This is a genomic window from Rubripirellula obstinata (assembly GCF_001642955.1).
Lineage (GTDB): Bacteria > Planctomycetota > Planctomycetia > Pirellulales > Pirellulaceae > Rubripirellula > Rubripirellula obstinata.
The window spans coordinates 1-42398 of the sequence record NZ_LWSK01000048.1; the positions used below are offsets into that span (position 1 = coordinate 1).

Here is a 42398-nt window from a genome sequence, read left to right on the forward strand (position 1 = left end):
CCGGGGATTTACATCCCCGGCAGAGAGCTTCCGTCCCGCCGGGACTAGCGGAGCCTGACCGTCGGCATGATCCGGATCTAAGCCGGACGTTCTCTTACGCGGCCGAGGCTCACAAGACCAAGACTCACAAGATCAACCCGCTTACGAACCCGATTCGCGGGACTTGGTCCATCGGGCGTATTCGTCAGCCGTGATTTTGCCGTCTCGGTTGGCGTCCGCCGCTGCGGGACTCATCAACATTGTTTTCCATTCGGATCCCGTTAGAACTCCATCACCGTTTGCGTCTCGTCGGCCAATGATCCGTTTGGCTAGATCGACGTACTTTTGATCGATGGGGCCGGTTTCTGCTGGCGGAGCCGACGATGCGGTGGATGTTCCGGGCGTGGTTTGTCCAGCCGCCTGTGCCCGCAACGATGACGCCGGGCCTTCTTCCACACTGCGTAGCGATTCAGAGGCTGTGATCACGCCGTCTTCGTTGAAATCGACATCGAAGAACTTTGCCAACTCCTCGTCGTTCCAATCTTCTGGATTCTCCGGCATGAACTCGGCCATCGAAAGCTGGCCGTCACCGTTTCGATCTTGTTCAGTGAAATAGCCGGGCAATCCTTCGGTGGAAGTTGAACGGGCAGTCGTTCGGTAAGATCGCCGACCGTTGTAAATGTCAGGAACTTCGCTGCTGCCCCGTTCTGTTTTCTCTCGACCTTTCCCATCGCTCTTTTTGTTTGACTGATCGCTTTTGCCTTCTCGTCGCCGGGCATAGCGAACGGCTAATTCTTCCAAAGACAATCGGCCGTCGCGGTTGCGATCAAAGTCCAACGGGTTCCCGGCAAAGCGGCTGGTGATTTCGTCACGATCGATGTACTGATTTTTGTTTCTGTCAAAGCGACCCATATTCTGCCTCGCTTCGTTACGATCCGCCTCGGTGACGATTGCGGTCATCATTTCGGCATTGGGTCCGAACCCAAGGATCAAATCATCGAAGGCTTGCTCATCGCCAAACCCTGGCACCAATAATTCGGCCATCAGCGATTCGTCACTGTCGCGTCGATCGCGACTTGAATCACGACCGCGATCACGGTCACGATCTCGACCGCGATCTCTGTCCCGGTCATTGTCTGATCCACGGCCGCCTCGCATTTTTTCAAACCCATCCTTGATCTTTTGGATCGAAATAGGACGCCCGGCCACGATGCTGGAATCGGTTGACGCGAGCCGCTTGATCATAAACTGAGCTGGGCCTTCTTGTTCGTCAGGATCGATAACACCATTGCCGTTCTTGTCCAATCGATCCAGAAAGGAACTGGGGTCAAATCCACCGCGGCCTCTGCGATCGCCTCTGTCGCCACGATCACCCCTGTCACCGCGGCCACCTCGGTCGCCCCTGTCACCACCGGGGCGTTGTGCGGAAGCAAATCCGGTGATGACCAGAGAGAGAAAAAGAGCGATGAATGTTTTTTGGTGCATGTCAGTTTAAACCCCGGCACAGCGCCGATGTTTTGCAAGAAAGCGGTCGAACAGCGAAAGAGATGACTCTACGCCGGCAACATGACTGGCGTTCGGTGGACCATCAGTCGCTTGTGCTCGCGTACGACCCTCATGAAGTCTGCTTCACTGACCGGCTTCTTCATAAAGTCACTGACCTGCAAATCATTGCATCGCTGGCGAAGCCCCTCGTCGGTCGACGCCGTCAAGACAACCGTCGTCGGCGGTTCCGATCCCACGGGGCAATCCAATTCTGCCAGCTTTTCAATCACGTCGATTCCGCTTCCATCGGGCAGCATCATGTCCAATAGCAAAAGATCCGGCCAAGGTGCTCGCGAGAAAATTCCCTGACGCATCAGAAACTCAGTCGCCTCGGCAACCGTTCGGACCAGCGTGATTCGGTGATGCACCTGGCTGCGTCGAACCGCGTAGATCGTGACGCGAGCGTCCACCCAACCATCTTCGACCAATAGAATCTCCATTGGCTTGGTGAACGAATCGCCCAACGAACGTTGTTCAGAATTCAGGGTACGTTGTTCAGAATTCATGTCATTGGATGTCATAAGAAGATGAAAGGAATCGACTGATCAGGCAATCGGTTTAGCGAGATTGGGGTGGCTGCAATTTCAACGCCGCAAGGGTTTGCTCGATCAGTTCGGCCTCGTCACGTTCGTGCGTCAGCAATCGATCCACAAAGTCACAGACTCTTGCGGACAAATCAATCAGCATCGAATGTTCCACTCCCCGATATTGTAATTCCTCTGCAAGCTCAGCGAGCTCACTTAATTGGATATACAGCGACCGATGTTCTGCTTGAGTGCGGGCGGTTTTGCGGGTCACCGGCGTCTCGGTGGTCCCAAAGTCGCGGAGGTCGCCGATCGCGATGTATCCGTAAGACTCTTCCAGCGAGAATTGAAGTGCAACAATGTCACGCAGGTCATCCAAGCCCTTCACCAGATTCCTGCAAAGGCTTGTCGGATCATCGGGACTGTGACAAATATGCTGGATACGCCTAACCGATTCCATGTAGTCAGGATTGCTGTCCTTGATCTCTCGCAAGAACGCTGGATTGACACTCATCAGTGTCGTTTGCGAGGTCGCTTCGACGGTGGAAACACTGTTCATACGAAAGCTCTCAGTCTGGGCAAGCAAAAAGAATCACATCCACGCTCACTTCATCTGCCTAAATCCTACCCGCTGAGGAACGATCGCGTCAATAAAATGCCATGGCAGACAACACAAACTGGGACGCTGTGAAGCATTGTGGCAACGGCACATTTCCCTGATCGCCAGTATGTAGGCCGTAGCGAGCCATAGCGAGTTACGGCAATGTGCGCAACGCCGTAACTCGCTTTGGCTCGCTACGGCCTACTTTCTGGGCAAGCAAAAAGAATCACATCCACGCTCGCTTCATCTGCCTAAATCCTACCCGCTGAGGAACGATCGCGTCAATAAAATGCCATGGCAGACAACACAAACTGCAGCGCTGTGAAGCATTGTGGGAACGGCACATTTCCCTGATCGCCAGTATGTAGGCCGTAGCGAGCCTTAGCGAGTTACGGCAATGTGCGCAACGCCGTAACTCGCTATGGCTCGCTACGGCCTACTTTCTGGTTCCCCGACGGGGCCTGGCGGTTAAACAGTTTAATGGGCCCAGCTACGGGAAGACTGGGAAATTGGTTTGGGACAGCTTCTTGGGGCGTGCAAACCCTACAACCCCACGGGTAACTGACAATCGTCTTCCATTTACTGATCGGACACCAAAGCCCAGTCGTCAAAGTCGCCGATAGCACCCATGTTCCGATGAATTTTCTCCGGTGCAGTGGATGATCTGAAGACCGAGGTTGCTTTCCCACCTGACCTTGCCCATACCGCTACCAGAGAAGCTGAAAATGAAACTGATACCGAAGCCCCGCGGCTAAGCACCCAACAAAACAGGTGCATGGAATGGTCGCCAGGAACCGCCTATGCGCCACTCACCCAGAATGCTGGATTCGCGACCGTCGAATTCGCAGCGGTGAAATCACGGAGTGATGAACGAATGTCCCGCCGATTAATCGACTGCTTCCATTCAATCCTGCTCGCGATCTCGATCGCGGCGATGGTGCCAATCCCGTCTCTGGCCAGTGATCACCGTTTTGATCATGGGATGGTTCCCGTCACGGACTTTCCATCAAGCCGACCTGATGAGTGTTGTCCGGTCAACTGGTCCGCGATCCATTCAGGCGCTGCCGCCTGCGGTTTCAATGTAACTGGTGGCACCCATGATTCCGCTCCGCTTCATCGCATCGCTTTGCGTTCACAGATCGATACCTTGCCAGCAACAGTGTCACCTGCGCAGGTTTCCATCACCACCGCAATCATGGCCCTCGCTAGCGTTCGTGTTCAGCAAGTGACCGAGCCGTTTGCCGTCGTTGGACCTCGGCTGACACCGTCCAGCGAATCGATGACAGAATTCTTGGACTGGTGCAACCAACTTGCCCAAGCCGAAACTGCCGGCGGACCAGCGACAATCGCCAGCGCTGCCATCATCGAATCGCCCGACGATCAAATGCTGTCGATCGATCGAATGCTCGACCAACTCGCCGACGAAGAGCCTGTTGATGCCGACATCAATCACGTGGAAGTTCGCAACTACGTTGAAAGCCGCAAAAGCATCGACGGTGACTCGTTCATCTCCGTTGCAAGGCGAAACCCGTTGGTCGGTAGTTCAGCAATGATCACGACACTTCGCAGCGGCCCCTACGCTGGCGACCTTGCCGACAATGGCATGCTCGAATCGGGTCAACTGAAAGTTTGGAGTATTCTGCCAACGGTGACACGCCCGTTCTGCATCCGCCATTCATCGCGAAGCTTTGACGCCGACGATCTCGCCTTCGCGGCTGCGTCTTCCGCCAAGAGTATTCTGATCAACGATCAAGCGAACGACTATCTTGCGGCGATCGGCAACATCGATTCCATGCTTGCCGAAGCTCGCGCCGCCGCCCCTTCAGGAATTCAAATCGCTTCCCGTCAGGTGCAAGCCGACAAGATCGTTGCCTCGGCATCGGCAAGTTTCGCTGTGGCAAAAAACATCGGTGCTTGGATCGTTCAACAAGACCGTGCTGCAAAGGAAATGGCGTGGCAGCGAGCGACAACGCTTCTCAACCGAACGTCGCTGGCCGAATCCGTGCCGACGGTATCGTTCCACGAACTTGGATCACGATTCGCCAACTTGGCCGTCGCTGGCCAAGAACTCGCCTCGATTGCCGCAGCCGAATTGGCAAAAGCTTTACCTTCAGACGGCAAGCCAGCGGCGCAAGAAAAAGCAGCGGCTCAGGTGGCCGCTGCGGATGCTGATTTGGATCGCTAGAAACTGTTGCGAGTCTCTAGTTGGCTTCCACTGGTGCCGAAGCGACCACGTTGATGCGACGACCTTTGCGATCGAATTCAACGTTTCCGTCGATCAAAGCGAACAAAGTGTAGTCGTTACCTTGGCCAACGCCGCGGCCTGCGTGGAACTTGTTGCCAACCTGGCGAACCAGGATATTGCCAGCACGGACGACTTCGCCGCCAAATTTCTTCACGCCACGTCGTTGTGCATTGGAATCGCGACCGTTACGGCTCGATCCTTGGCCTTTCTTATGTGCCATCTCTACATTCTTCCTATACGAATATCAACCATCAGGTTTGGATTTCGCGGAAGTGTATCGAACCCAGCCCGCTTGCTCAAGGGGTATCGAATCGCCGGAATGCACCGATAAAAGAATCGCGGGCGTGAAACTTTCCAGCATCCGCCCCGGAAACGCTTCACCCGGACCCATCGGAGGAACGAAACCACCCAATGGCTCGGTTCGTCGTGCGCCTCCCCTCCGCAAGCATCGAATCGGTCCTTCCCGGGCTCCCACCCGCTGCCTCCCAAAATCCACCGGTCCGCTGTGCTTCCCCCTGCACCCGCTCTGAATCCGATCAATGAGAATGCGCACACACATGCGCCCCATCATCTCGGGTCGCCGACGCCATCATCGCCGACGCCATCATCACTGGTACCGGCACCGCACCTGATCCCCGACCGCGTTCCCGCACAGCAACCCACGCAGCTCGATCACAATCCCGAGCAACTGCAATCGCTCGATTCGATTGTCAAACTTCACACCGCCGCCCAACCCAACCTGCGGCTGAATCTTGACCTGACGCTGCAAAGCCTAAGAACGGGCTTACCGCTTTTGATCGTTGACCTTGTCCTGGCCACAATCGCAATGTTGGTTTCAGCATGCGTGATCAACCTTTGGCAGGGTCACACTTTGAATCCAGGCGTCTGGAAACAGTTGCCCGCTTGGCTGGTGATTCAAACCGGGCTGGTTTGGTTGCATGGATTGTACCCAGGCGCTGGCGTTGCCGCGGTCAGCGAACTGCGTGGCGTTGCCAGGTCCGCCGTCTATTCGTGCCTGGCGTTATCCTCGCTGAACATGATCTTTGGGCATCTGCCACGGATCGAGTTTGCGATTTTTGTCTTGGCAACATTCCTGGTCATGGGGCTGTTGCCGCTGGCCCGGCATCTGTCACGCGCCAGCCTAGCCAAGACGTCTTGGTGGGGCATTCGCACGCTGATGATCGGCAGCCGAACGACCTGCGAACCGCTGTGCCGACAAGTCCAATCGCGCCGCGAATCCGGATTGATCGTGATTGGTTATGTCTGCAACCAAAACGATTTCAACAAGCATGCCGGCAAAGACGCAAACTTGCTGGGGTCCGGTTTGAATGCGTTTTCGATCGCAGTCAAACATCGAGCACCGATTGCCGCGTTGGCCTCGGTCGAAGCAAACGCGTTGGCCCAGCGATTGATGTTCCAATTTCCATCGTTGGTTTGGATGGATGAATCCGCGATGTTTTCTGAAACGTCAAATCCGATCGGCGAATTTCAACGGCGGCTCAATGTTCCCTTCCTTCGCTTTACACCGCGATTGCTAAAACGGACGCTCGACCTGGCGTTGGTCATCCCCGGCTTGTTGGCCTTGGCGATTCCCATGTCCCTGATCGCGATTGCCATCAAGATCCAATCGCCCGGACCGATCATTTACGGCAGCCCGCGAATCGGTCAGCACGGCCGCCGATTCAAAATGTGGAAGTTCCGTTCCATGGTCCCCGGTGCCGACGCTGTCTTAAAAGAAAAACTCGCATCAGATCCAATCGCACGCGCTCAGTGGGCTGCGGACAACAAACTAAAAGACGATCCGCGAATCATTCCAGGGATCGGTCGAATGCTTCGTTCGTCAAGCCTGGATGAGCTGCCGCAACTTTGGAACGTGCTGGTCGGTCAAATGAGTTTGGTGGGGCCGCGACCGGTGCCGCCTGGCGAAATTGTGAAGTACCAAGACCAGTATTACCAATACAGCCACATGTGGCCCGGCATCACGGGGTTGTGGCAGGTCTCTGGGCGGAACGACACCTCATTTGAAGCTCGCGTTTTCCTGGTCGGCCATTACGCAGCGAACTGGTCGTTATGGTTGGACGCTTGGATCTTGGTCAAAACCCCGATGACCGTCATTACCCGCAAAGGCGCTTACTAAACAGACAAAACTTAGCCCGCACAAAACAATTCTATGGCACAAATTAGCAGCGCTTCAAGAGTTGCCAGTATCAACTACCTATCCCAAGAGAACTTACCATGAAGATCCTTCGACCCGCCGCAGCAGTTGCTGCCATGACCGCGTCGTTCGCATTTTCTGCTCACAGCCAAGCTGCTGACGCCGATGCGACCAACGTCAGCCCGCAAGCTGCCTCTGTAAACGAAACCGTTGACAGCGTGTTCAGCGTTGCAACGACCTACGAACAAATTCGCACCGACGTATCGACCGCCGAATTCACCGGCGACGAAATGCTCGGCCGCATCGACAGCTTGGTCAGCCGCATCGACGAACTGATGAAGGCTCCAACACAAAACGCCACTAACGAATTGACACAACTGCGAAACGCTTCGCTTCAAATGCGTGGCGAAGTGGTTGAATTCCTGAAGGGCAACGGAACGCAATTGGTTCAGTTTCAATCAGCCCTGCCTACCGCTGAAAGCATCATGTCGGGAACCGCAATCCAGAACGGCGGCCAGTTCGCTGCCGACCCTGGCTTCGCACCAGCTCCTAGCGTGGCACCCGCCGGCGGTGGATTTAATTCAGTCGGATCCCTCCGCGGTGGCGGAGGCGGTGGAGTTTCCAGCGGCGGTGGTGGCGGAATGCTTGGTGGCGGCGGAAGCTTTGGCATGCTCGGTGCCGCAGCAGCCGCAGCATCAATCGGCCTTTCCGACGACGACGACACAAACTTCAGCGTCGGAACTGTCGCATCACAAGCAGGCATGTAGATCGCCCCCGGCGGTCACAGAAGCTAAACGCAAAACAAAGCGGGTTGTCGATTCCTTCGGCAATCCGCTTTTTTTGGTTAGACTTCAGGCATGAACGAATCAAAACACACCCAAGTCGTCGTTGTCGGCGGTGGACCAATCGGCATCGAGCTTGCCGTTTCGCTGAAACAACACTCGATCGACGCTCAAATTATCGAAGCAGGCCCGATCGGTCACACGATCAGTTGGTGGGCACCGCAAACGAAATGGTTCAGCAGCAACGAACGCATTTCAATCGCCGGCGTTCCCCTGATGACCGTGGATGGTTCCAAAGCCACCCGCGAAGAGTATCTCACCTACCTGCGCAGCGTCGTTGCCCAATTCGATCTAGCGATTCGCACATTTGAGCGAGTCACCAAAATCGATCGCCTGCCATCGGGCGGTTTCGTCGTCACCACCGAGTCCAATGCGGGCGGCAAGAGCGAAACGATCACGTGCGAGCAAGTCGTCTTGGCGATCGGCGGCACCGACTACCCACGCTCGCTAGAAATCCCCGGACATGATTTACCCCACGTCGATGGCTATCTGCGCGAACCGCATCGCTACAGCGGTCGCCGAGTGATGATTGTTGGCGGTCGCAACAGTGCCGTCGAAGCCGCATTGCGGTTGCATCACGCCGGTGCGAAGGTCGAAATCAGCTACCGCCAATCGGAACTGCCAACCGCCAGTATCAAGTATTGGTTGACGCCCGAAATCCTTGGCCTGATCGAAGCCGGACGAATAAAAGCTCATTTCAATACACTGCCAATCAAGATCACGCCAAACCAGATCACTTTGCAACGCCATGATGACGAAACGACTTACGACGTGCAGGTTGACGACGTGCTTTCGCTGATCGGTTACCAACAAGAAAAGTCATTGTTCCAATCTTGTGGCATCGAGCTGATCGAATCGATGCAGCGTCCCGTCTACGATCCCGAAACGATGCAGACCAATGTCGATGGCATCTATGTCGCCGGAACCGCCGTCGCTGGAACGCAAAACAGCAAGTACAAAACCTTCCTAGAAAACTGCCACCAACACGTCGATAAAATCGTCGCCAACATCGCCGGCGAAAAAGCGATCAGACAGAAACAGGTCTACGAAACACAAATCGAATTGCAGCCCGAAAGCTAAAAGCATCCTGAAGATAGTCGCCTTTCGCTCCGCGAAAGTTGCGTTCGCTCTCGCTGCTTTTGCGGACCAAAAGGCGACTATCGAACTTTTCACTTCTGGTAAATCGGCAGATAGTGATACCGAACGCTCAAACTTAAGATCGCAAGCGTCGTTGCGTAGACCGTTCCGACATTCTTTTCCTCGCCACCACGACCGATCCAACTGCCGTCATTGCGTTGTGATTCGATCAACAATTCTGGGACCAACTTGTCCGCGACCGCGGCCGCTTCGCCCCCGACCTGGTGCATCGCTTGAGCGTAGTAATAGATTCCGTAGTAGAAAAATCGCTCGCTAATTCTTGGCGGGTGAGCCAACAACCACTGCGTCGCACCGCTGACCATCGGCGAATCGTATTGGCCGCAAACCTGCAGCGCCAACAAACCGGCCGACGTCATCGTGAACGTCGCGTGCCGAGTACCAGGCGTGTAACAAAAACCGCTGATTGCATCGCGAAATTCTCCGCTGCGATCAATTGGCGATGCGTAGGAATTTTTCAGGAACTCAATCGCCCGATCAATCGCCTCGCCCGGCACCTGCACGCCGTCATTTTTTGCCGACCGCAGTGCCATTAACTGCCACACCGAAACCGATAAATCTGAATCGCGGCTCGACGGCGAATAACGCCATCCTCCTTGCATCTTCTCCGGCTTTGATACTTCTTGCGCCGCCAAGATCAGCTTGATCGCGTTGACCAATGATTCGTGCATCCGACGGTTTTGATCCAGCGTCGATCCCATCCCTAACATCTCGGTCAGCATCAAAGTCACGATGCCGTGGCCGTACATTCGCGAACCATCTCGATCGCCAAAATAGCCGCGAGCGTCTTGGAAATCGTGATCCAGCACATACTCAATCGCCCGCTCCATCGCCCGACCACGTTTACCAGTCGTCGATGGCGTCATCCCGATGGACGCCATCGCCATCACTGACAAAGCGGTCATCGCGATGCTGTTACTCTTGTCAGCAATCGCTCCATCGGCCCGCTGAGTCTCCAACAGAAACTCAACACCACGCTGAAGTGCTTGGTCGAATTCATCAGGAACATACAAATTGCGAACGTTCAAATCCGCAGGCAATCGTTCCTGGCTTTTGGAATCCCGACCACCCAGCAAAATTCCCGATGCAGCAAATGCGATCCATTGGCGACGATCCAAACTCATCGTGACTCTCCTTGGCCGGAAGCAATCGCACGGAAGTACGCTTCGATTTCGCGGCGATACTGGTTTGGCACCAACGCACGATTCGCTTGCCCCGCATTTTCATCACGACGACTGCGAAGTTGCCCCCACTCGCTACCTCCCAACTCAATCCCATCAATCGGAACCGAAGGCCCACCGGGTGGATTTACCGGTGGATCGCCAGGCATCCCTTCACCACCATCCTTGCCTTCGACTTCACCTTCCGCTGGTTCGCCGGCGGGTTCATCCGTTGAATTCTCAGGCAACGGGCGTTCATCGGTTGACGATTCAGTCGATTGCTGACGACGACGCGCAACCTGCTGCGCGACCGATTCCAACGCCGACGACAACGTGGGTGACGCTTCGCCCGCAGATTCCGGCGTCGCATCCGGCTTCGCAATCGACCGGTCCAATTCGTCCAGCGTTTGTGCTAGCTGGCGATCACTACGACTGGCCGACGCACCAGAATCCCCGTCGCCTTCACCAGCATCCGAATTCTCCGGCGCAGCAAGCTTCGCGTTCACATCATTAATCTCCTTCGCAGTCTCCACGATTTGCCGATTCGCTTGCGGCGACTGTTCCGGCGACTTCGACGCGTCACGAAGATCCGATTCAGCGTTCTCCGAAGCCACCTTTGCTCCCAGTTCAATCTCCTCCGCAACATCCGATAGTTTTTCCGCACGCTGGGTCTCACCCAGACGTTTTTGATGCCTTGCGATCCGCCGCAAATGGTCTGCAGCACTTTGAATGTCCTCTGAAATATCGGCCTGGCGTTGAACCAGCTCTTTTGCCTGATCCGGATCCGCCATCAGATCATCGGACGCATCCATTTCATCGGCAACATCGCCGAGCAAGCTTTCAAGTTTGCGCAATTCATCTTTGGCAGCGTTCGCCATCCGCTGGGCAAGTTGTGCCGCCGGATTCGGCTTGTCCAACGGTTCCAACCGTTCGCGTTCCAGCTTCCTGCGTTGGTCCGCTGCTTGTTCGATTCGCGTGCGTGCAAAATCCTTCGTCTCTTCCGCAGCCTTTGTTTTTCGCTCGACTTCATTCGCTTTTGCCTGAAGCGTATCGAGTTGTTGTTGCCGTTGTTCTCGCTGGCTTAGCGTTTCAGAATCGGCGTCTAGCTTTTCTGCATCTTTTCGCAATTGCTTCGCCTGCTGTTGCAAGACGCTTTGCAAACGATGATTCATTCTCTCCCGCTGCTTTGCCGCATTCTGCACGCCCTTCCAGAGACTTTCCACAATCCGCTCGCCGCTGATTTGCTTTCGTCTGGCGTCTCGTTCAAACCGCTGAAGCGACTGCTGCTGTTGAGCACGCGCGGCTTCGTTTTGATGCAGATTTTCATCAATCTGTTTCCCGGCTTCTCCCGCAACATCGTTCATCCTCTCAGCAATCCCGGCGATTGCCTCGGCTGCCCGCGTCGCCGTTTGGCGAATCGAATCCAACGTATCCTTTTCGCCTTCTGCACTTCCTAGAATCTCCATCGCATCAGCCAATTCGGATTGCGCTTGCTGCAAATCATCACCAGTTTCGCCAAGGTTTCCCCAATTGCTACTTCGCTCCGCCCCGGCAACCAGTGCTTCTTTAATCGTCGTCAGCTTTCGATTGGCCGCAACCATTTCTCGACTCATGCGACGCTTGCGTTCCAAGATTTCCGGATCCGATGCCTCAAGCGATCGGTTAATTTCATTTTCATCGCTTGCGAGTCTTTCCAGGTCATCTTCAATCGCCTGCTGCGCACGGTCGGCAATCTCGTTGAGCTCGTTCTGCATGTCTTCGTTTTGCCGCAGTTGTTGTTCAAGCTGTTTCAGAAATTCTTCCGGTGTTTTCGCTGCGGCGTCAGCAATCGCTTCAGTCCGCTTGGAAAGCTGATTCAAATCATCTTGCAAGTTCATCTCTTGCTCACGACGACGAAGTTCCTCGCGAGATTCCGCCAGATCCTTCCCCTTGTCAGCGTTATCAAAATGCTCCGCCGTCGCGCGAAGAATATCCGCAAGCTGCTGCATCGCGTCATCGGAATCCGACGGTTCACTGAGTTCGGCATTACGCTTTGCCACTTGAATCTGAGCGGCCGCCGAATCGGCGTCGCGCGATAATTCACGCTGACCAGGATCGATCAAATCGGCGGTGTTCGCGAAGTCATGCAACGCTTCGACCACGTCGTCTGTTTTTTCAGTCGTATCGTCTTGCTTGACTTCCGCCTCCGCTGCATTTGCCAGCTCGGCGATCGTAGGTGCATACTTCAACAACACACGTCGGGCTTCATCAATGACCGGCGACAATGCGACCAGCGACCGCTTCAACTGTTCGCGGATTTCACCAAGCGATCCAGCAGCACTCTGCATCGCGTCGTCGCTCCAACGCCGTCGCGTGATGCGATCACGTGCCTGAGCGTAATCCGCAGCGAACCGAGTTTCATCGATCGGTTTCAACAGTGACCAGTCAATGCCTGCACTCTTCAACAAGCCAATCGAATGTTCCATGCGAGTCGAAAACCGTTCCAATTGAGCCGGATGATCGACGCGTGCCAAAGCGGTGTCCGATAAACGCTGTTCGGCCGAGGCAAGACGGGCAACAAGACGCCGCCCAGCTTCAACTCGATGAGCCGCCGACAACACCTCAATTGCCGACGCAATTTCACGATGGACTTGTTGATCAAACCCGTCAACGCTGACCGCTTCGGTCGCTCGTTTGAACAGGTTCAAATCCGCTGCATAGCGAAGGTCCACGTCGGGAAGTTGGCGATGCAGCGAAACCTCACTCGACACCTTTTCCAACAACGCTGCGACCACTTCTTCTGAAAGCCGTTCAGCCACTTTCGCAGTCGCCTCGCCCACCGACTGTGTCGTGCGATCGAGTTCACGAGTGGTTTGCGACATTGTCGATGCCAAGCGGCCATCCAAAATCGAATGACGCGTTTGTTGACGCAATTCCAGATCAAACAGGTTCAATCGATCTAGCATCATTCTGGCTTCGTCGCCGGTAGCGATTTCCTTACCAGCCAAATCATCCAACTCCGTCGTCCAGCGATCGCTCCACTTCCGCCACTTCTCAATATGTTCCAACGTCGATTCCTGCAGCCCACTCGAATAGGTTTGAATCATCGACTCCATGGCAACCAACCGACCTGAAACGACGTTCAAATACCGACCGTACCGAGCCGCCGGAATGCCGGATTCCGGATTCAGCAGCGGTGTCATCGTGCGCCGCATCGCAATCGCGTCGCTGATCAAGCCAACGGTCATCGCATGCGAAAACAACGCTCTGACATCTTCATCGATCAAATCCAATTGGCGACTCAGCCGTTCAATCTCAGCTTGTTGGCCGTTTCCGTTGTTGCCAGCGATCCGCAACATCGTCATCCGAGCATTCCAATCAACGATTGCGTTGCCAACTTGTTCCAACGGTTCGGAAAGGTCAAGTTTGTTGCCGATGTCCTGGTCGCTCGCAAGAGCCAGCTCAGTCTGAATCGTCGCAATCAAAGAATCGGTAAGCAACTGCAACTCGTCCCAATTCTGGTCATCGCCATCAAAGGATTCAGTCGCCGGCTTGGCTTGTTTGAACCAGCGGTGAATCAAATTCGCCAATCGGTGCAAACGATCCAGCGAATCATGCCGCTGCGAATCAAAACCTTTTTCTGCGACAAGAAACTCGATCATTTCAGAGTCGGACATTTGGCCGCGGCGGTCGATCGCCACCAACCGAGTTTGCACGATGTCGCCAACGGACAAAGTTCGGCCCAACGCAAACAGATCCCACTGCCATGACATCGCATGTTTTCGGCTCGCCTGCCCCAGATCGACAGGAACCGCGTCGAGCGCTTCGCCATTGACAATCGTTTTCTGCAACACGCGTTCGATCGGAATGTCGTCCACCACCTCCGCCGCAAGCGAGACGACTTCGATCGGCGAAACAACGCGACTAGCGGGCATCGATTCGTCCCAGCGAACGATCGGCGGCGAATCGACCAGCGGCACGATCGAATAACGACGCCCGAACGGATTCGACAAACCTGATCGGCGGCTCACCGCATCAACCTGATACTCGCCCGGCGATTCGATCGGAAGCAATGCCTTGTACCGAGTCGTCGAACCATCGATCGACGTCAGGTTTATTTCACGCCGGCGATTTCCCATGCGAAACAAAGCGTCGGAAACCGGTTCGTCAAACTCCACCGTAACCGTCGCTCGTGTTCCTACGACTGCTCGTAGATCGCCATGGTCTTGCAACACCGTTTCGACAGGCAACTTGGAATAAACGGGATAGTCATATTCGACCGAAAAGGCCGCGACGCGTGGACGTGATTGCGGCGTCAACGTATTCCACAACGTCACCGCATCGCCAGCGATGATCCGATAACGAACCGGCGATTGTCCCATCATCAAGTTGGCGGCGAATTCATTGCCATCCCCGATCGCTTGATCAACACTCGCATCGACAGCTCTGGGCGTCATCTCAATTTTGCTTGATTTGGCATCGCCGCTTTGATACTGCAACCAAACACCATCTTCGGAAATCCACTGTCCCCACCCAAGCCGCGTCAGATTCGACACTTCTGCAATGATTCCGACCGCATCACCATGCGCGACAAACCCGCTGGCTGGATCAGGTTCAATGATTTTCACCTCAGTAAACGACGCCCGCTCGATCGCCAGCCCCGGCAACATCGCTCGAGCGATCCGGCGACCGATTTGCAGTGGTGGAATCAGCAATAAAACGGCGGTCAGCCCGCCGACGATTGCCGCCGCCGTTAACCAGGACTTCAACAAATCCATCGGCAGCAATTTGGCAACGTCCATGCCAGCGGCTCGTAGTGCAACCACTCGCTGCAACCGTTCGCGAAATTCAAACGACCCGTTGGCTCCATCGCCCCCCGACAATTCCACCGCTGACAACAAATCTTCGCGAAGCCGCGGGTCCACCGATTCAAGCTGTCTGGCAAGTTCGTATTGGTCGTTCAGTTTCAAAAAACGAAGCGACGTCCACCACATCGCCGCCACTGTCACCAAGTAGCCGATCAAGCTGATCAACAACCGCGTTCCGGTCGGCAACACCCATCGATAGTCCACCAACATCACGACTGCCATGGTCAACGCCAGTGCCAACAGTCCCACCGCCAACGCCCGAACCCAAATCAAACGCGTCCTACGAGCAGCAAATCGGCGCAGCACCGAAGCCGTCGCGGGACTCAGTTCGTTTGATTCAGTATCCATCATCACCTTTATACTAGACAACTCCCTCTGCAAACCACGGTGCTAAACAGTTTAACCGCGTGGGCATCGCGGTTAAACGTAGGCCGGAACAAGCGCAGCGCAGTTCCGGCCTACAGCAGCTACCGCTTGGAGGTAAATTCTTATACTAACCCGCTTCGTTTTCTTAGCACCCATTCAGCGGTCAGTAATCCCATCACTGCCCAGAACCAATAGAACGATTCCCACAGCGACACATCGGATTCAACGACGCGACCGGTGGAAAGCATTTCGAGTCGCGTGAAAATCTCGTCAGCCGAAGATTCGTGACGGTATTCACCGCCGCCCGCTTTTGCGACCGCTGACAAGCCCTGGTCATTCACGCTGATCCGATTCCATTCCGCCGCGTCGTTTCCACCGACCCAAATCGGAGTCGTCGCACGCAGTGCCGCCTGATCAAAACCACTCGCCCGAATCCGCACTTCGTAAGATCCATCGGGCAACCCGGACGCCTGACCGCGGTAGGTTCCACGCTGCGGATCATCGATCACCAGCGGAACGGTCGCGACGACTTCGTTGTCTGAAACCAACAACGCATCGACCGTCGAATCACCAACGGGGCCGCCATCGATGTTCTGCAACCTAGCACGAATGATCGGCGACCCACCGGATTCGTATTCCAATCGATCCGTGCCGACCGCCAAGTATTCGTCACTGGCGGAATACGGCGGTTGCATCGCGGCCTCCATGATCTGGTTCCAAAACCTTGCGTGAAACCGATCGCCGACTTTGTAACGCCAACGCCAAGTTTGATCCGACGCAAAATAGAACACTCGCCCGCCGCCAAACAAATGCGTCACCAACCAAGGCGAACGACCGCCACCAACATCGACTGTTTCGGCCCAGACCTCAGCCGTCGCCGCCGGACTGACCGAATTCGTCATCGTCGGTGAAGGCAGTTTCCGCCAGAACGATTCCAACTGGCCCGCGTCGCCAAACAAATCAATCGCCGGTTGCTGACTTCCGAGTGTCGTTAGCTGGATCGACTCGGGCGGTGCAGAAACAACTTCGTCGTGACGAACCGGTATCAGTTCAGGCAAACGCGTCTTGATCAGTTCGCCGACTTGACCGTATTGCCCATCGATGACAATCAAACCGCCACCGCGGTTCACAAAATCACTTAACAACTGCGAATCACGTTCGTCAAAAAATTCAGCCGGAATCTCGCCCAACACCACAGCGTCATACTTGCCCATCGATTCCTGATCGTCAGGAAATTTGCCATCGTCATCTCCATCACCATCGCCGTGCAACATCCTAGGATTATCGGTGCCGATTCCGAACAGGACCGTGTTGACCATCCAACCCGGATCACGTTGGAACAGGTTTTTCAAATACCGCATTTCCCAGCGGCTTCCACCGTCCAGGATTAGCAACCGTCGTTTACGCGTTGCTGCGGAAACTCGAAAATCAAAACGATTGTTCTCGCGAATCCAGTCTTCGCCATCGCTGCGCACCACCGCTCGCAGATTCATCACCTTGGTGCCACGATCGATTCCAGAAACCGCGTCACCAGCGATCTTCTGCAACGCAGTTTCAACGTCGATCTCAAAAGCGACCGATTGCCGGTTCCCCGACGCGAGCGTGATCTCTTTTTCCCAGAGCGTTTGCTGATCATCGGTTTCGATTAGAACTGTCGCCTGACGGTTGCCTTCCATCGAGTGCAACAGTTGGACTTTCCCTTTCAACGTCCCGTCGGGTGCAACGCTATCGGGATGTTCGACCGCCGAAATGCCAACGCCCGGCGGTTCATCAAGATTCCCGATTCCGATCGTGTGAACAGTCACGCCCGCCATCCGCAACGCCGCTGATTCGTCCAGCGGCGATGGACCAGCGTTGTTACGACCATCTGAAAAAACAACGACCGCGGTATGACTAGCGTCTTCACCGGAGTCCGCTGCCGTAAGGGAATTCGACACCGCCGCCAGTGCTGAACCAATGTCGGTGCGACTGCCAGCGGAAAACGGAGACACCTCGACCTGATGCGTGTTCGCAAGTCGCTCGACCCAGCCTTCGTTGTCACGATTCCCTTCCAACAAACGGTTCGCCCGATCGACACGCGACACCGCGGAATCTGTTTGAGACGTTTCGCCGCTGCCTGTCGGTGACGTGTCCGGCGCGGACATGCTGGCGGATTGATCGACGGCAAATACCACGCGGCCAAGCCTGCCAACGGTGACCTGCGAATGCCAAATCGGGCCTGCCAGAATGAAGATCACCAAAGCCACCGCAGCGGCTCGTAGGCTGGGGATTAAGAAGCTAGCCGATGAATCCAACGATCTGGTTTCTCGCAAATAGTAAAGCAGCACGGCAAACGCGGAAACGATCGCCGCCACGATCACCAACCAAGCTGGCATGTCACCCGAAAATCGAAGCGAAGCGATCATGCGGTTTCCACCTGCTGACCAGTGGAACGCTGACCACTGGAATGCTGACCCAACCGCTGGCTAATCCAAAGCTCGGCGATCATCGCGAACAACAACGCAGACAGAATCCAACGCCAAATTTCGCGACCGTACCGCCCAGTTTGATCGTCCTCAATCAGCGATTTCGGTTCACCATAAACCGTGGCTCCGATCGCATCGGCGGCGTTTTGTACCCGAGCCGGATCGACGCCACGCGATATCGATTCGGACGGCAGCACTTCCATCACGCGAATCGACTGCTTGGCGATTGACGATTCTTTTACAACGGAACGAAAACGATAGACGCCCGGCTTGGATGTGTTGGAAACCGCAAGCACTGATCGGCCGTCAAGTTCTTGTGGCGAAATCAATCGGTCGTCTTGGCCTGGTCGCGTGAAGTAGAACGCGGCCTGCTTTGCGTTTTCTTGATCGGGCGGCATTAGATCTGACGTTGCCAAGACCAGTGTTTCACCGACGTTAAAATTCATCGACTGGTTGGAACCGGCCAGATCCAAAACCATTTGCTGGATCATCGGAACAAACACGGGCCGAAGCGGCAACGTCGATCCGCTTGCGTCCGCGGCGATCGCAAACTGAACGATGCGTCCGAGACCGCGATCAGACATCACGATCAACGGGTCGCCCGATTCAAGCGAAACTAATGTGGTCGTTAATTCGCCGGAACGCAGACGCAGTTGTCGATAACTTGACACCTGCACATCGGAAAACAGGTCTCGCGACGTGTCACCGAACAACGCCCAAGGTGAATAGTCAGCGTTCCGCCCAGCGATCGCAAACAGATCGCCATCCGGCGAATCACTGCCGATCGATTCACCCAATTCGGCTGGCATCTGAAAAGAATCTGCGGCAGTTCCCCAGCTCGAATTCAATCGCTTTTGATCTAAACCGGCTTGGTCAAACAGGATCACCGAACCGCCGTTATGGACGTAGTCGCCGATGATTTGACGTAGGTTCGACGTTGGTTCGGTTAATCCGGCTAACACGATGACATCAGGATCGGAAACAGGCAGCTTGGTTTGCAGATCCGCGGTTGAAATGCGGGTGGTTTTGACGGGATCCGTCAACGGAGAGCCGCTAAATGCAAACGGAGACAATGCGACCTGCAGAAAACGACTTTTGTTCGCATCGTCCACCAACCACACATTGACTTGCTCGATCACATCGACGGCCAGCGTTCGCTGGTTGTCCGCCGCCAGCGAATCGGCGAATTCGATCGAGGCCGTGATCGCGACCGGGCTAGGCGTGTCGAAGGTCCGAACGAATTTCACGGATGCAAACGACCGCGGTTGAACGGTGATTGGTTTTGAAGATTCACGCTTTCCGTTGACCGACCAGACCACGTTGGCTGCTTCGATTGGGTCATCGCCGTGATTGCGAATTCGAGCTAAAAACACCGCTTGACGTTCCACGACGGCGGCGGCTGATTCCATGGTGATTGATTCGACGGAGACGTTTGCTTGCTGGTCCGCTGATTGATCCGCTGCGATATTTAGAAATTCAAACTTAGTGCCTTGATCTGACACAGATTCAGCGAAGCTTTGCAAACGCGTAAGCGAAGCGTCATCGATCATGTTGGTCTGAAAATCGGAAACAACCATGACGCGTGGATTGGGCTGGGATGCCTGCTTTGCGGCTGCGCTGGCTGATTGAATCAACCCGGCCAGATCGACGGGGCCGCTATGCGGTTTGGTGGCGTCAATGGAGGACCGGGCGGTTGCTGGACCGATTCGCGTGATCGGCGATGACGGATCGCTGCTGCGAATCAGGATGATTTCGTCGCGGCGAGTGAGCGAATCCAAGACAAGATCAATTGCGTCGTGGGCGTCGTCCATGCGAACGCGACCAGCCGACGTTGCGAATCCCATGCTGCGTGAATCGTCAATCGCGATCACCACCGATTGGGCCGCGTCACCGGGCAACGCTTGGAAACCAGTCAACAATGGCCGTGCCAAACAGAACGCCAACAAAATCGGCACGCAACATCGGACCAACAGCAACAATAGATTCAGCCATTGGATGCGTCGCCGATTGGTGCGCATCATTCCTTCGATCAGGTGCATGGCTCCCCAATCGACGGTGCGAAAACGACTGCGATAAAAAAGGTGGATCGCCAGCGGGATCGTGAACGCCAATCCACCCAGCGCCAGCAAGCCGTTGATTAACGTCACGGCCGCTGTCTCCGTTGCGAAAGATACTCGTGCAACATCTCCACCACCGGCCGATCCGTCTTCACTTCGACAAGATCAACCCGGTGGCGACGGCATGTCTCGCGAAGCTGCGTTTGATGCTGTTCGTACTTGGCAAGATACCGCTGGCGAACCGAATTCGCATCGACCATTTCACGACGCCCCAGGTTTTCCAAGTCACGAAACTCGATCCGTCCCTGGAACGGAAAGTCGGCCTCATCTGGGTCCAGGATTTGAAACAACAGGACTTCATGTTTCTGACCGCGAAGCTGTGCCAGCGACTTGCCAAGCGATTCCAGATCACTCATCGCGTCGGTGATCAGAACCAGTAACCCGCGGCGTTTCAACTTCGGTGAAATTTTGCGAATCGCTTCGCCAAGATCCGTGCTGCGGCGGCTGGCCGATTGTGCGATCGCCGTCATCACTGCGGTCAGGTGCGACGGACGACTGCGAGGCGGAACGATCGTGCGTGGTTGATTGTCAAAGGTGACGACGCCAATCGCATCCTGTTGCGACAACAGCAAATAGCCAATCGACGCGGCCAACACTTGCGCGTAATCGTATTTGGATTGCCCGCCGCTTCGATCGCCCGAATACTGCATCGAACCACTTTGGTCGACCAACAACGTGCATTTCAAATTGGTCTCTTCTTCAAATTCGCGAATGTAAAGACGATCACTTTTCGCAAACGCCTTCCAATCGATATTCCGCAGTTCATCACCGGCGACATAGGGTCGATGTTCTTTGAATTCAGAACTGAATCCTTTCTGCGGCGACCGGTGACGACCGCTGCTCAACCCTTCCACCACTTCGCGAGCGAGCAGTTGCAGATTGGCAACTCGCGAGAGATCTTTTGGTGTGACGAGGTCAAGCAGTCGCATGGATGGGGATGCAGTCAGGTGCGAGTTGAAAAATAGGTTGATAGTGGGCTGTTCAAACCCGAAGCCGTCAAGCCGATTGGATCGAGCAATTCAATGACGGAATTCTATTATAGCCGTATGATCCCGGTTGCCGTCCTTGCTCGAGATGAGCATCGCGAAAAAAAACTAAGGTAGCGAATCTCGCAGAGAGATTCGGCCGTGCGGAAATCAAAAGTCTCTGCGACTTTCGCTACCTCAAAGCTCGTCAGTTGTTATTCACGCGACGCTAACTGTGGCCTGTCAAAGAACTCGTAGCCTTTCGAAGAGTGATGAAGTCGTTTATGTTAATTTTGTGGTTGCAATGAGTAACGGGCACCGAGTCCTAGAATCATCTCAGTAGACAATATAACCGAGCGAGAATCGATCATGAACGCAGTACGGAAATTGAGTTTGGTATTGGTCTGCTTTGTGGCGGGGTGCAGTCGGTCGTCAGATGACAACTCTAGCGACCTGGCAGAATCTTCGACGGTTCCGGAGTCCGTGGCAGCCACGCAATTGCAACCAGCCAAGTCGCCGGAAGTCGAACCCGACGATCCATCATCTCAATCGCAGCCCCCGCCTGAACCACTCGCCATTGGATTAGTCGCTCCGCCATTGGACGTTGAGCACTGGTTTACGAGCACCAGGCCGCCGGTCACTGAATTCGAACCGGGTCAGGTTTACGTTGTGGAATTTTGGGCCACGTGGTGTGGGCCTTGCATATCCAGCATGCCCCACTTGGCCGAACTGCAAAAGGAGTATGCCGACCAGTCCGTTCAAATTATCAGCATCACGCGGGAAAAAGTTGAGACGGTCGAAAAGTTTTTGGATAAGCCAGCCAACATCGGACTGCCAATGAAAAAACCAGCAGACAAGTCTGATTCCGCCGAAGACAAAAATGCCGAAGACAAAACTGACGAGGAAACTGACGAAGAAGCAGAGCCCGTGACGTACCGCGAGTTGACCGCGGCGTATAGCTTGACCGCGGATCCGGATGGCTCCGCCTACAGATCCTACATGGAAGCGGCTGATCGAAAAGGCATCCCGTGTGCCTTCATCGTCGGTAGTGATGGACACGTCGAGTGGATCGGCCACCCGATGGCGATGGACGAACCTTTGGCTAACATCGTCGCTGGTGACTGGGATCGCGAAGAGGCAAAAGCAGAGTTCATTCGCGAAGAAAAACGGTTCACCTTGTTCATGGAGATTATGAAGGCGCACCGAAGCAAAAATTTCGATCAGGCTCTCGAGACCCTGGAGCAAAACCAAGAATTGTTTACCGGATCGCAATACGAAGGTTACCTGTCCAACATTAAGCTTGAATCAGCACTACGTGACCAAGACAGCGAAGCCGTTTTAAGCGAAATCGAAACGCTGCGAGAACTTGAGGACGGCGACGGTTCTGTCACCAATGCCTGGGCATGGAAGGTATTCCAAGCGGTGGATGCTGGCTATCCCGACGACGCGAAAATCGTCGCCGCCACGATCGACGCTCTGGAAAGTGCGACGGAGAATTCGACGGTCGATTTGACTTGGTCCGCGATGGATACGTTGGCTCACTTGAAGGCTCACGTCGGCGACACCGACGCCGCCATCGCGTTGCAAACAAAGGCAATCGAATTGGCACCACAACGCATGACCGACTCAATGCAAGCTTTCTTGGACGAACTCACCAAGGACGACGCGGAGGAGCCTACGCCGGAAGATGAAGAGGAAGAGGAAGACGAGTAGCGGGTTCCGATGAGAACACGACGCATGGCGCGATGCACAACACAGTTGAACGGTTTAGAAAGGCTTCAACAGCGTTGCTCTATAGGGCTGACAGATTCGTCTCTTCTTCATGCGTTTGGAAGCGTTTCCGCGAACTCCTTGACCACCGGTCGCTCGGGCAATCTTGGGTTGACGTGCGGACGGCATTTTAGCAGCAATGCTTGTGCCTCCATCGCGGTCATCGATCGGTACTTCATCAACCAGCACAGTGCGACCGTCGCGCTTCTCGCGCGGCCGGCTTTGCAGTGGATGTAGACCGTTTCGCCGGCGCTTGCGTGTTGCTGCACAAACTCGACCGCATCGATCACGTCTTGCAATTTGGGGTGCGTGAAATCAGTGGTCGGAATGTGCAATTGGGCGATGCCGTGTTCACTGTACTGTTTCGTCGGCCCGGCGTATTCTTCGCACGTATTGACGACCGCGCGGACGCCGGCGGCATGCATCACTGCCACATCGCGGGCGGATGGGCGAGCACCAACGATCACGTTATCGTCGATCGAATCCCACCAATTTCGCACTTTCAAAATGCGTCCCAGCGTGACATTCCAAGCCAGGGTCGGATAAAACACCGTTCTGGCGTACATTCGTTTGAGTGCGTGGTTCATCCAAACAGAATAGGAATCCAGGACGACTTGTCCAACCGGCTGAATCGACAACGCTTTGCTTCATTTCATCTTCTTTTGATCTCCCGTAATCTCTCTGCCCAAAATGCCTGACCTTTTTCGCCATCGTTTTGAATCTGTCGCTGATTATCTGCACCATCGCCCGCCATACTTGTTGATTGATGCCGTCACTGAAATCGCGGACGATTCGATCGAGACAACCACGACCGTTGCTGAAGATGCATTCTTTATCCAGGGGCACTTTCCAGGCGCACACGTTTTGCCCGGTGCAATCATGCAGGAGATGACGACTCAGAGTGCCGGGATTTTGATCGCCGGTAACTTCAACCCAATGGAAACGTATAACACTCACGATCCGGATTTCAACGAGTTCGCGTTGGGCGTTCTGGTGAAGGTCAAATTTGGTCGCTACCGGGGATTCGCAAGACCCGGTGACCAGCTCTCGATCTCGATCAAGCTGGATGAAAACGTTGATCAGGTTTTTGACTTTTCAGGGAAGATTGTTTGCAAAGGAAAAACGATCTATCGCAATCAGTTTCAGTTGACGAATATGCGCAGCGATATGCTTCGTGGGTAGGAAGAGATAGACAAAAAAATTGTTGTCAAAAAAATGGTGTGCGAGGTGCATGCCAACATTTACCTCCACCGCGCAGCGGGAGAGGTAAATGCCCTGAAAAAAACATTGTTTTTCAAAACGGAGGTTGCACTGGTTGTAAAGATTTTTACAGCAGTGGAACGTTCAGCGTTTTGGACCAGGTTGGGTCGGTGGTGGCGATGCGGGCGTCGGGTGGTAGGCCGGTCAGGGATTCTGCGTAGCCGCGGAATTCGTCTAGGTACGGTGACAGCATGTGTTGGACGATCGCTGGGATTCTGGATTCGGCGACCGATCGCATTTGCGGCGACTTTGGCGGATGATACATGCCCAATTCCAAGGTTTCGCTGACGTACTGAAACAAGTCGTTGCACCAGGGATCAATACTGACGCCGGTTGCGCCGAAATGTGTCAGCTTAACGGCGTCGGTCGGTGTCATGCCGCTGGTTTCAATCCATAGCGGCGTTGTTTGGTCAGTTGACTTGCCAGTCGATTGAACAGCCGAATCGTCGATCAATTTGCGAGCTTGCTGGATGTATTTGGCGATCCGCAGCGGTGTTAGTTCTTCGTCGCTTAAACGCAGCAAAATACCGTCGGGTTTTTGAGTTAAAATTTGCGGCAATTCAGTTTCCAAGCGATGTGGAAACAACGATACCAGCACCATTGCCGATGGCGACAGTACTTTTAGTTGTTGAATTTTGATTGACAGTGTTTGCAACGACGACACGTCGGGCGGAAACGATGCGGCCGGAATCCAACTGCCGCCACCGAGCGGTTTGTCGGGCGGTGTTGATTCCCAGCGGGCAATTTGGCTCGGCGAATACGCGTACCGACCATCGCTGTCACGCGGAACGGTCAACCGAAAATCGATCACGCTGGCTCCATCAAAATCCTGCGGCGAAATTCCGTAACGCTCCGCTCGATAGGGAACGATTCGGCGCCGGGTTTCAGCGTTAGTTTCAGCGCCAATTTCAGCGTTGGATTCAGCGTTTGGCTCGCCGTGGAAATGCGACGGTTCATCTTTGCTTGACAGATCACTTAACAACGCCGAAACGATGACGCCTTCATCAGCGATCGCGGCAGCCAAGGCATCTGCGGCGGTGGGCACCAGCGTATGCCACGGCGGATTGCTGTAGAACATTGCTGGCGATTGCGTTTGAACGTGTCCCTGCCATTTGCGACCGGTTGCCGGCGGCAGGAAGACGAGCGAGCCAAGACGGTTTTCCATTACGACCGCCAACTTGGATTGACTTCGCCACGTCCGGCTTCTTCGGCTTCCAACAACGCCTTCGGAACGACGCGCCGAAAATCCTTTGCCTCGCCGCGGATCGACGCATTGAGAAGCAGTAACCCCAACCGCAGCAGTTCTCGTTTTCGCAGCGGAGCCTCGGTCACTCCGTCGGCCAAACTCTTCGCCTTGCCACGAATAAACACCGTCATGTTGCTCATCGCATCGCCTAGAAATTCGCCTGCGTCACCGCCGATCACCATCAAACCACCCAGCGCACCGATTCCACAGTGATCACCGACATTGCCGCGAACAAAAATCCCACCGCCTCGCATCGCACCGCCGCATCGATCGCCTGCGGAACCGTACACCGCCAACGTGCCGCCCGTCATCGCGGCACCCGCACCGTCGCCCGCGTTGCCGCGAACTCGAACCGTGCCGCTGGACATGCCTTCGGCGACGCCGTGACCGACGTGGCCTTCGCAACGCAATTCGGCATCGCTGCAAAGCGCGAACGCATAATGGCCCAGCGATCCATCGACGCGAATGTCCACGGCACGGTTGATCCGCATCAACGCATGGTCACGCTTGTTGCTCTTGATCAGGATTGACGTTAACTCTTCGTCGGAATCGGAAAGCGGAACCGAATAAATGGCATCACGAAGCTCTGTCGTGCCCAGTTGATCCATCGAGAATTCGTACTGACAAGTCGCCAGCAGATTCACCCCGGACGACCGCGACATCGCGGCGTCGGGCTTGGAGGAAATCGGCTTGGATGGATCTTTGGGCATCAGAGATTTTTCAAGCGATCAGTTGGGTTCGGTTGGGTTGGGTTCCTGGTGGACTGAACCCTGGCGGGCCCAGCTACGGGGAGGTTCGAGAAGTTGATTCGGGACAGTTTCTTAGCACGCCTCTTCTTAGCACGCCTCGGACGATGGTTTCCATCTTAGCACCTGCGGCCTGGCCCGCGAGCAAAACTTCTTCGTGATTTGCGACGTTGGGGCGATCGGGGTCGGCGACGTTGCTGACCATCGACAAACCCAAGACCCTCATTCCGAGGGCATTCGCGACCAAGACCTCCGGCACGGTACTCATCCCGACCACGTCAGCCCCCAATTTTCGCATCATTCGGTATTCGGCTCGCGTTTCGTAGGTCGGGCCAAGCGTCGCCAGGTAGGTGCCGAAGTTTGCTGAGAACCCGGCTTTCATCGCAGATTCCTGAGCAATTTTTGCCATCGGTTGATCGTAGATTTGGCCTCGATTGATTCCGCCAATGACTTCGCTGGACTCTTTTCCCTGCTTTTGAATCAACCGGGCTTGATTGAACTGGAACGTGCCGCCCATCCAATTGAGGTGATCCTTCAAAATCACGATGTCGCCAACCGCCAACTTGGGACTCACGCCGCCCGCCGCGTTGCTGACGATCAGTGAATCGGCACCGATTGCGTGCATGACTTCGACCGGAAACGCGGCCTGGTCGTTCGTCCAACCTTCGTAGCGATGGAAACGACCCGCCATCGCGACCACGGGAACAGATTGCAGTTCGCCGAAAATCAATTGGCCGCGGTGGCCGCCTGCGGTGGATCGTACGAACCCAGGGATTGATTCGTAATCGATTTTCAAGGCGTCAGAAATCTGATCAGCCAAGCCGCCCAGACCGCTGCCCAGGATGATGCCAACTTTGGGGCGAGGCCGGTTTCCGAGTTGCTGCAGTAGCGAATCGGCGGCGGTGGAAACGTTGGCGTTCATGGCAGCGTGGTTTCAAATTTGGCTAGCGGGTTGATCTCGTGAACAGCAATGTAATGCACCGAGCCCCCAAACGAGTTCTCGGCAATCAATCAGTTCGATCGTGGCGTCGGTAATCGCGCCGGTGATCGAACCGGTGATCGAACCGACGGTTTCGATTGCCGCAGCGTCAGTTTTCGGATCAAAGGACGGCAACAAAATTCGGTCAGGACCGAGCCTTAGAAAGTTACAATAGCTTTCGGGGACACGAGTATCGTCGATGAACCGCGCGGGCGGAATCATCAACGGGTGAATGGTGACTTGTGGCCGAGTCGATTCGCCCCACAATTCCAACTGCAGAAAATTCTCTTTCAAACCTTGATGATTGGGATCGTCTTTTGGGGCGACGGCGGCGACGACGTTTTGTTTGTCGATGAATCGTGCCAGTTGGTCAATGTGCCCGTCAGTATCGTCGCCCTGCAAACCGCCACCATCGATCCAAACGATTTCAGTGACGCCGGTTTGTCGGTAAATTTCTTGCGAGATTTGTTCGACAGTCCAATCGGGATTTCGCGTTGGCCCAAGCAAGCACATTGGCGTGGTCAGCATCCGTCGGTCGCCATCAAACTCCATCGCGCCGCCTTCGACACAAAGCTTGCTCTTTGCGCGACCGATGCCTGCGGACTGACAGATCGTTTTTGCCGCGGCGGCATCGTCGTCCCAAGGCGGATACTTGCCGCCCCACGCGTTGTATTGCCAATCGACCGCGTGCATTTTGCCGGTGGACCGTGATTGAACGAACGTCGGGCCATAATCACGCACCCAAACATCGTTGGTTTTTGCGGTCACGATGGTCACGCCATCGATGTCGCCGATCAGTTGCCTGGCTTGATTCGCGGCATCGCCATCGGCCAAAATTTTTACAGACGTCGTGGTCGCAATCGATCGAACGATTTCGACAAAGACCGCCGGGATTCGGCTCAGTCGCGTCGCGCCGTCTTTATCGCCGGGCCAAGTGTTTGGGTTGTGAGGCCACGCCAACCAAACGCAGTCGAGCGATTCCCACTCGGCCGGTACGCGTGCATCGGACAGGCGGTTGGCTTGATTCATCGGCAGCGTCGGTATCCAACTGTCGTGCTGGGTCCAACTGTCGTGCTGGACACCGGAAAAAATGTCAGCGACGGAATGAATCGGAACATCGAGCTGGCGTCATCCTCCGAGACCATTTTAAAGCAAAGCTGATCCCGCCAGGGTTCAGTCCACGATCGGATCAAGCTTGACTGAAACCTATTCGGGCTTGATTTCTTCTTTGACCTTTTGAACAAAGTGGGGTGATTTGCCACCCTTGCTGAGTTCGACAGCTCGCTTTTCGGCGTCTGCTTTTTGGTCAAACTCAAACACGGCGACGCGTTTGAGGTTCTGGCTGAACACGCCCCAGTAGAGACGCAACCTTAGATCGGCTGCACTCTTCTTCGTTCGTTTGCCAGCTTTTTTCTTGGCTTTGGCATCGGAAATGAGCTTTTCGGCGGCTTCCGCCTCGGCAGCTTTTGCCTTTCGACTGACGACCTTGCGGGCCATGTGCGGATCGGGGTTCAGAGTAATGGTGTACGGGTGAATTGACGGCAACCAGCGGCAGAAAAAAATCTGTCGCAAGTCGAGCGGAAAGCTTACCACGGCCAAGTTTATTCTGCCACGGGGACTATTTCGGCGATTGGGGGGAACGACCAACACCGTGAAGGGTTTCTAAACTGTTTAACCGCGTGGTCATCGCCCCGCCCGTCCATGCGGGGCGAAACGCGCGGGGCGATGCCCACGCGGCTAAACAAAACAATGGGTTTTTACTGGATAAAAACTCTTCACGGCGTTAGGGAACGACCTTCATCGGCTAACGTTGTAAAGCTGGCCATGATGAAAGGAGGCCTTATTGAGCTGTCGGCCGAATTTCGCTCAGCTCGATACGGCCGACATTTGATACCACTTCTTCTGGCAAGGTTCGCTATTCTTGGGGGCCAGGATCACTTATGATAAAGTGAGTCCAACGCCGGACGGTTTTCGACAAGCGATGTCGCAACCGCTATCACGACTTTCTGGCCCTCTATTCAACGCACGGATTCACCGCACGGAGAGACACCTTATGCAGGTCAATGTTTCAGCAAGACACGGCAACCTTCAACCTGGCGACCAGCCACTCGTCGTCGAAAAGGTAGAGAAGCTTCGACGTCTTTATGATCGCATCAATTCGATCGACGTCACGATTGATCTGAAACAATTGGACAAGCCAATGGTGGAAATCAAGGTTTCGGTGGAAGGGTCTGACAATCCGGTCGCATCCGCCGAATCCAACACCGTGATCTCGGCAATCGACTTGACCATCCCCAAGGTGGAACAGCAACTGCGCAAAATCAAACAGAAAAAGACCGGCCACCGAGCCACTGGAATCAAACACATCGAACCGATCGTTGCAGACGAGGAATAGTTCCCGTCTTTTGATCATCATCACACAGCCCTCCATTCGTGGAAATAATTTCTTATCATGAAGTTCGCAGATTTTATCACTCCAACCGCGATCCAAGCGGAACTGTCTTCGCACACCAAAGACGCGGTCATCACCGAATTGGTCCAAGCTCTTGCCGATTCTGGCGAGATCGCAGCCGACCAAAAAGATGACATCATTGCTTCGATTATGAAGCGAGAAGAATTGGGCAGCACCGGCATCGGCCGCGGCGTTGCCGTTCCTCACACCAAACACCCTAGCGTCCAAAAGTTGGTCGGCACCGTTGGCGTTTCCACCGACGGCGTTGACTTTGATTCGCTTGACGGCGAACGAGTTCAATTGTTCTTCCTGTTGATCAGTCCTCCGGAACGTCCCGGCGATCACTTGCGAGCCCTTGAAAACATTTCTCGCCAACTTCGCGACGACACGTTTTGCCGGTTCCTGAAACAGAGCAAAGCTCCGGCCGACATTCAGCAACTGTTGCAAGAAGCCGACGATAATCAATTCGTCTCGGGCTAATGAGCACAGCACCTCTGAAACAAATCGTCACCGTGCTAAACCCGGAAGGGTTGCACCTTCGCCCAGCGGATCTATTGGTCCGTACCGCCAACCAATTCAGTTCATCGATTTTGATCGGCAAGAACGCCGAAATGGTGGACTGTAAAAGCATCTTGTCGCTGATCACGTTAGGAGCCGACCAAGGCACCGAGCTAAAGATCGAAGCCGAGGGTGCCGACGCGGCGGAAGCTCTGCAATGCATCACTGCATTGTTCGAGAGTGGTTTTGCCGCTGGCAACGAACCTTGCAACGAAACCGGCGGCGATCAACCGGCCGGCGAAGGTGCAGGCGAAGGCACCCACAACCAGGGCAACGGAACAGCGCAAGGTCAGACTTTTTGAGTCTCAGGTGCGGCTTGTGATTCCTTATTCACAAATCACCTAACCTCACAACGACGGATCAGTCTTTCGGCAAAACCGGCCCAGCGGCAAACGCTGGCGGCCGGTCGAGTACGCCTGGACCATGATCGAATTACAAGGCATTCCCGTATCGCCAGGAGTCGCGATCGGTCCAGCATTGGTGTTGGATACCGAAGGCTATCGCGTCCCCAACATTCTTGTACCCGCTGGTGAAGCGGAAGGCGAATTCACGCGCCTGTATCACGCCTGCAAAGCCGTCGGATCGCGGCTTCGTGAAAACCAAGCTTCGACGTCTGCCGCCGCGGGCGAAGACACCGGCAACATCTTTGCCGCCCAATTACAAATGCTGAACGATCCGCGGCTGCACACTGAACTGCGTCGGCGAATCCAAAACGATCACGAATCAGCGGCCTACGCGGTCAACCGAGTCCTGCAAAACTATGCCGGGGCGCTGCGGCGGTTGGCCAATCCGTTGCTGGCCGATCGTGCCGAAGATGTATTGGATATCGAAAAGCAATTGCTGTTCGAGCTGGGTGCGGTCAGCCGTCCGCCGCTGGCCGATTTGACCGAGCCCACAATCGTGCTGGCGCGAACGCTGACGCCAAGCGAAACAGCCAACCTGGATCGCGATCACGTGCAGGGTTTCTGCACCGAAACCGGCGGCAGCGGCGGGCACACCGCGATCGTCGCCAAAGGTTTAGAGCTGCCAGCGGTTGTCGGAATCGGTCGTTTTATCGACGCAGTCAGCAACGGTACTCTGATCATCGTCGATGGCGATCGCGGCCGAGTGGTCGTGGACCCGGACGAAGAAACAATCGCCAGCTATCGGAAGCGACGCAAGGCAAGGGTTTCGCTGAGTGAGCGGTTGGCGGAACTGCATGAGTTGCCCGCCGAAACTGCCGACGGTGTTCGCGTTCGCCTGTCAGCCAACATCGAATTCCCGCACGAAACCAAAGCCGCCGTCGCGCGAGGTGCCGACGGCATCGGTTTGTATCGAACCGAATTTTTGTATCTGTCCAGCGAAGAAGAACCAAGCGAAGAGGATCACTACAACGCGTACAGCGAAGTCGTCCGAGCGATGCACGGTCGCCCGGTCGTGATTCGGACGTTGGATTTGGGTGCGGACAAAATGGGGCATCGCCCGCTGGCCGAAAACGAACACAACCCGTGTTTGGGGCTGCGTAGCATCCGGTTGAGTCTGAGGAATCTGGATTTGTTTCGGCCTCAGTTGCGTGCGATCCTGCGTGCGGCGGTTCATGGTGACATCCGCGTCATGTTCCCGCTGATCACAACGATTGCAGAACTGCGGCAAGCACGCATGCTGTTGAATTTAGTCGCCGAAGATTTGAAGGACGCCGACGTTCCGTTCCGCAGCGACATTCCGGTTGGCATGATGGTCGAAGTGCCCGCGGCGGTGATCATGCTGGACATGTTCGCCAAGGAAGTGGATTTCCTAAGCATCGGCACCAACGACTTGGCTCAGTACACCTTGGCGGTCGATCGCGGCAACGAGTACGTCGCCGATTTGTATCAATCGTCTGACCCGGCAGTGCTGCGGTTGATTCAGTCCTGCGTCAAGATTTCCAAATCATCCGACGTGCCGCTGTCGGTGTGCGGCGAAATGAGCAGCATGCCTGGTCGCGCGTTGTTGTTGTTGGGTCTTGGCGTGCGAAGTTTAAGTGTGCCGCCGTCGGCGATCCCAACGATCAAAAAAACAATTCGGTCCGTTTCAATCACTCGGTGCGAAGAAATTGCCAAGCGGGCGATGACGCTGGAAGCGGCCAGAGAAGTGGACATGTATCTGTTAAACCAGATCGCCGAACTCGTGCCTGAATTGGTGGTCGAATGAGCGATCGAGTCCAAAACGATGCGGCGGAAACGCAAACGGAATCAGCGCCAGATACTGAACCCGCGCTGAATACTGAACCCGCACCGGATACTGAACCCGCACTGCGGATCCGCTACCGGATTCGATTTGGCAAAACAGGTTTGCTGCGTTGGATCAGCCACCGTGACTTGGCCACACTTTGGGAACGTTTGGTGCGGCGAGCATCACTGAAATTGTCGATGACCGAAGGATTCCACCCCAAACCACGGATCGCGTTTCCGTCTGCCTTGGCACTTGGCGTCGAATCACTCGACGAAGTGGTTGAAATAGAACTTGCCGAAGACCTGTCACCCGCTGACTTATTGAAGCGATTAGTGGATGATAACCAACCTGGATTGACGATTTGCAGCGTCCGAAAGCTGCCAGAAGGTTTCGGGAAAGCTCAACTCGATCGCAGCGATTATGTCGTCAGCGTTCCAACCGGCGACTCTTTTCAGGTCGATTGGGTTGCTGTTCAAACGCAGATCGACAAATTGATGGCGACGCCAAGCGTTTCGATACAACGAAAAAAGAAGACTCAAAAGTTCGACATTCCCGCCAACATGAAAACGATCGAGATCGCGGCGGATTCCGACGGAACAAAAACACTGAACCTAACCATCAACAATCCACAAGGCGCGGTTTTGAAACCGACCGACGTGCTGGATTTGTTGGGCTTGGATGACTGGATCGAAGCGGGTGCCACCATCACTCGGATCCGGGTTCATCTGCAAAAAGAATACGACAACACAGAAACCGAACATTACGCCTGCTCGGGCGATGTCCCGATAACGCATGCCTAAACCCATCGTCGCTTTTCGCTACGCGAAATCAACGCTACGACGTTCTTTCGCAGAGCGAAAGGCGACTATGAAAACCGTACACAAAACCGTCAGCGTCCATGCAAACCGTTCGGCCTTTCCGGACAAACGCATCAAGCTGGCCCAACACCCCCAGAGGTGAATATCGATGAAGAAAGAAATGTTAATTAACGTGCTGCAGCCAGAGGAGTGCCGCATTGCCGTCCTGGAAAACGACCGACTCGACGAACTTTACGTTGAACGGAAAAGTGTCGAGGCGTTCGCGGGCAACATCTACCGAGGCAAAATCGTCAACTTAGAACCCAGCATTCAAGCTGCGTTCGTTGACTTTGGCGTCGGCCGAAACGGGTTCCTGCACATCAGCGACGTGGAACCGCAGTACTTCCGCCAAGGCGGTTACGACCCCGAAGAAATCATGCGGGAATCGGACGAAATGGCCGAAGCCGCCGCCAAACGGGCTCGCGAAACCGGACGCGGCAACAAACACGCCTACAAAGGCGGACGTCCTCGCAACAAACCACCCATCCAAGAAATTTTCCGACGCGGCGACGAAGTCCTTGTCCAAGTCATCAAAGAAGGCATCGGCACCAAGGGACCGACGCTTAGCACCTACATCTCAATCCCCGGTCGTTACCTAGTTTTAATGCCTTCGCTCGCCCGCGTTGGTGTGAGTCGCAAAATCGAAGACGAAGACGATCGCAAACGGTTGAAGCGATGCCTGAAAAACTTGAACCCGCCAAAGGGTCTGGGGTTCATTGTTCGTACCGCCGGTGCTGGTCGTAAAGAAGAGGAATTGGGACGCGACCTCGATTACTTGCTTCGATTGTGGAAGTCGATTGTCAAACGCTTGGACGAAACGTCTCAGCCGGGCGTTCTGTACGAGGAAAGCGACCTGATCATCCGAACGATTCGCGACATTTACAGCGATGACATCGACAGCATCACGATCGACGAAGAAGAGTCCTACGAAAAGGCTCGTGTGTTCCTGAAAATGGTGATGCCACGTGTCGTTGATCGCTTGAAATTGTACGAGGGCGAAGTGCCACTGTTCCACGCTCATAAGTTGGAACAAGAAATTGTCAAAATCAATCAACGCCAAGTTCACTTGAAGGAAGGCGGTTCGATCGTCATCGATCCGACTGAAGCTCTGGTTGCGATCGACGTCAACAGCGGCAATTTCCGCGGCAACGATTCCGCGGAAGAGAACGCGTTCCGGATGAACATCAACGCAGCCAAAGAAATCGCTCGCCAATTGCGTCTGCGTGACCTTGGTGGCGTGATCGTCAATGACTTCATCGATATGCGAAAAGAAAGTCATCGTCGTAAAGTCGAACATACGCTTCGCGACGCGATGGCCAGCGATCGGGCGCGAACCAAAATTCTGAGAACGAGTCCGTTTGGTTTGATCGAGATGACTCGTCAACGAATTCGCCCAAGTCTGAAACGCAGCATCTACCGCGATTGCCCATGCTGTGACGGCCGAGCCTTGGTCAAGACTGCCGAAAGCATGTCGATCGAAGTGATCCGAACGCTGGCGCTGGCGGTTAAGAACAAGCACATCGAACGCGTGACGGTGCGAGTCAACGATGAAGTCGCCGCGCACTTGAATAACCGCAAGCGTCGGGATGTGATGGAGATGGAAGATCTGGGAAAGATGACGGTGCAAATTCTAGGCAGCGAAGCTCTTTACCCAGAACACCTCGAACTCGATTGCCGCGATTCCCGAGGCGAAAAAGTCGAAGTCGATTCTTGAGAGAGCGATTAGCTTTTAGCGTTTAGCTATTAGCTAGTTGTTTTTGAAAGGCTAATTGCTAATTGCTAATCGCTAATCGCTAATCGCTAAAAGCTAACACCATGATTGAATTGGGCATCAACATTGATCACGTCGCGACGGTCCGTCAGGCTCGTCGGACTTTTGAACCCGATCCGGTGGTCGCTGCGGCGCTCGCCGAACAGGGTGGCGCGGACGGAATCACGTTTCATTTGCGTGAAGACCGTCGGCACATCCAGGATCGGGACGTGGAAGTGTTGATGAAAACGGTGACCGTGAAAACGAACATGGAATTGGCTTGCGCCGATGAAGTGGTCGCGATCGCGCTGGCCGCCCGACCGGATTGGGCGTTGTTGGTCCCCGAAAGTCGCGAAGAAGTCACGACCGAAGGCGGATTGAACGTGACTGGCGATACTGGCCGAATCAAAAAAGCGATTGAGCAATTCAAACAAGCCGGAATTCTGGTCAGCCTGTTCATCGATCCTGAACCCGATCAAGTCAAAGCATCCGCGGACCTGGGCGTCGATGCAGTCGAACTCCACACCGGGCCTTATGCCTTGGCCAAAGGCGAAGCTCACCAGCACGAACTTGGTCGTTTGATCGATGCCGGCAAAATCGCCTGCGACGCGGGCATTCGATTGCATGCTGGCCATGGACTGAACTACGTCAACGTCCGCCCCGTTGCCGCGATCGACAACATGATCGAACTGAACATCGGTCATTCCATCGTCAGCCGCGCCGTGATGGTCGGCATGAAAGAAGCCGTCGCCGAAATGCGTCGAATTCTGGACTTGGTCAGTCCGTAGGTTTGAACAATGTTAGATCGCGTGGGCAACATTCCACGCGTTCGACAGTGCTAAGAAACGTGCGACTTTTTATAGTCGCCTTTCGCTCCGCGAAAGCAGCGGATTCGCTACTTTCGCAGTGGACGTCGTATTGATTACCGCCGGATTGATGTCGTCACTCATCCCAAGGCAAGTCGAACAAATCAATGCAAATTGTCGTTGATCGAACCGCGATCATAACGCTGGTGAATAGTCCCGGTAGGGACGGAAGCTCTCTGCCGGGGATGTAAATCCCCGGATGGCAGCGTTATATCTCAGTTCTTCTCTGGTTCGGTTTCGCGGCTACGCCGCGAAACCGAGCCAGAGAATTGATGTGGGGCAGCGATCCGGGTGCTCGCGCACCCGGCAGGGAGCTACCGGCCCTCCGGGCCTAACGCGCAGTAACTGATGCGACGTCCCGAGCGAAAGGCGACTATAAAAAGTCGCATGTTCCTAACCGTGTTTTCCCGGACGAAAACTCTTCATGGCGTTGGGCGCAGCACAACGCCGTGAAGGGTTCTAAATCGTTTAACCGCGTGGGCATCGCCCCGCGCGTCGTGCGCCACCGAAACGCGCGGGGCGATGCCCAACGCGGCTAAACGAACTAAGCAACGAGCGGGGAATAAGTGTCGCCTTTCGCAGGGGACGTCGTATTAATTACCGCCGGATTGGTTTCGTCACTCATCCCAAGGCAAGTCGAACAAATCAATGCAAATTGTCGTTGATCGATCTGCGATCATAACGCTGGTGAATAGTCCCGGTAGGGACGGAAGCTCTCTGCCGGGGATGTAAATCCCCGGATAGCATCGTTATATCTCACTTTGATGTGGGGCAGCGATCCGGGTGCTCGCGCACCCGGCAGGGAGCTGCCGGCCCTCTGGGCCTAACTCGCAGTTGCTGATGCTACTTTCGCGGAGCGAAAGGCGACTATGAAAAGTCGTACGTTCCTAAACACGCGGGCGTTGCCCACGCGGTTAACACGTAGCATTGCCTACGGCTTCAACGCGATTCTTGGTGCGTTGTCTTCGCTGACTGCGATTCCGATCCAACCGTCGCGTAGCTCGAACTGGCTGATCGCCAAGCCTTGCATTGCGGGGTGGTCTACCAAGCTTGGCATCGTCATCGGCAGCTTGCGATTGGGCGACAGCACTTTGTTGAACACCGCTCGAGCTGGCAATCGTTCTCGCATCGACATGCCAGGACCGCTGATTCGCAGGTGGCCTTCACGAACCAACGACGCTTGCAAGCCACTGGCTTCGGGGCGATAAGCTGCACGGACGATGAAGTTGGTCAGGGCGGCCGAATCGTCGCGGCTCAGCTTGACCACTCGCAACGTGATCCACAAACGGTTCTCTTCGATCTCAACCGTGATCGGACGAGTCCGGGCGAATTGAATCGTCACGTTGCCAGGCACATCCTCGGGGATTTCGATCGATTGACCGAACATGCTTGCGGCTCGGGTGATCACTTCGTCGATCGCCATCGGTTCGTCACGCGGAACCAACTGTTCCAGCGTATTGTTGACGGCCGATTGGTGTGCCTGAACACTCATCAAGCTGGTGCGCGGGGCACGCGGTCGCGGTGTGAAAGCAGCGAGTTGCCAATCGCCGGCCAAGCGGTAACGAGCCAGCAGTCGTGAATCCGTGGTCGCCATGTCGACGACTTGCGGATCCAGTTTCATCTTGCCCAGCGGCCCCAGGACCATCTTGCTCAACTGATCGGTCGCCGATTCGATCTGTTCGTCAAGCTTTTGATCCATTTCGGATGCGACTTGACCGCGGATCTTGTCAGACGCGATTCGGTCGGACACTGGCTTCATCGAATCAAATTTGCTGGATGCAAAACTGCGAACCAACGCACCGACCAACGGCCATCCGTCATACTTGCTGCGAACGCCCATCAACTTGGTGCGGCCGCGAACATCGACTTGCACGTCCCCCAAATCAACACCGTCTCGCGTGACTTCGATCGGCGCGGTTGCACTGAATTGGTTCTGGCCAGTGGTCTGCACGGCAACCGGACCGTTGAGCCCCGTTGATCGCGTTTGGACATTGCCCAACGTTTGAAACTGCAACGCCCAGCGATCGGCTGCTGGTTTCAGCATCACGTTCAGGTCGGTGTTGATGTGGCTGATGCCACGCACTCGCGTTCCCATCACCGTCGTTTTTACAGGAACCGTTTTTGGCGAAACCGATGGCAACATGCGATTCAACATTGCGTTGGTCAGTGCAAAGCGAACGTTGGCGTTGCGATAGTACACGTCCAACGACTTTGCGACCGCGGATGCCTCGGCGTTTTCGGAGTATCGCAGAGCTTGCACGGCACTGGCGATATCGATCGCGGCCAGGTCAATCGCATCGGATTCCTGACGTTCGATTTGGCGAAGCAGTTCCGAATAATCGACAACTGCGTGCGTCCACGGACGAATCGCGGCGGCCAAGTTCATCACCGAATCACGTCGCAACCATCGCAGGTGTTCGCCTTCCAAAGCGTGCCAATCCAAACGCGACAGCAAACGCTGGGCGATGATTGATCGCGATTCGGGGCTGCCGGTGGTCGGCGAAGCGGCAGCGACCACTTCATCGATCAGCAGGAAGTCGCTCCAACCTTGCAAGTCACCCGTTTCGGACAGTTCAGCCATCACGATTGCCAGGGCATCATTGACCTTATCCAAACGAGCCGCCGCATCCGTCGATCCAATGTCGCCGACCATCCACGTCGGTTTTGCATCGCGAGTGTTCTGCCAAACGGGATTCCAAACAGCGACGCGTCGGTTGATCGCGTGAGCGACCTGCAACATGCTGACTTGGACGTCACGATCCTGGACCGATTCCGCCGTTGCAATGCCCTGACTTGCCAGTTCAGCAAGCGTCTCGATTGCAACACCTGACTCGTCGGCTCCCAGACGATTGAGTGATCGCAGCGAACTTAGCTGGGCGGCGATACCTTCAATCCAAGACGCGATTTCCGCGTTGCCACTTTCAGCGATCAGATCGTTCAGCGATTGAATCTGTTCATCCAATCGCGGCGTCGCTGGCCAACCGGCGGGCCAATCGCGGTTGGGTTTGGAAACCGACTTCTTCGTGGCCTCAGAATCATCCGCGACCAAAGATGACGACGGCTTGCCGAGCACTCGCGTGGATTCGGGCAGTGACGACTTCGCGGGCAACAGTTCCAGGACTCCGCTGTCAACGATGGTTTCGTTGTCGGTTCGACGAAGCGAAGCCACGTGGTTTGGAACGCCGTCCGCTGAATCGTTCGGCGAAGCCAATGACCCCAGCGTTGCAATCGCTCCCGCACCAATCGGACTCGACCCGGCAAAGTGACGTCCTCGCGGTGTCTTGCCGCTAAGATCGATCGTGTCGGCGGTCCACAAATTGGCCAGCAGTTGGTCCAGCGAGATGATCGAATCAGCATCCGTCATTCCGACTGACGCATTGGGCTTGGCCGCAATCGCAACCGAAACGCTGCGACGATCGCGAGGCATTCCCGCCAATTCATGCGACTCGTTGCGTACCGGTGCCAGCAGCCGAGCGTGGCTGTTTGCCGACGTCCCGTTCTTCACCGATGCTGCGCTGGAATGACTGTATCCAGCGACCGATGACGCGTGGAACTCGATCGGGCCGGTATCGGCGTCTGCCACTTTTCTGCGGTCCTGTCGATCCCAGATCGATGCCATGACCGATCCGCCGTCGCTTTGCCATTGGCTAAACGCGTTAGACAGATCTTGGCCCAAGGTCTGGCTGTTGATTACCGACCCGGTCTTGGCCATTACCTGACTGACTTGACATTTCAGGCTTGGCAATGCGACTTGCATCAAGCTGGCGGCAGTGATCGAAGCAGACGCAACAAGCGGCCAAAGCAAAAGCGATCGTTTAATTTCCTTACGCATCCGTACGTCATCCGTGAAAAAAAGGAGGTTCACCTGCAAACGCACCATTTCACGCCATTCATTGGCACATTCCATTCGTTGGAATGCTATCGAAGGTGGTCACAAGATTAGTGATCGGCGAACAAGCGTCCAGGATCAACCTGCAAAGGTTAAGTCTTCCCAACCGCACCAGTCACCGATATCGGATTCAAGGCAATGACCGGATTAGCCGGTAGAATCGTTAGATTTTCGGTCAGGGCGACCAATTTCGGTTCCCATGGTCTCCCGCTGAAGTAGTTAGCCAACTATCATCCCGACTATGAAATTAACGACCGCAAAACGTATTTTTGTCGCTGGGCACCGCGGAATGGTGGGATCCGCCGTTTGCCGTTTGCTTGACCAGCGCAAACTTGAACAGCGTAAATCTGACGGGGTTGAGGTCCTGACGGCATCGCGGTCAGAATTGGACCTGACCGATTCAGCATCCACACTTTCATATTTCCAGAAACATCGCCCGGATGTCGTAATTTTTGCCGCCGCAAAGGTCGGTGGCATCGTTGCCAATAAGACTTATCCGGTCGAATTTCTGTCTGACAATATCCTGATGGCGATTTCGGCCATCCGTGCGGCCCATCAAACCGATGTCGGACGATTCCTGTTTCTTGGCAGCACCTGCATCTACCCACGCGATTGCCAACAACCGATCCAAGAAGAATCGTTGCTGACCGGTCCGTTGGAACCGACCAATGAAGCGTATGCGTTGGCAAAAATCTCTGGCTTAAAGCTTTGTCAGTATTACCGAAGTCAGTACGGTTCGATGTTCCACAGCGCGATGCCAACGAATCTTTACGGCCCAGGCGACAATTATCATCCCGAACATTCGCATGTGCTGCCGGCATTGATTCGGCGATTTCACGAAGCCAAACTATCGGGTGCTCCTAGCGTCACGATTTGGGGAACCGGCTCACCTCGCCGCGAATTTTTGTACGTCGAAGACTTGGCCGACGCATTGTTGCATCTATGCGAACTGGACGATCCGCCGGATTGGGTTAATGTCGGTACAGGAATTGATTCAACAATTCTGGAAGTATCGCAAATGGTCGCCAAGACGGTGGGCTACGAAGGCAAAGTGGAAACCGATCCTTCGCGACCCGACGGCACTCCTGTCAAATGCACCGACGCAACTCGATTGCATGCGACTGGATGGAAACATCAAGTCAGCCTGGCCGAAGGGCTGCAACGAACCTACCAAAGCTTCCTTAACGAAACCCAATCCGAACAATTACGTTCGGTCTAATCACTACCGACTTTTCACTTTACGCCTCAATCTTCATCATGACAAAATCAGCACTCATCACTGGAATCACCGGCCAAGACGGTAGTTATTTGGCAGAACTGTTGCTCGAAAAGGGCTATCAAGTTCATGGATTGGTTCGACGAAGCAGCACGTTTGCGACCGAGCGAATCGAGCACCTGTATGAAGACGTTCACGACAAATCAAATTTGCGTTTGCATTACGGTGACCTAACCGATGGCCAAGCATTTTCCAATCTGGTTTTGGAAATCGAGCCGGATGAAATCTATAACCTGGGCGCGCAAAGTCACGTACGCGTTTCCTATGACCAACCGGTTTACACACTGCAAACGGTCGGCGTCGGAGCGTTGAATGTGCTGGAAGCCGCTCGATTGCTGAACAAGAAAAAGACAACCAAGGTTTATCAAGCCAGCAGCAGTGAAATGTACGGCGACGTCTTGGAAACGCCGCAAAAAGAAACGACACCGTTCAACCCGCAATCGCCCTACGCGTGTGCCAAGGTTTATGCGTTTCACCAAACGGTCAACTACCGTCGCGGCTACGACCTTTTCGCCAGCAACGGAATCCTGTTTAACCACGAATCCGAGCGTCGTGGTGAAACATTTGTAACCCGTAAGATCACGCGGGCGGCTGGCCGAATCAAGGTTGGCATGCAGGACAAACTGTATCTCGGAAACTTGGACGCCAAACGTGACTGGGGTTACGCCAAAGATTACGTCGAAGGCATGTGGCGGATTTTGCAACATGACGAAGCTGATGATTTTGTGCTGGCAACCGGCCGGACTGAATCGGTTCGCGATTTTTGCCGACTAGTGTTCGAGCAACTTGATTTGAATTACGAAGACTATGTCGAAATCGATCCGCGATACTTCCGTCCCGCCGAAGTCGATTTGTTGTTGGGCGACGCCAGCAAGGCGAAGGAAAAACTGGGCTGGGAAGCGGAAACCAACCTGGAAGAACTAGCCCGAATCATGACCGAGCACGACTTGGATCTGGCGAAACGTGAATCGCATGCGAAGAGTTTTGTGGCGGGATCCTAGTTCATGGCTAAGAAGAAAAAGTCTGCTGACTTTGAGCAAGTTGAACCGATCGGCCACCGGGTTCTGGTCCGCAAGGACGAACCCAAACGCGAAACCCGTGGCGGAATTGCACTGCCCGATGCGGCGGAGATCCCAACGATCACCGGCCGCATCGTGACGATTAGTGCAGCGGTTGAAAACGACGAAGAATTACCGCTTCGGCAATACGACAAAATCCTGTTCCACCCCAAGAACGCGATTCCAGTGGACTTGGAACACGACAATCAATTGTTTGTGGTCCCCGTTGATGATGTCGTCGCCGTATTCCGGCGATCGAAATCAAGCAGCGACGATTGACAGGGATTCTGGTTAAAGTTGACTCTCGCCACCAAGTAGTTTTCGGTTTTGTTAAGAACACGGCCCAACGTCGTGAAGAGTTTTGGTGCCGGAAAACACGTGTTAGTTCGTTTAACCGCGTGGGCAACGCCTGGGCCGCTAAATCTTTGGTATTGACATAGTATTTTGCAATTAAGAATTTGTTCCGCTTTCAGTCCAATGCGGCCATTCGAATCGTAGGAGGCAACTCGATCGATTTCCGTTGCGGGCTTGTCCC

Annotated in this window: 32 protein-coding genes; 16 read left to right on the forward strand and 16 right to left on the reverse strand. The window is 54.8% G+C overall.

The window, feature by feature from the left end:
• Positions 1–141: 141 nt before the first annotated feature.
• From RC85_RS13245 to RC85_RS13255, 3 genes are all read right to left on the reverse strand, one after another.
• Complete coding sequence (locus tag RC85_RS13245) at positions 142–1464, reverse strand: EF-hand domain-containing protein (RefSeq protein ID WP_084422633.1); 1323 nt, start codon at positions 1462–1464, stop codon at positions 142–144.
• Between the two features lie 68 nt (positions 1465–1532).
• A complete protein-coding gene (locus RC85_RS13250; protein ID WP_235033121.1) occupies positions 1533–2030 on the reverse strand; it encodes a response regulator in 498 nt (165 codons plus the stop codon).
• Between the two features lie 52 nt (positions 2031–2082).
• Positions 2083–2607 carry a hypothetical protein gene (locus RC85_RS13255; protein WP_068263496.1) on the reverse strand — a complete coding sequence of 175 codons (525 nt, stop codon included), beginning with the start codon at positions 2605–2607 and terminating at the stop codon, positions 2083–2085.
• Between the two features lie 916 nt (positions 2608–3523).
• On the opposite strand from RC85_RS13255, the gene RC85_RS13260 reads away from it, so the two are divergent.
• Positions 3524–4834 carry a hypothetical protein gene (locus tag RC85_RS13260; RefSeq protein ID WP_162273209.1) on the forward strand — a complete coding sequence of 437 codons (1311 nt, stop codon included), beginning with the start codon at positions 3524–3526 and terminating at the stop codon, positions 4832–4834.
• A 16-nt stretch (positions 4835–4850) separates the two neighbouring features.
• Here the strand turns inward: RC85_RS13260 and rpmA are convergent, their stop codons facing one another.
• Entirely contained in the window at positions 4851–5114 is a 264-nt protein-coding gene (rpmA, locus tag RC85_RS13265) for a 50S ribosomal protein L27 (protein ID WP_068263501.1), read from the reverse strand.
• 285 nt (positions 5115–5399) lie between these two features.
• Here rpmA and RC85_RS13270 point away from each other — a divergent pair, with 285 nt between their 5' ends.
• From RC85_RS13270 to RC85_RS13280, 3 genes are all read left to right on the forward strand, one after another.
• Positions 5400–7031, forward strand: a complete 1632-nt coding sequence (locus tag RC85_RS13270; RefSeq protein ID WP_068263502.1) for an exopolysaccharide biosynthesis polyprenyl glycosylphosphotransferase — start codon at positions 5400–5402, stop codon at positions 7029–7031.
• A 98-nt stretch (positions 7032–7129) separates the two neighbouring features.
• Positions 7130–7816, forward strand: coding sequence for a hypothetical protein (locus RC85_RS26820; RefSeq protein WP_068263503.1), 687 nt, complete (start codon positions 7130–7132; stop codon positions 7814–7816).
• A 90-nt stretch (positions 7817–7906) separates the two neighbouring features.
• The gene (locus RC85_RS13280; protein WP_068263504.1) at positions 7907–8971 is read left to right on the forward strand and encodes an NAD(P)-binding domain-containing protein; all 1065 of its coding nucleotides are present in this window, start codon (positions 7907–7909) and stop codon (positions 8969–8971) included.
• A gap of 89 nt (positions 8972–9060) precedes the next feature.
• Here RC85_RS13280 and RC85_RS13285 read toward each other — a convergent pair whose 3' ends face one another.
• From RC85_RS13285 to RC85_RS13305, 5 genes are all read right to left on the reverse strand, one after another.
• A complete protein-coding gene (locus RC85_RS13285; protein WP_068263505.1) occupies positions 9061–10170 on the reverse strand; it encodes a prenyltransferase/squalene oxidase repeat-containing protein in 1110 nt (369 codons plus the stop codon).
• The gene (locus RC85_RS13290) at positions 10167–15401 is read right to left on the reverse strand and encodes a hypothetical protein (protein WP_068263506.1); all 5235 of its coding nucleotides are present in this window, start codon (positions 15399–15401) and stop codon (positions 10167–10169) included. The genes RC85_RS13285 and RC85_RS13290 overlap by 4 nt, the downstream gene beginning before the upstream one ends.
• A gap of 140 nt (positions 15402–15541) precedes the next feature.
• On the reverse strand, positions 15542–17824 hold the full coding sequence (locus RC85_RS13295; RefSeq protein WP_068263507.1) for a VWA domain-containing protein: 2283 nt from the start codon (positions 17822–17824) through the stop codon (positions 15542–15544).
• Positions 17821–20031 carry a BatA domain-containing protein gene (locus RC85_RS13300; RefSeq protein WP_068263508.1) on the reverse strand — a complete coding sequence of 737 codons (2211 nt, stop codon included), beginning with the start codon at positions 20029–20031 and terminating at the stop codon, positions 17821–17823. The genes RC85_RS13295 and RC85_RS13300 overlap by 4 nt, the downstream gene beginning before the upstream one ends.
• Positions 20028–20930 (reverse strand): DUF58 domain-containing protein, encoded by a 903-nt coding sequence (locus tag RC85_RS13305; RefSeq protein ID WP_084422635.1) that lies wholly within the window; start codon positions 20928–20930, stop codon positions 20028–20030. Before RC85_RS13305 ends, RC85_RS13300 begins: the two co-directional genes overlap by 4 nt.
• A 405-nt stretch (positions 20931–21335) precedes the next feature.
• Between RC85_RS13305 and RC85_RS13310 the strand changes: the two genes are divergently transcribed.
• Positions 21336–22679: a redoxin domain-containing protein gene (locus tag RC85_RS13310; protein WP_084422636.1), complete on the forward strand. Its 1344-nt coding sequence runs from the start codon at positions 21336–21338 to the stop codon at positions 22677–22679.
• Between the two features lie 107 nt (positions 22680–22786).
• Here the strand turns inward: RC85_RS13310 and RC85_RS13315 are convergent, their stop codons facing one another.
• A complete protein-coding gene (locus RC85_RS13315) occupies positions 22787–23374 on the reverse strand; it encodes a dual specificity protein phosphatase family protein (RefSeq protein WP_338060581.1) in 588 nt (195 codons plus the stop codon).
• 52 nt (positions 23375–23426) lie between these two features.
• Here RC85_RS13315 and RC85_RS13320 point away from each other — a divergent pair, with 52 nt between their 5' ends.
• Entirely contained in the window at positions 23427–23918 is a 492-nt protein-coding gene (locus RC85_RS13320; protein WP_068263513.1) for a 3-hydroxyacyl-ACP dehydratase FabZ family protein, read from the forward strand.
• 145 nt (positions 23919–24063) lie between these two features.
• On the opposite strand, the gene RC85_RS13325 is transcribed toward RC85_RS13320, so the two are convergent.
• From RC85_RS13325 to RC85_RS13345, 5 genes are all read right to left on the reverse strand, one after another.
• Positions 24064–25161, reverse strand: coding sequence for a hypothetical protein (locus RC85_RS13325; protein WP_068263516.1), 1098 nt, complete (start codon positions 25159–25161; stop codon positions 24064–24066).
• Entirely contained in the window at positions 25161–25952 is a 792-nt protein-coding gene (locus tag RC85_RS13330; protein ID WP_235033119.1) for a GltB/FmdC/FwdC-like GXGXG domain-containing protein, read from the reverse strand. Before RC85_RS13330 ends, RC85_RS13325 begins: the two co-directional genes overlap by 1 nt.
• 73 nt (positions 25953–26025) lie before the next feature.
• Positions 26026–26910: a purine-nucleoside phosphorylase gene (locus RC85_RS13335; protein WP_068263518.1), complete on the reverse strand. Its 885-nt coding sequence runs from the start codon at positions 26908–26910 to the stop codon at positions 26026–26028.
• A gap of 12 nt (positions 26911–26922) precedes the next feature.
• Positions 26923–27996 carry an agmatine deiminase family protein gene (locus RC85_RS13340; protein ID WP_084422637.1) on the reverse strand — a complete coding sequence of 358 codons (1074 nt, stop codon included), beginning with the start codon at positions 27994–27996 and terminating at the stop codon, positions 26923–26925.
• Between the two features lie 177 nt (positions 27997–28173).
• Positions 28174–28464 (reverse strand): hypothetical protein, encoded by a 291-nt coding sequence (locus RC85_RS13345; RefSeq protein WP_068263558.1) that lies wholly within the window; start codon positions 28462–28464, stop codon positions 28174–28176.
• A gap of 556 nt (positions 28465–29020) precedes the next feature.
• On the opposite strand from RC85_RS13345, the gene hpf reads away from it, so the two are divergent.
• The 7 genes from hpf (at position 29021) to RC85_RS13380 (ending at position 35562) form a co-directional block, all read left to right on the forward strand.
• Positions 29021–29362: a ribosome hibernation-promoting factor, HPF/YfiA family gene (gene hpf, locus RC85_RS13350; protein WP_068263520.1), complete on the forward strand. Its 342-nt coding sequence runs from the start codon at positions 29021–29023 to the stop codon at positions 29360–29362.
• Positions 29363–29419: 57 nt separating this feature from the next.
• Positions 29420–29899 (forward strand): PTS sugar transporter subunit IIA, encoded by a 480-nt coding sequence (locus RC85_RS13355; RefSeq protein WP_068263523.1) that lies wholly within the window; start codon positions 29420–29422, stop codon positions 29897–29899.
• Positions 29899–30279 (forward strand): HPr family phosphocarrier protein, encoded by a 381-nt coding sequence (locus tag RC85_RS13360; RefSeq protein WP_068263526.1) that lies wholly within the window; start codon positions 29899–29901, stop codon positions 30277–30279. Before RC85_RS13355 ends, RC85_RS13360 begins: the two co-directional genes overlap by 1 nt.
• Before the next feature lie 121 nt (positions 30280–30400).
• Positions 30401–32146: a phosphoenolpyruvate--protein phosphotransferase gene (ptsP, locus tag RC85_RS13365; RefSeq protein WP_068263528.1), complete on the forward strand. Its 1746-nt coding sequence runs from the start codon at positions 30401–30403 to the stop codon at positions 32144–32146.
• Positions 32143–32967, forward strand: a complete 825-nt coding sequence (locus RC85_RS13370) for a TIGR03936 family radical SAM-associated protein (RefSeq protein ID WP_084422638.1) — start codon at positions 32143–32145, stop codon at positions 32965–32967. The genes ptsP and RC85_RS13370 overlap by 4 nt, the downstream gene beginning before the upstream one ends.
• 166 nt (positions 32968–33133) lie before the next feature.
• On the forward strand, positions 33134–34738 hold the full coding sequence (locus RC85_RS13375) for an Rne/Rng family ribonuclease (protein WP_068263530.1): 1605 nt from the start codon (positions 33134–33136) through the stop codon (positions 34736–34738).
• Between the two features lie 101 nt (positions 34739–34839).
• Complete coding sequence (locus RC85_RS13380; protein WP_068263534.1) at positions 34840–35562, forward strand: pyridoxine 5'-phosphate synthase; 723 nt, start codon at positions 34840–34842, stop codon at positions 35560–35562.
• Between the two features lie 1009 nt (positions 35563–36571).
• Here RC85_RS13380 and RC85_RS13385 read toward each other — a convergent pair.
• A complete protein-coding gene (locus RC85_RS13385) occupies positions 36572–39472 on the reverse strand; it encodes a hypothetical protein (protein WP_149752507.1) in 2901 nt (966 codons plus the stop codon).
• A 298-nt stretch (positions 39473–39770) separates the two neighbouring features.
• Here RC85_RS13385 and RC85_RS13390 point away from each other — a divergent pair, with 298 nt between their 5' ends.
• From RC85_RS13390 to RC85_RS13400, 3 genes are read left to right on the forward strand one after another with little or no spacing between them, the layout of a single operon-like run.
• Entirely contained in the window at positions 39771–40748 is a 978-nt protein-coding gene (locus RC85_RS13390) for a GDP-L-fucose synthase family protein (protein WP_068263541.1), read from the forward strand.
• Positions 40749–40786: 38 nt separating this feature from the next.
• Positions 40787–41806: a GDP-mannose 4,6-dehydratase gene (gene gmd, locus RC85_RS13395; protein WP_068263543.1), complete on the forward strand. Its 1020-nt coding sequence runs from the start codon at positions 40787–40789 to the stop codon at positions 41804–41806.
• Positions 41807–41809: 3 nt separating this feature from the next.
• The gene (locus tag RC85_RS13400) at positions 41810–42142 is read left to right on the forward strand and encodes a co-chaperone GroES (RefSeq protein ID WP_068263545.1); all 333 of its coding nucleotides are present in this window, start codon (positions 41810–41812) and stop codon (positions 42140–42142) included.
• The last annotated feature ends 256 nt before the right edge of the window (positions 42143–42398 follow it).

Excerpts from the sequence above, each read along its gene's own strand:
- RC85_RS13245 (WP_084422633.1), bottom strand. The coding sequence starts at position 1,464 with ATGCACCAAAAAACATTCATCGCTCTTTTTCTCTCTCTGGTCATCACC.
- RC85_RS13250 (WP_235033121.1), bottom strand. The coding sequence starts at position 2,030 with ATGAATTCTGAACAACGTACCCTGAATTCTGAACAACGTTCGTTGGGC.
- RC85_RS13255 (WP_068263496.1), bottom strand. The coding sequence starts at position 2,607 with ATGAACAGTGTTTCCACCGTCGAAGCGACCTCGCAAACGACACTGATG.
- RC85_RS13260 (WP_162273209.1), top strand. The coding sequence starts at position 3,524 with ATGTCCCGCCGATTAATCGACTGCTTCCATTCAATCCTGCTCGCGATC.
- rpmA (WP_068263501.1), bottom strand. The coding sequence starts at position 5,114 with ATGGCACATAAGAAAGGCCAAGGATCGAGCCGTAACGGTCGCGATTCC.
- RC85_RS26820 (WP_068263503.1), top strand. The coding sequence starts at position 7,130 with ATGAAGATCCTTCGACCCGCCGCAGCAGTTGCTGCCATGACCGCGTCG.
- RC85_RS13280 (WP_068263504.1), top strand. The coding sequence starts at position 7,907 with ATGAACGAATCAAAACACACCCAAGTCGTCGTTGTCGGCGGTGGACCA.
- RC85_RS13285 (WP_068263505.1), bottom strand. The coding sequence starts at position 10,170 with ATGAGTTTGGATCGTCGCCAATGGATCGCATTTGCTGCATCGGGAATT.
- RC85_RS13290 (WP_068263506.1), bottom strand. The coding sequence starts at position 15,401 with ATGGATACTGAATCAAACGAACTGAGTCCCGCGACGGCTTCGGTGCTG.
- RC85_RS13295 (WP_068263507.1), bottom strand. The coding sequence starts at position 17,824 with ATGATCGCTTCGCTTCGATTTTCGGGTGACATGCCAGCTTGGTTGGTG.
- RC85_RS13305 (WP_084422635.1), bottom strand. The coding sequence starts at position 20,930 with ATGCGACTGCTTGACCTCGTCACACCAAAAGATCTCTCGCGAGTTGCC.
- RC85_RS13310 (WP_084422636.1), top strand. The coding sequence starts at position 21,336 with ATGAACGCAGTACGGAAATTGAGTTTGGTATTGGTCTGCTTTGTGGCG.
- RC85_RS13320 (WP_068263513.1), top strand. The coding sequence starts at position 23,427 with ATGCCTGACCTTTTTCGCCATCGTTTTGAATCTGTCGCTGATTATCTG.
- RC85_RS13325 (WP_068263516.1), bottom strand. The coding sequence starts at position 25,161 with ATGGAAAACCGTCTTGGCTCGCTCGTCTTCCTGCCGCCGGCAACCGGT.
- RC85_RS13330 (WP_235033119.1), bottom strand. The coding sequence starts at position 25,952 with ATGCCCAAAGATCCATCCAAGCCGATTTCCTCCAAGCCCGACGCCGCG.
- RC85_RS13335 (WP_068263518.1), bottom strand. The coding sequence starts at position 26,910 with ATGAACGCCAACGTTTCCACCGCCGCCGATTCGCTACTGCAGCAACTC.
- RC85_RS13340 (WP_084422637.1), bottom strand. The coding sequence starts at position 27,996 with ATGAATCAAGCCAACCGCCTGTCCGATGCACGCGTACCGGCCGAGTGG.
- RC85_RS13345 (WP_068263558.1), bottom strand. The coding sequence starts at position 28,464 with ATGGCCCGCAAGGTCGTCAGTCGAAAGGCAAAAGCTGCCGAGGCGGAA.
- hpf (WP_068263520.1), top strand. The coding sequence starts at position 29,021 with ATGCAGGTCAATGTTTCAGCAAGACACGGCAACCTTCAACCTGGCGAC.
- RC85_RS13355 (WP_068263523.1), top strand. The coding sequence starts at position 29,420 with ATGAAGTTCGCAGATTTTATCACTCCAACCGCGATCCAAGCGGAACTG.
- RC85_RS13360 (WP_068263526.1), top strand. The coding sequence starts at position 29,899 with ATGAGCACAGCACCTCTGAAACAAATCGTCACCGTGCTAAACCCGGAA.
- ptsP (WP_068263528.1), top strand. The coding sequence starts at position 30,401 with ATGATCGAATTACAAGGCATTCCCGTATCGCCAGGAGTCGCGATCGGT.
- RC85_RS13370 (WP_084422638.1), top strand. The coding sequence starts at position 32,143 with ATGAGCGATCGAGTCCAAAACGATGCGGCGGAAACGCAAACGGAATCA.
- RC85_RS13375 (WP_068263530.1), top strand. The coding sequence starts at position 33,134 with ATGAAGAAAGAAATGTTAATTAACGTGCTGCAGCCAGAGGAGTGCCGC.
- RC85_RS13380 (WP_068263534.1), top strand. The coding sequence starts at position 34,840 with ATGATTGAATTGGGCATCAACATTGATCACGTCGCGACGGTCCGTCAG.
- RC85_RS13385 (WP_149752507.1), bottom strand. The coding sequence starts at position 39,472 with ATGCGTAAGGAAATTAAACGATCGCTTTTGCTTTGGCCGCTTGTTGCG.
- RC85_RS13390 (WP_068263541.1), top strand. The coding sequence starts at position 39,771 with ATGAAATTAACGACCGCAAAACGTATTTTTGTCGCTGGGCACCGCGGA.
- gmd (WP_068263543.1), top strand. The coding sequence starts at position 40,787 with ATGACAAAATCAGCACTCATCACTGGAATCACCGGCCAAGACGGTAGT.
- RC85_RS13400 (WP_068263545.1), top strand. The coding sequence starts at position 41,810 with ATGGCTAAGAAGAAAAAGTCTGCTGACTTTGAGCAAGTTGAACCGATC.